51 protein-coding genes, 1 tRNA gene and 1 pseudogene are annotated in these 56,640 nt (G+C 71.2%); 30 read left to right on the top strand and 23 right to left on the bottom strand.

Translation table 11 applies throughout. The annotated features are described in order from the left end of the window. Window positions 1-259: 259 nt before the first annotated feature. Window positions 260-1,948, bottom strand: coding sequence for an EAL domain-containing protein (locus AB0M88_RS27485; protein WP_364107105.1), 1,689 nt, complete (start codon window positions 1,946-1,948; stop codon window positions 260-262). A gap of 388 nt (window positions 1,949-2,336) precedes the next feature. Here AB0M88_RS27485 and AB0M88_RS27490 point away from each other — a divergent pair, with 388 nt between their 5' ends. Beyond that, complete coding sequence (locus tag AB0M88_RS27490) at window positions 2,337-3,947, top strand: restriction endonuclease (RefSeq protein ID WP_364107107.1); 1,611 nt, start codon at window positions 2,337-2,339, stop codon at window positions 3,945-3,947. 10 nt (window positions 3,948-3,957) lie between these two features. Next, window positions 3,958-8,925, top strand: a complete 4,968-nt coding sequence (locus AB0M88_RS27495; protein WP_364107109.1) for an arginase family protein — start codon at window positions 3,958-3,960, stop codon at window positions 8,923-8,925. Between the two features lie 82 nt (window positions 8,926-9,007). On the opposite strand, the gene AB0M88_RS27500 is transcribed toward AB0M88_RS27495, so the two are convergent. Beyond that, window positions 9,008-9,172, bottom strand: coding sequence for a hypothetical protein (locus tag AB0M88_RS27500; RefSeq protein ID WP_364107111.1), 165 nt, complete (start codon window positions 9,170-9,172; stop codon window positions 9,008-9,010). Between the two features lie 32 nt (window positions 9,173-9,204). Here AB0M88_RS27500 and AB0M88_RS27505 point away from each other — a divergent pair, with 32 nt between their 5' ends. Then, the gene (locus AB0M88_RS27505; RefSeq protein ID WP_364107113.1) at window positions 9,205-9,720 is read left to right on the top strand and encodes a GNAT family N-acetyltransferase; all 516 of its coding nucleotides are present in this window, start codon (window positions 9,205-9,207) and stop codon (window positions 9,718-9,720) included. Here the strand turns inward: AB0M88_RS27505 and AB0M88_RS27510 are convergent. From AB0M88_RS27510 to AB0M88_RS27520, 3 genes are all read right to left on the bottom strand, one after another. Next, complete coding sequence (locus AB0M88_RS27510; RefSeq protein ID WP_364107115.1) at window positions 9,717-10,460, bottom strand: SDR family oxidoreductase; 744 nt, start codon at window positions 10,458-10,460, stop codon at window positions 9,717-9,719. The two genes, AB0M88_RS27505 and AB0M88_RS27510, sit on opposite strands and share 4 nt — an antisense overlap. A 345-nt stretch (window positions 10,461-10,805) precedes the next feature. Continuing rightward, window positions 10,806-11,477: a hypothetical protein gene (locus tag AB0M88_RS27515; protein WP_364107117.1), complete on the bottom strand. Its 672-nt coding sequence runs from the start codon at window positions 11,475-11,477 to the stop codon at window positions 10,806-10,808. A gap of 466 nt (window positions 11,478-11,943) precedes the next feature. Next, on the bottom strand, window positions 11,944-12,330 hold the full coding sequence (locus AB0M88_RS27520) for a hypothetical protein (protein ID WP_364107119.1): 387 nt from the start codon (window positions 12,328-12,330) through the stop codon (window positions 11,944-11,946). 176 nt (window positions 12,331-12,506) lie between these two features. Here AB0M88_RS27520 and AB0M88_RS27525 point away from each other — a divergent pair, with 176 nt between their 5' ends. The 3 genes from AB0M88_RS27525 to AB0M88_RS27535 all read left to right on the top strand — a co-directional run bounded on the left by AB0M88_RS27525 (window position 12,507) and on the right by AB0M88_RS27535 (window position 15,486). Then, on the top strand, window positions 12,507-13,832 hold the full coding sequence (locus AB0M88_RS27525) for an AAA family ATPase (protein WP_364107121.1): 1,326 nt from the start codon (window positions 12,507-12,509) through the stop codon (window positions 13,830-13,832). 37 nt (window positions 13,833-13,869) lie between these two features. Next, on the top strand, window positions 13,870-14,718 hold the full coding sequence (locus AB0M88_RS27530; RefSeq protein ID WP_364107123.1) for a bifunctional DNA primase/polymerase: 849 nt from the start codon (window positions 13,870-13,872) through the stop codon (window positions 14,716-14,718). Window positions 14,719-14,808: 90 nt separating this feature from the next. Continuing rightward, complete coding sequence (locus tag AB0M88_RS27535; RefSeq protein ID WP_364107125.1) at window positions 14,809-15,486, top strand: activator of HSP90 ATPase; 678 nt, start codon at window positions 14,809-14,811, stop codon at window positions 15,484-15,486. 28 nt (window positions 15,487-15,514) lie between these two features. On the opposite strand, the gene AB0M88_RS27540 is transcribed toward AB0M88_RS27535, so the two are convergent. Continuing rightward, window positions 15,515-15,847 (bottom strand): antibiotic biosynthesis monooxygenase, encoded by a 333-nt coding sequence (locus AB0M88_RS27540; protein ID WP_364107127.1) that lies wholly within the window; start codon window positions 15,845-15,847, stop codon window positions 15,515-15,517. Between the two features lie 87 nt (window positions 15,848-15,934). On the opposite strand from AB0M88_RS27540, the gene AB0M88_RS27545 reads away from it, so the two are divergent. Beyond that, a complete protein-coding gene (locus AB0M88_RS27545) occupies window positions 15,935-17,761 on the top strand; it encodes a SpoIIE family protein phosphatase (protein ID WP_364107129.1) in 1,827 nt (608 codons plus the stop codon). Here the strand turns inward: AB0M88_RS27545 and AB0M88_RS27550 are convergent. From AB0M88_RS27550 to AB0M88_RS27560, 3 genes are read right to left on the bottom strand one after another with little or no spacing between them, the layout of a single operon-like run. Then, complete coding sequence (locus AB0M88_RS27550; protein ID WP_364107131.1) at window positions 17,738-19,171, bottom strand: hypothetical protein; 1,434 nt, start codon at window positions 19,169-19,171, stop codon at window positions 17,738-17,740. The two genes, AB0M88_RS27545 and AB0M88_RS27550, sit on opposite strands and share 24 nt — an antisense overlap. Continuing rightward, on the bottom strand, window positions 19,168-20,199 hold the full coding sequence (locus tag AB0M88_RS27555; RefSeq protein WP_364107133.1) for a hypothetical protein: 1,032 nt from the start codon (window positions 20,197-20,199) through the stop codon (window positions 19,168-19,170). The genes AB0M88_RS27550 and AB0M88_RS27555 overlap by 4 nt, the downstream gene beginning before the upstream one ends. Beyond that, window positions 20,196-20,762, bottom strand: a complete 567-nt coding sequence (locus tag AB0M88_RS27560) for a hypothetical protein (RefSeq protein ID WP_364107135.1) — start codon at window positions 20,760-20,762, stop codon at window positions 20,196-20,198. Before AB0M88_RS27560 ends, AB0M88_RS27555 begins: the two co-directional genes overlap by 4 nt. A gap of 153 nt (window positions 20,763-20,915) precedes the next feature. Here AB0M88_RS27560 and AB0M88_RS27565 point away from each other — a divergent pair, with 153 nt between their 5' ends. Then, window positions 20,916-21,200, top strand: a complete 285-nt coding sequence (locus AB0M88_RS27565) for a DUF427 domain-containing protein (RefSeq protein ID WP_364107137.1) — start codon at window positions 20,916-20,918, stop codon at window positions 21,198-21,200. An 11-nt stretch (window positions 21,201-21,211) separates the two neighbouring features. Here the strand turns inward: AB0M88_RS27565 and AB0M88_RS27570 are convergent, their stop codons facing one another. After that, the gene (locus AB0M88_RS27570; RefSeq protein WP_364107139.1) at window positions 21,212-21,601 is read right to left on the bottom strand and encodes a hypothetical protein; all 390 of its coding nucleotides are present in this window, start codon (window positions 21,599-21,601) and stop codon (window positions 21,212-21,214) included. Continuing rightward, a complete protein-coding gene (locus AB0M88_RS27575) occupies window positions 21,591-22,073 on the bottom strand; it encodes a YbaB/EbfC family nucleoid-associated protein (protein WP_364107141.1) in 483 nt (160 codons plus the stop codon). Before AB0M88_RS27575 ends, AB0M88_RS27570 begins: the two co-directional genes overlap by 11 nt. Window positions 22,074-22,250: 177 nt before the next feature. Here AB0M88_RS27575 and fxsA point away from each other — a divergent pair, with 177 nt between their 5' ends. The 3 genes from fxsA to AB0M88_RS27590 are packed head-to-tail and all read left to right on the top strand — an operon-like array spanning window position 22,251 to window position 25,790. Continuing rightward, window positions 22,251-22,442, top strand: a complete 192-nt coding sequence (gene fxsA / locus AB0M88_RS27580) for an FxSxx-COOH cyclophane-containing RiPP peptide (RefSeq protein ID WP_364107143.1) — start codon at window positions 22,251-22,253, stop codon at window positions 22,440-22,442. Between the two features lie 4 nt (window positions 22,443-22,446). Next, entirely contained in the window at window positions 22,447-24,045 is a 1,599-nt protein-coding gene (locus AB0M88_RS27585) for an HEXXH motif-containing putative peptide modification protein (RefSeq protein ID WP_364107144.1), read from the top strand. A gap of 56 nt (window positions 24,046-24,101) precedes the next feature. Beyond that, entirely contained in the window at window positions 24,102-25,790 is a 1,689-nt protein-coding gene (locus AB0M88_RS27590; RefSeq protein ID WP_364107146.1) for an EAL domain-containing protein, read from the top strand. On the opposite strand, the gene fxsT is transcribed toward AB0M88_RS27590, so the two are convergent. After that, window positions 25,787-28,210, bottom strand: coding sequence for an FxSxx-COOH system tetratricopeptide repeat protein (fxsT, locus tag AB0M88_RS27595; RefSeq protein ID WP_364107148.1), 2,424 nt, complete (start codon window positions 28,208-28,210; stop codon window positions 25,787-25,789). The genes AB0M88_RS27590 and fxsT overlap by 4 nt on opposite strands. A gap of 80 nt (window positions 28,211-28,290) precedes the next feature. On the opposite strand from fxsT, the gene AB0M88_RS27600 reads away from it, so the two are divergent. After that, entirely contained in the window at window positions 28,291-28,608 is a 318-nt protein-coding gene (locus tag AB0M88_RS27600; RefSeq protein WP_364107150.1) for an STAS domain-containing protein, read from the top strand. Here AB0M88_RS27600 and AB0M88_RS27605 read toward each other — a convergent pair. Next, the gene (locus AB0M88_RS27605) at window positions 28,571-29,878 is read right to left on the bottom strand and encodes an MFS transporter (protein ID WP_364107152.1); all 1,308 of its coding nucleotides are present in this window, start codon (window positions 29,876-29,878) and stop codon (window positions 28,571-28,573) included. The two genes, AB0M88_RS27600 and AB0M88_RS27605, sit on opposite strands and share 38 nt — an antisense overlap. 72 nt (window positions 29,879-29,950) lie before the next feature. Between AB0M88_RS27605 and AB0M88_RS27610 the strand changes: the two genes are divergently transcribed. From AB0M88_RS27610 to AB0M88_RS27655, 10 genes are all read left to right on the top strand, one after another. Beyond that, window positions 29,951-30,916 (top strand): helix-turn-helix domain-containing protein, encoded by a 966-nt coding sequence (locus AB0M88_RS27610; protein ID WP_364107154.1) that lies wholly within the window; start codon window positions 29,951-29,953, stop codon window positions 30,914-30,916. Window positions 30,917-31,030: 114 nt separating this feature from the next. Further along, a complete protein-coding gene (locus AB0M88_RS27615; RefSeq protein ID WP_364107156.1) occupies window positions 31,031-32,695 on the top strand; it encodes an ATPase, T2SS/T4P/T4SS family in 1,665 nt (554 codons plus the stop codon). 122 nt (window positions 32,696-32,817) lie between these two features. Further along, entirely contained in the window at window positions 32,818-33,954 is a 1,137-nt protein-coding gene (locus AB0M88_RS27620; protein WP_364107236.1) for a type IV pilus twitching motility protein PilT, read from the top strand. 4 nt (window positions 33,955-33,958) lie between these two features. Continuing rightward, window positions 33,959-35,191: a type II secretion system F family protein gene (locus AB0M88_RS27625; protein ID WP_364107158.1), complete on the top strand. Its 1,233-nt coding sequence runs from the start codon at window positions 33,959-33,961 to the stop codon at window positions 35,189-35,191. A gap of 101 nt (window positions 35,192-35,292) precedes the next feature. Next, window positions 35,293-35,817, top strand: coding sequence for a prepilin-type N-terminal cleavage/methylation domain-containing protein (locus AB0M88_RS27630; protein WP_364107160.1), 525 nt, complete (start codon window positions 35,293-35,295; stop codon window positions 35,815-35,817). A gap of 68 nt (window positions 35,818-35,885) precedes the next feature. Continuing rightward, window positions 35,886-36,674, top strand: a complete 789-nt coding sequence (locus AB0M88_RS27635) for a prepilin peptidase (protein ID WP_364107162.1) — start codon at window positions 35,886-35,888, stop codon at window positions 36,672-36,674. A gap of 11 nt (window positions 36,675-36,685) precedes the next feature. Further along, the gene (gene pilM, locus AB0M88_RS27640) at window positions 36,686-37,711 is read left to right on the top strand and encodes a type IV pilus assembly protein PilM (protein WP_364107164.1); all 1,026 of its coding nucleotides are present in this window, start codon (window positions 36,686-36,688) and stop codon (window positions 37,709-37,711) included. Continuing rightward, window positions 37,711-38,412 (top strand): PilN domain-containing protein, encoded by a 702-nt coding sequence (locus AB0M88_RS27645; RefSeq protein ID WP_364107166.1) that lies wholly within the window; start codon window positions 37,711-37,713, stop codon window positions 38,410-38,412. The genes pilM and AB0M88_RS27645 overlap by 1 nt, the downstream gene beginning before the upstream one ends. Beyond that, window positions 38,412-39,017: a type 4a pilus biogenesis protein PilO gene (gene pilO, locus AB0M88_RS27650; protein ID WP_364107168.1), complete on the top strand. Its 606-nt coding sequence runs from the start codon at window positions 38,412-38,414 to the stop codon at window positions 39,015-39,017. The genes AB0M88_RS27645 and pilO overlap by 1 nt, the downstream gene beginning before the upstream one ends. A 75-nt stretch (window positions 39,018-39,092) precedes the next feature. Next, window positions 39,093-39,746, top strand: coding sequence for a GntR family transcriptional regulator (locus AB0M88_RS27655; protein WP_364107170.1), 654 nt, complete (start codon window positions 39,093-39,095; stop codon window positions 39,744-39,746). On the opposite strand, the gene AB0M88_RS27660 is transcribed toward AB0M88_RS27655, so the two are convergent. Next, on the bottom strand, window positions 39,740-40,585 hold the full coding sequence (locus AB0M88_RS27660) for an LLM class flavin-dependent oxidoreductase (RefSeq protein WP_364107172.1): 846 nt from the start codon (window positions 40,583-40,585) through the stop codon (window positions 39,740-39,742). The two genes, AB0M88_RS27655 and AB0M88_RS27660, sit on opposite strands and share 7 nt — an antisense overlap. Window positions 40,586-40,689: 104 nt before the next feature. Here AB0M88_RS27660 and AB0M88_RS27665 point away from each other — a divergent pair, with 104 nt between their 5' ends. The 3 genes from AB0M88_RS27665 (at window position 40,690) to AB0M88_RS27675 (ending at window position 44,238) form a co-directional block, all read left to right on the top strand. Continuing rightward, entirely contained in the window at window positions 40,690-40,821 is a 132-nt protein-coding gene (locus AB0M88_RS27665; RefSeq protein WP_364107174.1) for a hypothetical protein, read from the top strand. A gap of 253 nt (window positions 40,822-41,074) precedes the next feature. Continuing rightward, window positions 41,075-42,295: an FAD-dependent oxidoreductase gene (locus AB0M88_RS27670; RefSeq protein ID WP_364107176.1), complete on the top strand. Its 1,221-nt coding sequence runs from the start codon at window positions 41,075-41,077 to the stop codon at window positions 42,293-42,295. Then, on the top strand, window positions 42,292-44,238 hold the full coding sequence (locus AB0M88_RS27675) for a thioesterase domain-containing protein (protein ID WP_364107178.1): 1,947 nt from the start codon (window positions 42,292-42,294) through the stop codon (window positions 44,236-44,238). Before AB0M88_RS27670 ends, AB0M88_RS27675 begins: the two co-directional genes overlap by 4 nt. A 14-nt stretch (window positions 44,239-44,252) precedes the next feature. Here AB0M88_RS27675 and AB0M88_RS27680 read toward each other — a convergent pair whose 3' ends face one another. Continuing rightward, on the bottom strand, window positions 44,253-45,425 hold the full coding sequence (locus AB0M88_RS27680; protein WP_364107180.1) for an MFS transporter: 1,173 nt from the start codon (window positions 45,423-45,425) through the stop codon (window positions 44,253-44,255). A 71-nt stretch (window positions 45,426-45,496) separates the two neighbouring features. Between AB0M88_RS27680 and AB0M88_RS27685 the strand changes: the two genes are divergently transcribed. Together AB0M88_RS27685 and AB0M88_RS27690 are read left to right on the top strand one after the other, a co-directional pair. Next, complete coding sequence (locus AB0M88_RS27685; RefSeq protein WP_364107182.1) at window positions 45,497-46,441, top strand: D-2-hydroxyacid dehydrogenase family protein; 945 nt, start codon at window positions 45,497-45,499, stop codon at window positions 46,439-46,441. Beyond that, window positions 46,441-49,167 (top strand): BTAD domain-containing putative transcriptional regulator, encoded by a 2,727-nt coding sequence (locus tag AB0M88_RS27690; protein WP_364107184.1) that lies wholly within the window; start codon window positions 46,441-46,443, stop codon window positions 49,165-49,167. Before AB0M88_RS27685 ends, AB0M88_RS27690 begins: the two co-directional genes overlap by 1 nt. Here the strand turns inward: AB0M88_RS27690 and AB0M88_RS27695 are convergent. Together AB0M88_RS27695 and AB0M88_RS27700 are read right to left on the bottom strand one after the other, a co-directional pair. Beyond that, window positions 49,164-49,868, bottom strand: a complete 705-nt coding sequence (locus AB0M88_RS27695; RefSeq protein ID WP_364107186.1) for a class I SAM-dependent methyltransferase — start codon at window positions 49,866-49,868, stop codon at window positions 49,164-49,166. The genes AB0M88_RS27690 and AB0M88_RS27695 overlap by 4 nt on opposite strands. Before the next feature lie 20 nt (window positions 49,869-49,888). Next, window positions 49,889-50,692: an S-methyl-5'-thioadenosine phosphorylase gene (locus AB0M88_RS27700; protein ID WP_364107188.1), complete on the bottom strand. Its 804-nt coding sequence runs from the start codon at window positions 50,690-50,692 to the stop codon at window positions 49,889-49,891. A 125-nt stretch (window positions 50,693-50,817) separates the two neighbouring features. Here AB0M88_RS27700 and AB0M88_RS27705 point away from each other — a divergent pair, with 125 nt between their 5' ends. The 3 genes from AB0M88_RS27705 (at window position 50,818) to AB0M88_RS27715 (ending at window position 51,991) form a co-directional block, all read left to right on the top strand. Continuing rightward, complete coding sequence (locus tag AB0M88_RS27705) at window positions 50,818-51,375, top strand: YqgE/AlgH family protein (RefSeq protein ID WP_364107190.1); 558 nt, start codon at window positions 50,818-50,820, stop codon at window positions 51,373-51,375. A 71-nt stretch (window positions 51,376-51,446) separates the two neighbouring features. Next, window positions 51,447-51,519: transfer RNA gene (locus AB0M88_RS27710), tRNA-Ala, on the top strand. Window positions 51,520-51,652: 133 nt separating this feature from the next. Beyond that, entirely contained in the window at window positions 51,653-51,991 is a 339-nt protein-coding gene (locus AB0M88_RS27715; protein WP_364107192.1) for a hypothetical protein, read from the top strand. 123 nt (window positions 51,992-52,114) lie between these two features. Here AB0M88_RS27715 and AB0M88_RS27720 read toward each other — a convergent pair. The 6 genes and pseudogenes from AB0M88_RS27720 to AB0M88_RS27745 all read right to left on the bottom strand — a co-directional run. After that, window positions 52,115-53,134 (bottom strand): annotated as a pseudogene (locus tag AB0M88_RS27720) (recombinase family protein); the annotation flags it as partial. Then, the gene (locus AB0M88_RS27725) at window positions 53,127-53,342 is read right to left on the bottom strand and encodes a hypothetical protein (protein WP_364107194.1); all 216 of its coding nucleotides are present in this window, start codon (window positions 53,340-53,342) and stop codon (window positions 53,127-53,129) included. The gene AB0M88_RS27725 and the pseudogene AB0M88_RS27720, both read right to left, overlap by 8 nt. Window positions 53,343-53,445: 103 nt before the next feature. Next, window positions 53,446-55,110 carry an FtsK/SpoIIIE domain-containing protein gene (locus AB0M88_RS27730; RefSeq protein ID WP_364107196.1) on the bottom strand — a complete coding sequence of 555 codons (1,665 nt, stop codon included), beginning with the start codon at window positions 55,108-55,110 and terminating at the stop codon, window positions 53,446-53,448. Window positions 55,111-55,169: 59 nt separating this feature from the next. Beyond that, complete coding sequence (locus tag AB0M88_RS27735) at window positions 55,170-55,490, bottom strand: hypothetical protein (RefSeq protein WP_364107198.1); 321 nt, start codon at window positions 55,488-55,490, stop codon at window positions 55,170-55,172. After that, a complete protein-coding gene (locus AB0M88_RS27740) occupies window positions 55,487-56,116 on the bottom strand; it encodes a DUF2637 domain-containing protein (RefSeq protein WP_364107200.1) in 630 nt (209 codons plus the stop codon). Before AB0M88_RS27740 ends, AB0M88_RS27735 begins: the two co-directional genes overlap by 4 nt. 1 nt (window position 56,117) lies before the next feature. Further along, window positions 56,118-56,312, bottom strand: coding sequence for a hypothetical protein (locus tag AB0M88_RS27745; protein ID WP_364107202.1), 195 nt, complete (start codon window positions 56,310-56,312; stop codon window positions 56,118-56,120). Window positions 56,313-56,640: the final 328 nt, after the last annotated feature.

The following is a 56,640-nucleotide window of genomic DNA, read 5'->3' on the forward strand; positions in this document are numbered from 1 at the left end:
ATGCGCAGCCCGATCGAGTTCGAGAAGCTCCACACCCCGTCAGATCACGACCGTTGACCCCACACCTCGGGTGTCCGGCATACGGGGGAATCTCACTGAGGGCCCGAAGTCACACAAGTCGAAGGCCCAGACGTCACACGAGCTGAGGGCCCGAAGTCACACAAGTCAAAGGCCAGAGGTCACACGAGCTCAGGTCCCCGAAGTCATACCGGTCGAGGCCCGGAAGTCACGCGGGCTGCGGGCGCCGGAGGCAAGGGCGTCAGGGGGTGTGCAGGCGGCCTGGCTCCAAGGGGGACGGGCGGCCGATCAGGTAGCCCTGGACGTAGTCGACGCCTAGTTCGCGGAGCAGGCGGAGGGTGGGCTCGTCCTGGACGAACTCGGCGACGGTGTGGATGCCGTAGGCCTGGCAGACCTGGACCATCGCCCGCACCAGGACCTGGTCCTGGGGGTTGTCGACCAGGTCGACGATGTACTCGCCGTCGATCTTGACCAGGTCGATCGGGAACAGCCGCAGGTAGCGGAACGACGCGTAGCCCGAGCCGAAGTCGTCGAGGGCCAGTTCACACCCCAGGTCGCGGATGCGGTCGGCGAACCGGCGGGCCTCGCTCAGGTTGCCGATCAGCGCGGTCTCGGTGATCTCGAAGGTCAACCGTTCGGGGGTCGCCCCGTACTGCTTGATCAGCCGCTCGACCTCGCCGGTGAGCCGCGGGTCGCCGACCGAGCGGCCGGACAGGTTGATCTGCAGGTTGCTCTCGGGGTCGTCGGCGGCCAGCTGCATCGCCCGCTCGACCACCCACAGGTCGATGTCGAAGACCGCGTCGAGCCGTTCGGCGATGTCGAGCACCTGGATCGGCGACTGCGGCCCGTCGGCCTCGTCGAGCACCCGCAGCAGCAGCTCGTGCCGGGTCACCCGGTTGGACTGCAGTTCGAGGATCGGCTGGGCGTAGAGCGTGAACCGGTCGGTGTCGAGCGCGTCGGCGACCCGGCTGCGGTAGCGCCCCTGCCGGTCGCGCACCGCGATCGGGTGCGGCACCATCGTGAGCGGCCGGCCGGCCTCGCGGGACTGCCGCCATGCCTGCTCGGCGTCGATCAGCAGGTCGTGGCTGGTCGCCTCGGCGTCCGGCCGGAAGCGCACCAGCCCGCCCCAGGCCCGCGCCCGCAGCCAGGTGTCGGGCAGCACGAACGTCTGCGTGCGCAGCGCCTCGACCAGCAGTTCGGCCTGCCGGCGGGCCATCGCCCAGGAGTCGCCGGTCAGCAGCAGCGCGATCTCGTTGGGGCCGACCCGGCCGAGCAGGGCGTCCGGCTGGGCGAGACCTTCGAGGACCCGGGCGGCCCGGTGCAGCAGGTCGGCGTTGAGCTCCGGGCGTACGCCCTCGCCGTCTTCCGCGACGCGGTCCGGCTGCACCCGGATGACCAGCACCGCGCCGCCGCCGAGCCGCAGGGCCCGGTCGACCTCGTCCGCGAAGCGGGCGCGGGTGAGCAGGCCGGTGGCCGGGTCGGGGTCGACGATGGGCGATTGCACGGTCTCCCCTCGCCGGGCCAGCCGGGCGATCTCGCGGCGGGCCCGTTCGCGGGCCGAGACGTCGATCAGGGTGCCGCGGATGCCGCGCACCGTGCCGTCGGGGCTCTTCACCGGTTCGAGCCGGCAGTCGACGTCGAACCAGCTGCCGTCGGTGCGCAGCAGGCGCACGGTGACCCGCACCGGGTTGCGGCTGGTCCAGGTGCGGGTGATCGCCCCGAGCGCGCGGGCGTGGTCGTCGCGGTGCACGTAGCGGGCGAGCACCTGGCGGCTGACCTCGTGCTGGACGGGCGGCTGGCCGAGCATCGCGCGCAGCGGGGCCGACCAGACGATGTGGTCACCGGTCGCGGTGTAGGAGAACCAGGCCGGCCCGGCGGCCGGGGTGCGGTCCTCGATCGGGCTACGCGGCTCCGGGAGCACGGGCGGCACAGAGTGCCGCTCCTCCGGTGCCGCCATCAGGTTCGCCTTCTCTCCTCGACCCGCGTTAGTTCCTGAACTATTACGACCCGTCACAAGGCCGCGATAACAGTGCACGTCCGCGTCAATGTTTTGGCCGCGCGCGCCACAAACCCGGGAACAGCAGCTTCTCGCCCGATCAGAGTAGGGAATCAACCGATCGGATGACCACTGCGCTCCGTATATCTCACTCCCCACTACGGTCGTATCCATGACGGACAGTTACTGCCAGTGTTGAACGTGGAACCTAGTGCGACTCCTACCCCGATAGCCGGTAGGACATGCACGCTGCGCGGTCGCGAAAAGACCTTGGGTAGCGCTGGCTATGGTGGCGAAGAGACCCCGACGCGAGGACTTGGGCATGGGCATCATCCGAGACATGCAGCGTGTGCACGCCACCCAGGCGGCCGACGCGCAGCGGGCCAACACGGCCGCCGCACAGCAGCGCGACCTGATCCGGCGCAACGCCGACCTGGCCATCGCCGCGGCGCAGCAGGCCGCGTCCGACGCCGAACGCGAGCGTGAGCAGCGCCGGCTCTACAACGAGGCGCGCACGGCCGGCGCGGCGGCGGCCAACGCCGAGGTGCGGGCCCGGCTGGCCGACCTCGACGCGCTGCTGCTCTCCACGCTGGACGTCGACGACCACATCGACCTGCAGATCTTCAAGAAGCCGGTGACCGTGCCGCCGTTCGACCCGGGACCGCTGGCCACGGCGGCGCCCGAGCCGGTGTGGGACCGCTATCTGCCACCGCAGCCGCGCGGCGTCGGCAAGATCCTCGGCGATCGTCTCTACCAGCAACAGACCGCTGGGGCCCGGCGCAACTACGAACAGGCGCGGGCCCGGTGGTCCGAGGGCGAGGAGCGGCGCCGCCGGCAATTGGCGGCCCGGCGCCGGGCGTACGAGGAGAGCCGGCGCAAGTACGAAGCCAAGCTCGTCGCCTACAACGCCGAGGTGGACCGTTTCGCGGCGGCCGTGGCGAGCGCCGACCCGGCCTCGGTGGTCGAGTATTTCGCGATGGTGCTCGGCAACTCGGTCTATCCCGACGACTTCCCGCAGCACTTCCGCCTGGCCTACCTGCCCAAGCAGCGCCACCTGCTGATCGAATACCACCTGCCGCCGGTCGAGGTGGTCCCGGTGGTGAAGGAGTACCGCTACGACCGCGTACGCGACGACCTGGCGGCGATCCCCCGCGACCAGTCCGAGATCCGCCGCCGGTACGTCGAGATCATCGCCCAGGTGACGCTGCGTACGGTCCACGAGATCGTCGAGGCGGACCGCGGCGCCCTGGTCGGCCAGATCTCGTTCAACGGCATCGTCGACACGATCGACCGGCGTACGGGCCGGTTCGTCCGCCCGTGCCTGGTCTCGCTGAAGACCGACCGGGAGACGTTCGCCGCGATCAAGCTGCGCCGGGTCGACCCGGTGGCCTGCCTCACCCACCTCCAGGGCGTACTCTCGCCGACGCCCGACGAGTTGAGCGCGGTCCAGCCGATGGTCGACTTCGACCGGGACGCCGACCGCGACTTCACCGAGGAGTTCAACGTCCTGGCCGAGATCGACGAGCGGCCCAATCTGGTGACGATGGGCGCGGACGCCTGGGAGCTGACCCTGGCCGACCTGTTCGGCGTGATGGGCCTGCAGATGGGGCGCCCGGTCCGCACCGCGCAGGGCGCCCGCTGGCACGCGACCGACCCGCGGCCGGTCTTCGGCGGCCCGGTCGTGGTCTATGCGACCCGCGGCGTCCCGGCCGGCGCGGCGGCGGCCCACTCGCTGGCCGGCGCGGTGGTCGCGGCCGGCGCGACGAAGGGCATCCTGGTCGCGCTGGGCGGCATCGACGCGGAGGCCTACGAGGCGGTCGCCGGCCGGCCGCTCGAGCTGATCGACGGTCCGGCCCTGGTCACCCTGCTCGCCAAGTACAGCGGCGTGAAGGCTCGCATCGAGCATCCCGAGCACGTCGTACGGGTGTCCTAGAATTCGGAGAATGCCGGAGCAGCTGGAGTCACCCACGACGATCCGGGACCGGGCCGTCGCGGTGGCCGACTACCTGCTCGCGGTGCGCGCGCAGATGGAGCGCCCCGCACGCACGGTCCCGGCCGACGCGCACTGGCTCGCCACCCTGCCCGACCACCCGGACTGCCAGGTCGGCCCCGATCCCGCCGGCACCTCCTGGCTGCGCGTGGGCCGGCCCGACCTGCCGCCCCCGGTCGGGGTCCCGGCCGAGCTGCGCCGCCGCCTGCGCGAGGGCGTCACGGCCACCCAGGTGCCCGAGGCGTCGGACGACGCCGACCCGGCGCCCGACGACTTCGAGGTCTGGCGCGAGCAGGCGTGGCGGCCCTGGGCGCTCGCCACCGCCGAGGCCGAGAAGACACGCACCCTGCACCGGCAGCTGTTCGACCTGATGCACTCGGTCGATATGGCCTCGGCGACCACCGAGCTGGTCTGGGGCCACGGCCTCCTCGAGACCACGATCAACGGGCAGCGCGTGCGCTATCCCCTGGTCGCGACCCCGGTCCTGATCGAATACGAGCCGGACAGCTCGCTCGTCACGGTCTCCCCGGCCGGGCCGTCCCGGTTGCAGACCGACGCCCTGAACGGGCTCGACGAGCGCTACCTCGCCCAGCTCCTCGCGCTGGCCGGCCCGGCCGGCACGCTCGAGGTCGACCTCTTCAACGACCTCGACCGCCGGGAGCTGTTCGAGCGGGCGCTCGGCCGGCTCGGCTACGACCGGGTCGTCGCCGGGGCCGACGCCGAGATCTCGGCGCCGCACATCAAGGACACCGGGGTGCTGTTCGCCCGGCCCAAGCAGCGGCTGCTGCGCGGCTTCCTCGAGAGTCTGCGCGACCGCCTGCTGGCCGGCGACACGTCGAGCGTCGGCGCGCTGTCGGCGATCATCGCCCACGAGCCGAGCAAGCTGCGCATGCCCGATGACCGCCCCGAGGAGTGGACGCGGGTCGGCGAGCGGCTGCTCATGCCCCTGCCGACCAACGAGGCCCAGGAGTCGATCGCCCGGCGCCTGGCCCTGCACCGCAACGTGGCCGTCCAGGGCCCGCCCGGCACCGGCAAGACCCACACCATCCGCAACCTGATCTGCCACCTGATGGCGAACGGCAAGCGGGTGCTGGTCGTCGCCCAGAAGGAAGATCCGCTGCGGGTGCTGCGCGACGGCCTGCCGGAGGAGATCCAGCCGCTCTGCCTGGCCGTGCTCGGCCGCACCACCGATCAGCTGGTGCAGCTTCAACTGGCCGCCCGCGAGCTGTCCGACCGGGCCGCCACCCTCGACCGCGACGCCGAGGCCCGCCGGGTCGAGCGGCTGACCGGGCTGCTCGAGGAGTCCGAGCGGGAGCTGGCGGCCGCGCTCGGCGGCCTGCGGGCGATCGCCGAGAGCGAGGCCGTGACCTATCGGCTCGACGGGGCCGATCTCACCCCGGTCGAGGTCGGGGCCTGGCTGCGGGAACGCGCGGCCGCGCACGGCGGCATCCCCGATCCGATCGGCGGGCCGCCGCCGCTCGACGAGTCCGAGTTCGCCGAGTTGCTGCACCTCGCCGCCACGATCACGCCGGAGGACCGCCGGCGGGCCCGCGCCGAGATCCCCGACATCTCCGGTCTGCCGTCCGCGGCCACGACCGCCGAGCGCCGCGAGCGCCAGACCGGGCTGGCCGAGGAGGTCGAGCGGCTGCGGGAGGCCGGGCTCGACCCGGATGCGGTCCGGGCGGCCGGCCCCGACGGCCTCGCCCAGATGCGGGCCGACCTCGGCGACGCCCTCGGCTGGCTGCGCCGCCGGGAGGGCTCGTGGACCGACCGGCTCGGCCGCCTGCTCAACGACGAGCACTGGCGCACGGTCTGGACCGATCACGTCACGGCCACCGAGGAGCTGCTGTCCGAGCTGGCCGGCCTGACCCGCGCCCTGGCCGGCCACCAGGTCGAGGTCCCGCCGGCGCTCGTCGCCGAACCGAAACGCCTGATCCTCCAGCTGAGCGAGGTCCGGCAGCGCTTCGCGGCGGGCCGCGGTCTCAGCCGCCTCCTGCAGGCGGCCCTCTTCCGGCTGGCCGAGGAGATCCACGTCGACGGCGAGCCGTTGCGCACACCCGAGGACGTCGACGTGGTGACGGCGTGGGTGCGGCGCCGGCAGGTCCGCGGCCGGCTCGGTGCCCACTGGACGGAGTGGATCGCCCGCCTTCAGGTGCCGTCGCCCGACAGCCCCGATCCCGAGATCTGGGCGGGCGCGCTGCTCGCCGACGCGAGGCAGTCGCTCGACTGGGACGTACGGTATTGGCCCCAGCTCGCCGCGAGGCTGGCCTCGTGCGTACCGCAGTTTGATCTTGATCTTGATCCCGCGGCCCTGAGCCGCGCCGCCGACCTGCTCGCCGCGGCGCGCGCGGTCTTCGATCTCGATGAGCTCGCCGCCGCCGAGCGGGCGGCTCGGCAACGCCTCGCCGCGTGGCCGCGGCTCGCGCAGGCGTGGCTCTCTCTCGCCGGGTGGGACGAGGCGCTTTCCGATGTACGCGGGTTGACCGCGCTCCGACCGCGGGCGGACCGTTGCGAAGAGCTGCGCGCGAGGGTGGCCGCCGCCGCCCCGGCCTGGGCCGCGATGATCGACGCCGGCCGGGTGCCCGAGGTCTCCGGCCGCGCCTGTCTCGACGCGTGGGCGTGGCGGCGCGCGCAGACCTGGTTCGACGACGTCATCGGCCGGGTCGACCCGGCCGTGCTGTCCCAGCGGGTCGAGTCGGCCCGCGACAAGATCCGCCGCCGCACCGGCGAACTGGTCGTCGCCTCGGCCTGGCTCGAGGTCTCGCGCGCCCTCGACGACCGGCGCCGCGCCGCGCTGGCCGACTGGACCACCGCCCTCCGCAAGATCGGCAAGGGCACCGGCCGCAACGCCGCGGCCTGGCAGGCGCACGCCCAGCGGGCCATGGAGTCGGCGGTCGAAGCCGTGCCGGTCTGGGTCATGTCGGTCGACCGGGCGATCGAGCAGTTCGCCGGCGGCGCCCGCTTCGACGTCGTGATCGTCGACGAGGCGTCGCAGGCCGACCTGTTCGCCCTGCCCGTGCTCGCCCTGGCCGAACGCGCCGTCGTGGTCGGCGACGACCAGCAGATCGGCCCCCAGCTGGGCTTCGTCGGCACGGTCAGCGGCCTGATCCACAGTCACCTCGACGACGTGCCGTCGGCCGAGCACTTCGACCCCGAGTCGTCGCTCTACGACCACGCCGTGCGGCGATCACCGGAGCGCATCCTGCTCACCGAGCACTTCCGCTGCGTGCCGCCGATCATCGAGTTCTCGTCCCGCCACTACTACGACGGCAAGATCATGCCCCTGCGGGCCGACCGGCCGTCGGTCGCCCCGCTGCGCACGGTCTTCCTGGCCGACGGGGTGCGGCAGCCGCTGGCCGGCTTCGGCGACGTCAACCTGGCCGAGGCCTCCGCCCTGGTCGATCAAGTGGTGCGGATCGTGGCCGACCCCTCCTATCGCGGCAAGACGCTCGGCGTGATCAGCCTGCTCAGCACCAGCGGTCAGGCCGGCTACCTGCTGTCGCGGTTGCGCGAGGAGATCGGCGAGGACGAGATCCAGGCCCGGCGGCTGCGGGTCGGCGACGCCTACACCTTCCAGGGCGACGAGCGCGACGTCGTACTGGTGTCCATGGTGGTCTCCGACAACGACCCGAAGGTCGCCGCCTTCACCCGCCGCGAATACCACCGCCGGATCAACGTGGCGGCCTCGCGGGCCCGTGACCAGCTGTGGGTTTTCCACTCCGTGCGGGCCGCCTCGCTGCCGGTCGACGACGCGCGGTCGCTGTTGCTGACCTACTTGGCGAACGCGGGGATGGTCGCCGATCCGGACATCTCAGATTTGTCGGTCAAGTGCGAGTCGGACTTCGAGCGGGACGTGCTGCGCCGGCTGACCGCGCGGGGCTACCGGCCGATCCCCCAGTTCCGCCTCGGCGCCTACCGCATCGACTTCGTGCTCAACGCCCCCGACGGCCGACGCCTGGCCATCGAATGCGACGGCGACGCCTACCACGGCCCCGAGCAGTGGGAGAGCGACATGCGCCGGCAGGCCGTACTCGAGCGGGTCGGCAACTGCGTCTTCGTCCGCATCCGGGGCAGCATCTTCGCCCGCGAGCCGTCGGCGGCGATGCGACCGGTCTGGCAGCGCATCGAGGAGCTGGGCATCGTGGCGCCGCCCCGGCGTACCGTCCTCGAGATCGGCCAGTGGCAGGGCTCCGGCTCACCGACCGCCCGCCGCCTCGCCTCGGGCGCCTCCGACCTGGCCGCCATGATCCCCGGCGACCGTCACGTCCGCGTGCCGATCGCCGGCGACCTGGCGGCCAACCTGGAGGCCGCGCGCGCCATCGGCTTCGACGACCGCACGGTCACCGTCGGCGGCGACTGCGGCGTCGAGCTGGCACCCGTCGAGGCGGCCCTGGCCGCGCACGGCGACGGCCTGACGGTCGTCTGGTTCGACGCGCACGGCGACCTCAACACTCCCGGATCGTCCCCGTCCGGCGCCTTCCACGGCATGGTGCTGCGAACCCTGCTCGGCGACGAGGGCCCGCTCTCCCCGCAGGCCAAGCTGCGGCCGTCGCAGGTGGTGCTGGCCGGCGTCCGCGCGCTGGATCCGGCCGAGAAGCAGTTCGTCACCGACCACGACATCGCCCTCGTCCCGCCGGGCGAGCTGGCCGACCTGCCCACGGTCGTCGCGGCCGCCGGCACCCGAGCGGTCTACGTCCACATCGACCTGGACGTCCTCGACCCGACCACGTTCGCCTCGGTCGGCTGCCCCGAGCCGGGCGGCGTGACCCCGGCCGCCCTGGCCAAAGCCGTCCGGTCGGTCCTCGACCGGTTCCCGCTAGCCGGCCTCGGCATAACCGAATACGAACCGTCCGAGGACCGCGACCGCGACACCCTCCGGGCCCTGGTCGAAGCGCTCTTCACACCCACCGCCCCGCGGTGACCTCGGCCCGCTCCCCTCGAAGATCCGCTTTACTTCCCGCCCGCCCGCGGTGACCTCGGCCGGCTTCTCTCGAAGATCCGCTTTACTCGCGCCAGCCCGCGGTGATCTCCAGGCGCTCCCGCCAGAGCTCGACCGCCGCCCGCTCGGTCCGTGCCCGCACCGCGGCCTCCGGCCCGGCATAGCGCTTCACCACCGTCACCCCGTCGCCGCGAGTGTCGTGGCTGTATCCGTGCCGCATCCGCTCCATCACCCGGCATTGTTCCGTCTACGCTCGCCCGGGTGCATGTCCATCTGGTTGGCCCGCACGGCCTGACCGACCCCGAGCTCACCGACGCCGCCACCCTGCTGGCCGACCTCGTCAGCCAGGGCGCCGCCCTGGGCTGGGTCGATCCACCGGCCCCGGCCGAGGTCACCGCCCTGCTCCGGGACGTCTGGACCGCTCCACCCGGCGACACCGCCCTGGCCGTAGCCATCGACGACGGCCACGTGACCGGCCTCGCCTACTGGCGCCGCTACGACCGCCCGACCCACCGCCCCCACGCCGACGTGGAGAAGGTCGCGGTAAAGCCGTCCGCCCAGGGCCACGGCGTAGGCCGCCACCTCATGACCACCCTGATCGCCGCCGCCCGCACGGCCGGCGTCGAGGTCCTGACCCTCGACCTGCGAGCCGACAACACCCGGGCCGCCACCCTCTACGAGTCCCTGGGCTTCCGGCGCTACGGCCTCCTGCCCCGCTTCGTAGCGGTCGGCGGCCTTCGCTACGACAAGCTGTTCTACGCTCTCGACCTGCGCTAATTCCGCTTCTCCTCAGGGTCGCGCCCGGCGGCCGCGCGGCCTCCGTCGAGCGGGATGACGGCTCCGGTCAGGAAACGGGACGCCTCGGAGAGCAGGAACGCGACCACGTCGGCGACCTCCGCCGGCTTCCCGGTCCGGCCGAGCGGCTGCAACGACGCGATCTCCCGGTCGAAGTCGCGGCGTTCGGCGGCGGTCAGGTCCGCGACCCGGTCGGTCGCTATCGAGCCGAGGGCGAGGGCGTTGACGCGTACGGCCGAGGGCCCGTAGTCAACCGCGAGGGCGCGGGTCAGCCCTTCGATGGCGGCCTTGGCCGTCGCGTACGGGAGAGCGCCGCGCACCGGGCGCCGAGCCTGATGCGACGAGATGTTGACGATCGACCCGCCGGTGCCGGCGTCGAGGAAGTGCCGCACCGCCGCCGCGCTTCCGGCCAGGACCGGCGCGAGGTTGCGTTCGACCAGCTCCATGACCGGGCGGCCACCCGACCGATGAAGCCACGCGTCGCGGAACACCGCCGCGTTGTTGACCCAGCCCCGCAGGGTGCCGTGGGAGGCCGCGAGCCCGGCCGCCCGCGAGGCCACTTCGTCGTCGGCCGCGTCGCCGACCAGCGGGATCATCCGGTCGTGGGCCCAGTCGAGCGCGTCCGGATCGAGCTCGACGACCACCACGCCGGAGCCGTCCTCCAGCAGCCGCTCGACGATCGCCCGGCCGATCCCGCGCCCACCCCCGGTAACCACATGCATGTCCATAACCGCGTTGATGCCCCAAGACCCCAGCCGCCGCGCCGTTGACTTGGTGACCGCCCGCCGCACCGTGGCCCCTTCGACGCGGTGACCGCCCGCCGCACCGTGGCCCCTTCGACGCGGTGACCGCCCGCCGCGCCATGGCGCCTTCGACGCGGCGACCGCCCGCCGCGCCGTGGCGCCTTCGACTTGGTGATCGCCCCGCTTGTGTTATCGCAGCTGATTTTCTGACGCCCGCGGGGTGTGCGGGCGGCAGAAAATCATCTCCGATGGCACAAGCCCCAAAGGGGCGATCATTCGCGGAGCGAAGCGCAGCCAGCTAGCACAGCCGGCTAGCACAACCGGCTAGCACGGGAATTGCATGCGCCGCGGCCGCGGGATGACCGGGGGTGGCAGGGGCAGGTCGTCGAGGTGGCTCCAGTTGAGAGCGCCGTTGTCGGTTGACTTGATTTCGCCCAGGCAGGCGCGCAGGAGGCCCAGGTTGGGGGCACCCGCATAGCCGGCGATGACGACCTCGGGCTTGGGCTCGATCTTGGCGATGGCGGCGCAGATCTTGGCGACCTCACGCTCGTCGACGGCGTCGAGTGGAAGGGGGGATTCGGCTTGCGACCGGCGCCACGGGGGGCCGAACCGGCGCAGGAGTTCGCGGGCGAGCCGGCCGAACGAGCGGCCGACCTCGACGTCGCGCATCGAGACGCGTGCGGACTGGCCGTAGCACCACGGGACGACGACGTGTCCGTTGATGACGACCAGTTGGTAGACGGACTTCGGCACAGTAATGATTTCGGCACCGGGGAGGGTGCCCAGGAACAGCACCAGTTCCTCGTAGGGGAGCGACCATCGCGGATTCGCGAGCACTCGTTCCATCGTCTGCGTCATAGCGGGGTGCGCGTTGACCTCGCGGTCGATCGCGGTGCTCAACGCTTCGGGGACTCGGGTCCAGAGCTCGCCGGCAACCTTCTCACCGAACTGCTCGACGACCCATTCGCTAGGACCGACCAGAACGTCTGGGCGCATACATACCACCACCGTCCGTGTCGCTGGCGCTACTGCTGGCTAGAAGAGTTCCACTTCCGGTGATCGACTGGAAGGGTTGATTCCGGCCATCTCAGAAACGCCGGTGAATGAAATCTTGTGCGACGCCCGAAACGTTGCCACGACGACGGAGCAGCAGGTCAGGAGGCTGCGAAACATGCAACTTGCACGGCGAACCGCTCGTGCAAGTTGCATGCCGGCTTCGCTATTCGGCCTGAGTCGACAGTCAATCAGGGGGATATTTCAGAGTGATGTCCAAGACGCAAACACCCACTCATAGTGACGATCAACTATCCCCTCACCAGCACGAAAACGTATTCTCCCGAGCCCGCGCGGCGAGGCCGCGGAGATCATTTCGGCGCGCCCCCGGAGGCCGCCCGGTCTAGCCGGATTGCGCGCCAGCCGAAGTCGCTAGGTCGCAGCCGACCAGATACGTGTCGGATTTCCGTCAGAAGCTCGCCACAGCCGTCCGACTGGGGCGAATTGTCCGGCTTACCACCCGGGCGGCCGGTCGATCCACAGGGGACTTCGAAGCGAGCCGGGCCAGATCGCGAAGCAACTCCAACGCCGTCGCCCGGCCGCACATCGTCGGCGGGAAGCGCTCCTCGGCCACCGGGACGAGCCGGTCGCGGAGCAACGCGCGCATCTCCCCATCGGCCTCCGACCCGAACATACCCAGATCGAGCCGACCCGAATCGTCCGCCCGCACGTGATCGATGTCGGCCGCCAACCGCTGCTGTTCCACGTTCATCGCGAGAAAGCCGACCACCCAGCAGAACAACCACCCGGTCGCCTGCCATCGTTCGTCGCCGCCTAGCGAGATCACCCCTGGCATCGTCGCCACTCCCCGCCTGAGTCGAATACCTCCGAAAGTCAAGGCCGGCGCCTCCGGCACCGGATAAGAATCTGCCGGTCACCCTGGGCGATCCAGGCTTCTGACGTACGCCGTCACCACGCGCGAACTCACCCACGAACCGGGACATGTCCCCCTCGCCGCGCTACCGTGCCCCGGTGATCGCGAACGAGATCGTCAGCCCGTCCACCGAGGCCGCGCGGGTGGTCGACGCCGTGCTGCGCGACCTGCGCTCGGGCGAGCACCGCGGCGTGGTGGTCGACTCGCCGCCCGGCGCCGGCAAGTCGACGCTGGTGGTGCGGGCGGCCGGCGTCCTGGCCGCGGCGGGCGAGCCGATGATGATCGTGGCGCAGACCAACGAGCAGGTCGACGACCTGATCGAACGGCTCGGCGCGCGCTCCCCGCAGATCACGGTCGGCCGCTTGTCGGCGGTCGACTACGAGCCGTCCGAGCGGGTGCGCGCCCATCCGGCCTGCCGGGTCGCGCCCAAGGTCGCCGACCTTCGGACCCCCGCGGTCACGATCGGCACGGCCGCCAAGTGGGCGACGGTCACCGAGGGCACCTGGCCGTGGGCGATCGTCGACGAGGCGTACCAGATGCGGTCGGACGCCCTGCTCCGCGTCGCGTCCCGCTTCGAGCGCGCCCTGTTCGTGGGTGACCCGGGCCAGCTCGACCCGTTCTCGACGGTCGAGGTCGAGCGGTGGATCGGCCTGTCGTGGGACCCGATGCAGAGCGCCGTCGCGGTGCTTCTGCGGCACAACCCCGACCTGCCCGTGCACCGGCTCCCGGTCTCGTGGCGGCTGCCGCACTCGGCCGCCCCGGTCGTCGCCGAGGCGTTCTACCCGTTCACCGGGTTCCGGTCGGGCACCGGGCCGGGCGACCGGGTGCTGACCTTCGGCAAGCCGGCGTCCTCGGTGCACGACGAGGCGCTCGACCGGGCGCTCGACCGAGCGCTCGATCAGGCCGCGGCCACCGGCTGGGGCCTGCACGAGCTGCCGGCCCGGTTCACGATCCGCACCGACGCCGAGGCGGCCGCGGCCTGCGCCGGCCTGGCCGCGCGAGCCCTGGAACGCGAGGGCGGCACGATCTCGGAGGCGGGCGAGGGCCGGCTGACCGCCGACCGGATTGCCATCGGCGCCGCCCACCGCGACCAGGCGGCGGCCATCCGCTCGTTGCTGCCGCCGGGAGCCGCGGGCGTCACCGTCGACACGGCCAACCGGCTCCAGGGCCGGGAGTACGACCTGACGATCGTGCTCCACCCGCTCTCGGGGCGGCGCGACGCGACCGCGTTCCACCTCGAGTCGGGGCGGCTCTGCGTGCTCACGTCGCGGCACCGGCACGCGTGCGTGGTGGTGGCCCGCGACGGCATCGCCGACCTGCTCGACGCCCACCCCTCGACCGAGCCGGTGCACCTCAACGTGCCGGTCAAGTTCCCCGACGGCTGGGAGGCGAATCAGGCGATCCTCGCGCATCTGCATCGTTGAGCGCGCCGGCGCGGGGAAATATCGTACAGTTGTTCTAATGTCGCTCACGGCCGCGTTGGCTTATGCCCGGCACGGAATCCCCGTCCTGCCGGTCCATGAGCCCGCGCCCGGCGGCGGGTGCTCGTGCGACAAGGGGACGCGTTGCGACAGCCCGGGCAAGCACCCGCGCCTGCGCCACGGTCTCAACGACGCCAGCACCGACCCCCGGCGGATCGAGCTGTGGTGGCACCGCTGGCCCGGCGCCAATGTCGGGCTCCGCACCGGCATCGCGATGGATGTCGCCGACGTCGACTCCGAAGAGGGCTGGCACGGCCTCTGTCACCTGATGGGCGGCGAGATCCCGGCCGGCCCCCAGGTCCGCACCGGCAGCGGGGGCCGGCATTTCTGGTTCCGCCCGACCGGCTTCGGCAACCGCGTTCACCTGCTGCCCGGCCTCGACTGGCGCGGCATCGGCGGCTATGTGGTGGCGCCGCCCTCCCGGCATCCGCGCGGCGACTACCGCTGGCTGCGCGGGCCGGCCGAACCTCTGCCGGAGGGCTCGGGCACGCTTCGCGCGCTCATCGAAGGCCCAAAGATCATGCCGGTCGCCCGGCGACCGATCACCCACCCCGACCGGTACGCCTCGGCCGCCCTGACCGCCGAGGCCGACCGGGTGGCCCGCGCGAGCGTCGGGGCCCGTAACGACACCCTCAACCGGGCCGCCTTCGCGCTGGGCCGGCTGGTCGGGGCCGGCCTGCTCGATCCGGTCGACGTCGTGCGGGAACTGGACGCGGCGGCCCGTTATGCCGGCCTCGGTCGCACCGAGGTCCGCCGGACGATCCGCTCGGGCCTCAGCGCGGGCCGCCGCGCCCCGATCGACCCGGATCACGGTCGCCGGGCCGCCTGACGGGACCCCGGGCCCATACAGCCAGCTGCAATCGAGTTGTGACGATGCCGTCCCGTGGCGTGTTTGTCGGGTTGGCCCAATGATGGAGGCATGACCGATCAACGCCGACTGAAGCCGTACTCCGTCGAGTTCGCCCTGCCCGCGGGCCGCGACGAGGTGTGGGACACCGTCACCCAGCCGGCGGCGATCCGGCAGTGGTTCGGGTGGGACTACGACGGGCTCGACGCCGAGATTCAGCAGATCTTCGTCGACCAGGCGACGCTGCTCGCCCCGGAGCGGATGGGCTGGGCCGACGGGTCCTATCTGGAGGTCACCGGCGACGACGACCGGGCCGTGGTGCGGGCGGTCCGCGAGGGGCCGGTGCCCGACAACCCCGACGCGTACGACGCGATCGAGGAGGCCTGGCGGGCCTTTCTGGTGCAGTTGCGGTTCCTGATCGAGAGGCGGCCCGCGGGGGTCCGCCGCACGCTCTACCTGACCGGCGAGACCACCGGCCGGCAGGCGTTGTCGCTGGCCGAGACCGAGTGGCAGGCGGTCGGCCGCCGGGTGTCGTGGACCGTCGACGCCGACGGCTTCCTGGTCGTGGTGGCCGGGCGGGTGCCGCTGACCGGGCCGTCGGCGGCGCGGATGGAGGTCACGGTGTCGACCTACGGCCTCGACGACGACGCCTTCGAGGCGCGCCGCGAGGAGTGGACGAAGAAGTGGGCCCCGCTGGCGGCCGACGCCGACGTCACCGCGGGCGACGAGCCGTCACCCCAGCGCCCTTGAAGTCCAGCGCCCGTGAAGTCCAGCGGCCCTAAAGGTCCGAGGAGTCGAGACCGTAGTCGCGGTGCACGACCGCGACGCGCACGCGATAGTCGGTGTACCAGGCGGAACGGCCCCGGCGCTGGGCGATGAGGTGCGCGGCGACCTGCTTCCAGCCCCGGGCGGCGTCCTCGTCGGCCCAGTACGACACCGTGATGCCCAGGCCGGCGTCGCGCGCCGACTCGATGCCCAGGTAGCCGGGCTGGTCGAGGGCCCGCTCCTCCAACGCCCGCGCCATCGCCCCATAGCCGTTGTCACCCTCGGTGCGCGTCGACGTGAAGATGACCGCGACGTAGGGCGGCGACGGCGTGGCGGCGAACGGCATGCCCACACCTTATTGGGGCTGTTCGGCGCGGTGTGGGCCGGTGCGCGACCCGGTACGCTGACATGCCTTACCTGCCGAGGGGCGACGATGCTGCAGGAAGATCGGGTGGGGCGGGCCGCGAACAGCGTGCTCGTCGATCCCGCGCGCCTGCGATCGGTCGAGCGCCTCGGGGTGGGCTCGCGGGCCGATGCCGCGTTCGAGCGCATCGCCGGCCTGGTGGAGCAGCTGATCGACGTGCCGGTCGCGGTCGTCACCGTGATCGACGGTGACCGTCAGTTCCTGCCCGGGCAGGTCGGCCTGCCCGAGCCGCTGGCCACGACCCGCGAGACGCCGCTGAGCCACTCGTTCAGTCGCCACGTCGTCGAGAGCGGCCGCGTCCTGGTCGTCGGCGACGTTCGCGAGGATCCGCAGATGCGCGACAGTCCGGCCATCCGCGAGCTGGGGGCGGCCGCGTTCGCCGGGGTGCCGGTCACCGACCCCGACGGGCTGGTCGTCGGCACGCTGGCGGTGATGGACCGCGAGCCTCGCAAGTGGACGAAGAGCGAGATCACGCTGCTCACCGACCTGGCCGCGGTCTGCTCCTCCGAGGTCGGGCTGCGGATCGCCCGGGCCATCGCCGACGAGGCCCGCGCCGGCGCCGAGGAAGCCCGGGCCAGCGCCGAGGTGGCGCACGACCAGTTGCGGTTGATCGGCGAGCTGACCGAGGCGCTGACCGCGACCATGGACATCGAGGCCGGCATGGGACGCGTCGGCCGGATGGTCGCCGGGCGGCTCGCCGACTGGTGCTTCGTCACGCTGACCGACCCGACGACCACGAAGATCCGGCATGTGTCGGCCGCGCACCACGACCCGGCGTACGCGATCGACGCCCTGCGCCTCGCGCAGCTGGCCGAGTCCACGCCCAAGGTCGTCCGTCTCGTGCTGCGAGCCGTGCAGCGCACGGGCCGGCTGGTCCGCGAGGATCGCGCCGACCCGCGGCGCCCGGCCCTCGACCGTCCCGAGATCATGCAGATCGCCGGCCGGATGGGCTTCGGCTCCTACCTGATCGTGCCGATCACGGCGCCCGTCTCGCGGCGCGTCCTGGGCGCGGTGATGCTGGTCAACGGCGCGGCGCGGGGCGTCTTCGGGGCCGACGAGGAGCACACGGCGGCCGAGATCGGGCGCCGGGCCGGGCTCGCGGTCGACAACAGCCGGCTCTACGGCCGGCAGCGCCACGTGGCCGAGGTGCTCCAGCACAGCATGCTGACCGAGCTGCCCGAGATCCCCGGCATCGAGCTGCACGCGCGCTACCTGCCGGCGCAGGCCGGCGACGCGGTCGGCGGCGACTGGTACGACGCGTTCGTGCAGCCCGACGGCAGCGTCATGGTCGCGGTCGGCGACGTCGCGGGGCACGACATCGAGGCGGCGGCGACGATGGGCCAGGTACGCAATCTGGTGCGCGGCGATGCGTACGGGCGTGACGACCCGCCCGGGCGCCTGCTCGCCCAGCTCGACCGCGCGTTGCACGGGCTGCGGGTGCCGGCCGCGGCGACCGCGGTGCTGGCCCGGCTGCGGCGCGACGACGACGGCTACGAGCTCGAGTTCGCCAACGCCGGGCATCCGCCGCCGATACTGCTCCGGCCGGACGGCGAGGTCGAGGTCTGGTGGGAGTCGCCGGAGCCGCTGCTCGGGCTGATGCCCCGCGACGGCCGGCCCACCCACCGGCGGCGGGTGGCGCCCGGCTCGATGCTGCTGCTCTACACCGACGGGCTGGTCGAGAGCCCGTCCCGGATGATCGACGACGGCATCGACCGGATCCGGTCGGTGCTGCGGGCCAACCAGGGGCACACCGGCGAAGACCTCTGCAGCCGGGTGATCGAGTCGGCGCCCCGGCGGGCCGACGACATCGCTCTACTGCTGGTCCGGCTGACCTGACCAGGGCCCGTCCTGGGCGACGGGCGGGCCGCCGTGGGTCCACGGGGTCTGCTCGGGTTCGGGCAGCGCGCCACCCGGACGGTAGGCCTCGCTCAGCGTCGTGAGCAGCAGCTTCTCGCCCACCGCGGGCACGCTTCCGGGCTCGGCGACGAGCTTGCGGCCCATCCCGCCGGAGAGTTCCAGCAGGACCTCGGTGCCGGCCGGACCCGCGGTCACCGAGATGACCTTGGCCTTCTGGCTCGGGCGGGCCGGCGAGGTGAGGGTGGCGCCGGGCTCGACGCGTACGGTCTCGGCGGTGACCACCATGATGCGCGGGCGGAGCACCGGCCGTTTGCCGGTGTCGTCGATGCGGTCGGCTTTCGCCAGGGTGACCGTCGCGCCGAACGCCGTGCCGGCCAGCCGGTGTTCGGCCATGACCAGCGGGTCGTCGAAGGCGCGCTGCACCGCGTAGCGGGCGGCGGCGGTTTCCAGTCGCTGCAGCCGGGCGGCCGCCGCGACCGCCCCGTCGCGGCGCGGCTGCGGTGGGGTGCCCTCCTCGATCCCCTGCACATGTCCGGAATAGGCGTCCTTGTCGAGGTCCCACCGCGAGGCGACCCGCGAGCCGGCGTCCATGCCTCGCAGCAGCGCCAGGGCCTTCCACATCTGCTCCCAGGTCGGCAGCAGCAGTTCTTCCAGCACCTTCGGCAAATCGGGCGAAGAGGCAGCGATCAGCGGCGCCAGGACGTGGTTGTCGAAGTCCGGATCGGTGTCCGGGCCGGCGACGGGTCCATTCTCGACATTATGGGCTTCCCGGGCACCGTCGACGATCCACGCCAACTGGACCGCCAACTGGGCGTCCTCGGCCGCGCTCTGCCCGGTCGCCCAGTGCAGAGCCAGCGCCTGCACCGCGTTGAGCAGCAACGACGACCCGGGCACCTCGGAGGTCGAGGCGAAGAACGTCAGCCAGCGCCCGAGCAGCGGCACCGACGGATGCACCGGGTAGTCGCCGTCCACCCGCCGGAAACGCGTCGACCGCCCGAGCAGCTTGAGGAACTCGACCCCGCCGGTGTTGGGTACCCAGATCTGCGGGGCGTCGACATAGCGGTAGCGCACGTCGCGGCCACGATCGACCGCGACCGGCTCCTCGGTACCCCGGAACGAGTCCACATAGGGCAGCACTAGCGCCGCCAGGTCGGCCGCGAAGGCGAACCGCTCGTCCCGGTTGCGGGGCTGGCCGACCACGAGCAGATGCCGGTCGGTGGGCGACGTGCCGAGCATCGCGGCGAGCGGGGCGTTGGCCTCGCCGGCCATCGCGAGCGGGATCAGCACCAGCGGCCGGTCGTGGACGTGCAGGTGACGGACGGTGGCGATGGGCTGGGCGCGGCCCTCGGTGACCGCCTGCGCGCGGGCGAGGGCGACGAGCGTACTCAAGAAAGCGCCTCGTCCCGCAGCCGGCGGGCGGCCCGCAGCAACGCGGCCGCCTCGGCCTGCCCTTCGGCGGGCTCCCGGACGCCGTCGGCCAGCGCCAGCGCCTCCTCGATCGACTCGACGCCGCCGAGCGCGTCGCGGACCGGGCGGCCGAGGGCCCCCGTGGTGCCGGCGGCCTCGCTGCGGCAGTAGACCGACATCTCACAAGAGGAGAGGCATTCCGGGGCGTATCGAGCGGTGAGCGCCTCGATCGACTTGATCAGCTGCGGCGCCGGCTGGGCGAGGTCGAAGGACACCCAGGGCGGCAGCTCGGCGATCAACGACGAGACCGAGGCCAGGCGGGAGAGCTGCCGCCGCAGCGTCGACAACTGCTTGCGGACGTCGAGCACGACCGCCACCGGCGTCATCGAGAAATCGACCGGCGCGACCAGCACGACCTCGTGACTGACCCGCTCCTCGCCGAGCAGCCGGCGCAGCGCCAGCACATAGACCGCCGCCTGGATGGCCGCGGCCGAGACCTTGGCGCCGTCGGCCTGCCCGTCGACGATCGCGAACGACTTGATCTCGACGACCTGGAGCAGGCCGCCGGCCGGCTGGAAGGCGATCAGATCGGGCTCCAGGAAGACCGTCTGACCGGCGACCTCGATCGTGAGCATCGGGTGGTCGAGCAGCTTGGTCTTCTGGTCGGTCAGGAGTTCCCGCGTCCGGGCATTCCGGGCATTGAGCGTCTCATCGGAGTCGTCACCGATATCGACATAATCACCTGAGATGTCGCCCAGAACGGACCGCAGCAGAGCTCCGTCGTTCGCCTTCAGCATCGCCTCGAAGGCATTGCCCCGCGCCAGCGCGAACCGGCTCTGCCCGAACCGGCCCGGAAACCCGATCGCCTGGGCCAGCCGCGGCTTGTCGACCCCGGCCGCGTCGAGCACCGCCCGCCGCGTGCACCCCGGATTGCCGGTCAGCGCGGCGATCGTCCGCGCGTTGTGCCGCTTGCCCGGCACCGGCCCGCGCAGCGAGTCGACCCGGTTCACCGGTGTCCTCGCTGGTGCGGCACCCCGGGCACGCCGTAGAGCCGTTGCGCCTCGTCGAGCCCGGCGGCCCGGCGCAACACCGCCTCCCGCACCGGCTCCTCGGCCGCGAGCGCCGCCGTGAGTCGCTCATCGGTCAGCGCGGCCCGCACCGCGTCGGCCAGATCGAGGGCCTCCGGACCATGGGGGATGCCCTGCGCCAGCTCGCGCAGCAACCGGTCGGCGGCGCGTCCGGCGTGCGGCTGGGCGGCCACGAACTCGGCCACCCGCAGCACCATGACCAGCGCGTCCGCCCGTTGGCGAGCCGGCGTGACCAGCCGCTGCTCGACCGGCCAGGCGGCCAGCGTGAGCACACCCCAGGACGGGACGAGCTCGGCGGTCAGCGCCGGCGCGAACCCGGCCGCCCGGCGGCGCACCAGGCCGGCCAGCGCGGGCACGTCGAGGTCGCCGTCGAACAGCGCCGCGTGCACGTCGACCAGCAGCCGGGCGGGCGTGGGCGCGCCGAGCAGCAGCAGCGCGTGGCGTGCCTGCTCAGCCGTGCTCGGCAGGGTGCTCAGAGGGTTCACCGGGGACTCTCGTCGGGGGGTCACAACGCAGATCGACTCTAGATCCTGACACTTGAGCCCAGCAATCGGCGGATGAGTGGCCACGTTTCACCCGCGACCGCGATTAACGTCCGCACATCGGACGACCGGCCGGTCACGCGCTACGTTCGGGATATGCCGAAGGCCATTTGGAACGACGAGGTAATAGCCGAGAGCGACGACACCGTGGTGCTCGAGGGCAACGTCTACTTCCCACGAGCCTCCCTCCGGGAGGACGTGCTGGTCGAGTCCGCCACCCACACGGTCTGCCCGTGGAAGGGCAAGGCGTCGTATTACACGCTCCAGTTCGACGGGCACACCACGCCCGACGCCGTCTGGTATTACCCCTCGCCGAAGCCGGACGCCGCCGCGGTGCGCGACCGGGTCGCCTTCTGGAAGGACGTCAAGGTCGAAGCCTGACCGCGCCGCCCTCACGACATCGTCGGGCGGGCCTCTTCGATCGACTTGACCTCGAGATATTCGAGCATTTTGGCCTGTTCACCCGCGTCGAGCGCGCCGAACGCCTCGTAGGCTTCGGCGCGCGCGTGGTCCGTACCGCCGGCCAGCAGCGCGATGATCGCGGTCCAGGCCAGCGAGACCGGGTCGAAGACCCGGGCCTCGCGCAGCGAGGTGAGCCGGCTCAGCATGGCCACCTTGGTCGCCGCATCGTCGTCGGCCGGAATGCGGTCGGAGAGCTCGAAGAGCGCTCGCCCCCGATAGGGGTGCTCGGCCTCGATCATGCGGGCCAGCTCGGCGTTGGTCATCCGGTCGACCGGCGGCGCCTGACCCCGGCGCGGCAGTTTGGGCAGGTCACCGGGCACGACTGTCCCGCCCGCTCTCGAAGCCGTTGCCGGGCAGTTGCTGCGGCAGGGTCGGCGTGCTCTGGAAGGTCGGGAACGGCGGCGTCGGCATCACCGGCGTCACGGGCGGCTCCTCGCTCTCGTCCGGCTCCATCGGGAACCGCTGGCTGAAGCTGTCCAGCACGGCCTTACCGGTCTCGCTGTCGGACCCGACGGTCTCGTCGACCGCCATCGCGGCCTGGTCGACGATCGCGGCCTGAGCCCGGCGGATGGTCCGCATCAGCTCGGCGGCGAGCATCGTGCCGGGCAGCCGTTGCACCCGGTCGTCCAGCTCTATTCCGGTCACCAGCCCGGAGCCCGCCACCGTCACCCGCACCGCACCGTCGTCTCCGATGGCGGACGCTTTCAACGTGGCGACCCGGTCGGCGAGGGCGACGGTCGAGCTCATCGAGCCTGACGCCGCGTCCGGTGAGGCGGAAATTCCCTCCGGCACAGTTTTGTCCTCCGTTGCCGACTTTCGTGCTGTTGGCGGCTCTATGAGATCACGGTCGCGCAACAACCGGCACCTCGGCCCCTGCTCACAGCCCTTGGCCGACCACCGTAACCTTCAGGCATACATTGATTGTTGCTGACGGACATTCTTTCGACGGACAAGGGCGAGGCAGGTGTCGTGGACCGGACCACGGGGGGCGTACCCATCGAGTGGGAGTCCGGCATAATCGATATCTCCGAAATGTCGCTCGAGGAGCTGGGCACCCTCCCCGCCGACGACAAGTCCCCGCTGGCCAGCAGCCTGCGCCGGGTGGCCGAGGAGCTCACCGACGCCACCGAGCAGATCGCCGGCTTCAACTCGGCGCTGTGAGCCGTTGCGCCACTTCCGGCTCGCCGACCGCGACCTAGGCACCCTCGCGGCCGGGCGCCCCTCCCCCGACACCCTCGGCGAGCTGCGCAAAGCGCAGCTCAGCCGCCATTTGCTCCTGCTGGGCGAGATCCTCAAGGTCGAGACACCCCTCTGGTACGCGGCGGCCCCGTCCCGCCCGGCCCTGGCCGATCCCGCCACCGGCCTCTACGCCGCCACGGCGGTCGCGGCGATGCGTTCCGGCGGGCGGCCGCCCGAACGTCCCACCCTCGTCAGCACCGCCCCCATCGTGACCGTCACCTGCGAAGACCTCACGCTGAGCGTCCGCCTCGAGGACGCCGACCCACTCCGTGACCGTCTCGGACTGCCCCCGACCGGCCGCCTCACCCCGGCCGAGATCGCCCACTGGCAGCACATGCTGTCAAAATCCTGGCAATTACTGGTCCGCCGCCACCGCCCGTCGGCCGAGATCCTCGCCGAGGTCCTGCGCGTCATCGTCCCGGTCGAGCCCGACCCGGCCGCCGACGGCGTCAGCGCCACGTCGGCCCACGCCTACGGCGCCCTCGCGATGTCTGCCCCAACTGACCCGGTCTCCCTGGCCGTAGGACTCCTCCACGAAACCGCCCACAGCCTCCTCAACGCGACGACGCTCCTGTTCGACCTGGTCCGCCCGACCCGCGCACTCGGCTACTCACCGTGGCGCGACGACCCGCGCCCGACCTCGGGAATCCTGCACGGCGCCTATGCGTACCTGGCCGTGACCCGCTTCTGGCGTACCGACGCGATGCTGGGCGGCGGGCGGCGGGCCCAGTTCGAGTTCGCCCGCTGGCGCACCGCCGTAGCAGACGCCGCCGACTCCCTGCTCGCCACACATGGGCCGGGCGGTTCCCGGGGCGACGATCCGGTGCTGACCCCGGCTGGGCGGCGGTTCGTCGGCGCGCTGCGGGACGAGGTCGGGCAGTGGCTCGAGGAACCGGTCGACCGTGAGGTCGCCCGGCTCGCGAGCGGAGCCAATCTCGATCACCGGGTGCGGTGGCGGCTGCGCAATCTGCGGGTGTCCGAAGAGAGCACACGGGCGCTGGTCGACGCCTGGCGAAGCGGGCGGCCGGCGCCGGAGCCGCCCGTGGCCGAGGTTGTCGCCGGGGCGCGCCGGCTCGAAGTGAGCGGACGGCTCCGGCTGGCGCACCAGTGGCTGCGGGACACCGAGCACGGCGACGCGGGGGCGAGCCGCAAACAGGACCCTGACCCGGGCGACGACACGGGTTCTGCCGGGGAACGGAACGCCGGCAGCGGTGGCGGGGCGCTGCCCGCCGGAGTTGGGCCGGGGCGGGACGGGGCCCAGGGTGACCACCGGGGCCGGGCCGGCGGCGGCGTGTGGCCCGGGGATGTCGCCTGGCTGGGCGGTGAATACGGGACCGGGCGGGATGCGTACGTCCGGGCGCTGGAAAACGCCGGCGTGACGGCCCCGCTCGGCGAAATCGACGCCGCGCTGGCGGGTTTGGCCCTGGTGTCGGGGCACCGGGTGCTGCGGGAGCGGCCGGAGGTCGTCCGGGCGGTGTGGCTGGCCCGGCCGGCGCTCGAGGCCCTGCTGGCGTGGCTGAGCTGAGCACGGTTCGCTCATGTGAGCCTGCGCGCAACCGATGGAATGCGCGGAGGTGAAGCATGGGGCGGACGGGCAAGGCCATGGACACGCTGCGTCGCGTGGTCGACGACGCCATGATCTTTGCGTCGCTGCTGGTGCTCGCGTGGCCGGTGTTCTTCGATGACCTCAACCGGCGCGACGCCGGGGTGTTCGACTGGGCGTGGCCGACCGCGGTCGTGCTGGTGATCGGCGTGGTGGTCGTGAAGGTGAGCAAGCGGTGGCCGCTCGCCCAATATGCGCCGGCGGCCGCGGCCGTCGTCCTCGCCGCCATCCTGCACGCCTGGATGGGCGGGGCGAGCCGGGAGCTGACCTGGCTGATCATCGCGGTGGCGGCGATCGTCCTGGTGCGGCAGTTCCTCGGTGCCCGCACCAACGAGGGCCTGATCCGTGATCTCACCCGCCAGCGCGCCATCATGGCCCGCCAGGCGTTCCGCGACCCGCTGACCCAGCTGGGCAACCGGGCCATGTTCATCGACCACGCCGAGGACGCGCTGGCCGACGCCGACGAGACGATGACCGCGGTCATCATCATCGACCTGGACGGGTTCAAGGAGGTCAACGACACGTACGGCCACGCGGCCGGCGACGAGCTGCTGAGGACCACCGCGGCCCGGCTGAACGCGAACGTGCGGACCAACGACACGGTGTCCCGGCTCGGTGGCGACGAGTTCGTGGTGCTGCTCCCCCGGCTGGTCGACGACACCATCGCCGACACGGTGGCCGACCGCATACTGCGGGACCTGCTTCAGCCGCTGGTGGTCGGCGACATCATGCTCAGCATCCGGGCCAGCGCCGGCATCGCGATCACCCGCGGCAGCGGCCACGACGTCGACGAGGTGCTGCGGGAGGCCGATCAGGCGCTCTACCAGGCCAAGGCCGAGGGTAAGGGTGTGGCCCGGCGGTTCGACCCGGAGCTGTTCGCGCGCACCGAGCAGCGGCGGCTCGACGAGGCCGAGCTGCGGCAGGCGTTCGCCGAGAAGCAGTTCGAGGTGCACTACCAGCCGATCGTCGACCTGGACGGCGAGCACACGGTCGGCGTCGAGGCGCTGATCCGGTGGCGCCATCCCGAGCGCGGTCTGCTGCCGCCGGCCGCCTTCCTCGACCTGGCCGAGGAGCTGGGCATGCTGCCCGAGGTCGGGCACTGGGTGCTGCGGGAGGCGTGCCGGCAGGCGGTGGCCTGGCAGGAGCACACCCCGGGCTTCGAGCTCAACGTCAACCTGTCGGCGTCGCAGCTCGGCAACCCGGCCCTCTGCGACGAGGTGCTCGAGGTGCTGACCAGCACCGGCATCCCGCCGCACCTGCTGGTGCTGGAGTTGACCGAGACGGTGGCGCTGACCGACCTGAGCGAGTCGGCCCGCATCCTGGGCTCGCTCAAGGGCCTCGGCGTGCGGATCGCGCTCGACGACTTCGGCACCGGGTTCTCGTCGCTGAGCCACCTCGGGGTGCTGCCGGTCGACGTGGTGAAGATCGACAAGTCGTTCGTGCAGGCGATGCAGGAGAGCGGCGGCGCCTCGGTGGCCGAGGCGGTGCTGCAGATCGCCCGCACGTTCAACCTGGCCCCGGTGGCCGAGGGCGTCGAGGACGCGGTGCAGGCGTCGCGGCTGCGCGAGCTGGACTGCGCGCAGGCGCAGGGCTACCACTTCGCCAAGCCGATGCCGGCCGGCGAGGTGACCGACCTGCTCAACCGCCAGGCGGCGCTCAAGGCCTAAAGCGGCGACAGGTCGATGTCGACCTCGAGCCGATTCTTGAACGACACGTCGGACAGCACCGGATGGCCCTCGCCGAAGACCTTGGCGAGGGCCTCCGCCGTCTGGCGCAGGGCCTCGGCGTCGCCACCGCCCAGCACCGCGTTCCACTGGACGGCCAGGGTGTCGGGGTGCTCGGCGCCGCGGATCAGCCGCGACCGCTGCCAGGTGTCGGAGGCGACCTGCTGGCCCTGCTGCCGCTCGCCCAGCCCGAACAGGTCGGAGGCGAAGCCGTTGGCGCAGGCCAGCGTGAACGGGTGGTCGGCGCCGACGCTGCGCTGCAGGCCGCTCAGCGCCTCCTGGTCGATGCGGCGGGCCTCGGCGTGCCGGCCCAGACCGCGGACGACCCCGGCCAGCGCGGCCGACGAGGCGAGCGTGAACGGGTGCTCGTCGCCGAGCGTCGAGTGGTAGCGCAGCACGACCCGTTCGAGCAATTCGTGCGCCTGGTCGAGGTCGCCGTCCTGGCGGGCGCAGTTGGCCAGCGACAGCCCGGCGGCCAGCGTCTCGGCGTGCCGGTCACCGAACCGGCGGCGGCACCGGTCGAGCGCCCACTCGGCCTGTTCGGTGGCGGTGGGCAGGCCGCGCCGGCGGTCGGCCATCGAGGCGATCCGGGCCGCCCAGAGCGCGAACGGGTGGTCGTCGTCGAGCGAGTCGAGCCGGCCGCCGGCCAGCAGCGCGGCGGCACCGCCGTAGTCGCCGAGGCCGAACAGGTCGTAGGCGACGGCGGCCCGGGACGACAGTGTCTCCGGGTGGACGTCGCCGAAGACCGTCTGCCGGTGCCGCAGGATCTGCTCGTCGAGCGTGCGGGCGCCCCGGAAGTCGCCGAGCAGCCGCAGGTCGGTGGTCAGGTTGTTGGCGCAGCGAAGCGCCGTCGGGAAGCTCTCGCCGAACAGCCGGCGGTAACGCACCAGGTTGTCGCCGTCGAGCTGGCGGGCCTGCCCGAAGTGGCCGCGGATGCGCAGGTCGGCGCCGACGCTGTTGGCGGTGGCCAGGGTCGTCTCGTCGTCGGCGCCGAGCACCTCACGCTGGATGCGCAGCGTCTGCTCGTTGAGGCTGCGGGCCTCCGACGCCCGCCCGACCGCGCGCAGCGCGTTGGCCAGGTGGAACGAGGCGAGAAGGGTCTGCTCGTCGGTCTCGCCGAGTGACTCCCGCCAGCGCGCGGCGGCCGCGGCGGCCAGGTCGCGGCTGGAGTCGTAGTCGCCGCGGGCGAAGTGGAAGCGGATGCAGTTGATGACCAGCTGGCGGACGTCTTCGCCGCTCGCGCCGAGGATGTCGGAGTGGATCAGGTGCGGGGTCAGCTCGGCGTAGCGCGGCCAGCCGGACGGGTTGTCGGGGTCGCCCGGGTCGGCGGCGGCCAGCATGCCGCGGACGGTCGACAGCAGCGCGGCGTGCCGCTCCGAGCTGAATCCCTGGCTGAGCATGCCGCGCACCAGCGGGTGCACCTGCAGGGAGGCACCGGGCGGATCGAGGTCGGCCAGGCCGTATCGCCCGATCAGGCGGATCGCGGCCTTGAGCCGGCGTTCGATGCGCACCACCCGGGCCAGCTCGTCGTCGAGCGGCTGGGTGCGGGCACCCCAGAGCAGGTGCCAGGAGATCGGGGCGCCGCCCAGGAAGGCACAGAGCTCCAACAGGGCGAAAGCGGCCGGGGAGGCCTCCGCCAGGGCGTCGGCGGCCAGACCGTACGCCACCCGGGTCGGCGTGGGAAACGCCAGTTCCGCCTCTCGGCGCGCGTAGCGCTCGAGGTATTCCTCGACCGGCCAGCCGGTGGCGGCCCGGACCGCGGCCGCCTGGTCGAGGGCCATCGGCACGTCGCCGAGCCGCTCGGCCAGCCGGCCGGCGTCGGCCGGGGTCAGGTCCGGTGCGCGGTGGCGGAGCAGGTCGATGCTGTCGGCCCGGTCGAAGACCTCGACCGGCACCGGCTGGGCGATGTCCTCGGTCCAGCGCGGGTTGCGACTGGTGATCAGCACGTGGCCGGCGCCGCTGGGCAGGTAGGGCTGGATGTCCTCGGGGCGGTTGGCGTTCTCGAAGACGACGAGCCAGTTGCGGTAGGGCTCGCCGCGGCTGAGCGCGTCGCGGACCGCGGCCAGCGTGCGGTTGATGTCACCCGTTTCGGGGAGGCCGAGTCGCTTGGCCAGACCGGTCAGCGCGGCCCGGGTGCCCGCGGTCTGCTCGGCCGGGATCCACCACACGAGCTCGTACGCGTCGGCGTAGCGGTAAACATATTCGACCGCCAGCTGGGTGCGTCCGGTGCCACCGAGAGGATGATCGGCACCGGGAAGGAGTACGGCCGGGCCGTTCGCCAGTCGGGACTGCAGCCGGGCCAGCAGGTCCTCGCGGCCGACGAATCTAGAATTGCGCGGCGGCAGACCGCCCAGGATCGGCACACCACGCTCCTCACGTGTTTGGTGATGCCGATTACCGTACGTGGAACCATCGCCACTGGGAACCAGGAAGGGGTTCGTCGTTGGCCGACGAGATCGTGACAACCCTCGATCAGGACGCCCGCACCACGACCGTCGCCCTGCACGGGGAGATCGATGTGCTGACGGTCGACCAGGTGCGGGTCGCGCTGGCCGGCGTTCTCGCGGCGCGCCCGCCCGAGCTGGTGGTCGAGCTGAGTGATCTGAGCTTCATCGACTCGACCGGGCTCGGCGCGCTGATCGCCGGATTTCAGCGCGCCCGGGACGCCGGCGTGTCGTTCCGGCTCGCCCATCCGACCCCGGCGGTGCGCCAGATCCTGGTGCTCAGCGGGCTGCTTGAGGTTGTGCAGCTGACGGAGTAGACATCAGGCCGATGCCGGGCGCGATCGGCTTGAGGCGCTTGCCGGCCAGGAGCATCAGGCTCAGCAGGCTGGCGAAGACGGCCAGGGCGCCGGCGCCGTACCAGGCGGCGTTGTAGCTGCCGAGTTGGTCGCGGAGCAGTCCGGCGGCGCTGGCCGCCGCGGCCGCGCCGATCTGGTGCGAGGCGAAGACCCAGCCGAAGACGACCGCGCCGCGCTGACCGAAGTATTCGCGGCACAGGGTCACGGTCGGCGGCACGGTGGCGACCCAGTCGAGGCCGTAGAACAGGATGAACAGCACCATGCTCGGGTGCACGGTGGCCGCGAACAGCGACGGCAGCACCAGCAGCGACATCCCCCGCAGGAAGTAGTAGCCGCCGAGCAGGATGCGGCTGTCGACCCGGTCGGTCAGCCAGCCCGAGGCGATGGTGCCGACGATGTCGAACAGGCCGACCAGGGCGAGCAGGCTCGCCGCGGTCGTCTCCGGTACGCCGTGGTCGTGCGCGGCTGGGATGAAGTGGGTGCCGACCAGCCCGTTGGTCGTGGCGCCGCAGACCGCGAAGCCCCCGGCGAGCAGCCAGAACGCCCGGGTGCGGGCGGCTTCCCGGAGCGCGCTCAGCGCGGTGCGGGCGGCTCCGGCCGGGGCGATCGGCGCCGGCGGGGTGAATGCGCCGCCGTACGGGGCGATGTCAAGCTCGGCCGGGTGGTCGCGCAGCCGCCACCAGACCAGGGGCACCACGGCGAGCGCGGCCGCGGCGACGGTCAGCGCCGCCACCCGCCAGCCGTGCTGGGTGGTCAGCGAGGCGAGCACCGGCAGGAAGACCAGGTTGCCGGCCGCGCCGCCGGCGGTCAGTACGCCGGTGACCAGGCCGCGGTGCTTGACAAACCAGCGGCCGGTGATCGTGGCGACGAAGCCGAGGGCCATCGAGCCGGTGCCCAGCCCGACCAGCACCCCCCAGAGCAGCACCAGTTGCCAGCTCTGGCGCATCAGGACGGTGAGGCCGGAGCCGGCCGCGACCAGCACCAGCGCGGCCATGATCACGCGGCGGATGCCGAAGCGGTCCATCAGCGCGGCGGCGAACGGGGCGGTCAGGCCGTACAGCAGCAGGTTGACCGAGACCGCGGCCGAGACCGTCGCGGTCGACCAGCCGAACTCGTCGTGCAGCGGGCCGATCATGACGGACGGGGTGGCTCGGAAGCCGGCCGCCCCGACCAGCGCGATGAACGCGACGGCGGCGACGAACCAGGCCGGATGCGGGCGAGTCTTGATCACGAGATCGATTCTGGCGGAGATCCGGCCGCCCGGACGAGTGGCCGGGAGGCCATCATGCGCAAGAATTGGGCCATGACTCACGCGGTGGCGATCCTCCTCCTCGACGGCATCGTGCCTTTCGATCTCGGTTCGAGCACCCAGATTCTCGGAACCGCGCGGGATGCCTCGGGGAAGCGGCTCTACTCGCTGAAGGTCTGCGGGGCCGGCCCGGTGCGCTCCGAGCACGGCTTCACCGTCGTCCCCGACCCCGGCCTGGAAGAGCTGGCGACCGCCGACACCGTGGTCGTTCCCGGCGTGCACAGCGGCGGTCCGGTCTCCGACGGCTCACTTCCCCCGGCGATTCGGGACGCCCTGGTCGCGGCGGCCGCCCGGGGCGCCCGGATCGTCTCGATCTGCACCGGCGCCTCGGTTCTGGCCGCCGCCGGCCTGCTCGACGGACGCCCGGCCGCCACCCACTGGAACTGGGCTTCGACGATCAGCCGGCTCTATCCGGAGGTCGAGTGGAACTTCGACGTGCTGTTCGTGGACGACGGCGACGTGCTGACCAGCGCCGGGGTGGGCGCCGGCATCGACCTCTGCCTGCACATCGTGCGCAACGACTTCGGCACCGAGGTGGCCAACCGGGCCGCCCGGCGCTGCGTGGTGCCGCCCTGGCGCGACGGCGGCCAGGCCCAGTTCATCGAGCGGCCGGTGCCGGCCGCCGCCACCGGCTCGCCGACCGAGCCGACCCGGGCCTGGACGCTCGACCGGCTGGCCGAACCGGTCACCCTCGAGGACATGGCCGGGCACGCGCGGATGAGCGTACGCACGTTCACCCGCCACTTCCGCTCGGAGACCGGGCTGAGCCCCCGGCAGTGGCTGCTCCGCCAGCGGGTCGCCCACGCTCAACTGCTGCTCGAATCGACCGATCTGGGAGTCGAGACCGTCGCCCGGCGGTCGGGACTGGGGAGCGCCACCGCGTTGCGCCAGCATTTGCAGGCGACGATCGGGGTGGCGCCGTCGGCGTACCGGCGAACCTTCCGGCAGCCCACCCCCTGAGCCCGCCCAATCGGCACCATAGTGTGACGAATCACGGCAGACTGATCCTCAGTTGGCGTCACCCGTAACCGATGGGCAGATGCCAACCGTGTAATTGCCGCCGCTGAGGATGTCATGGACCAGACCTTCCGCCCGCTGCTCGAGGCCCTGAAGCAGATCGGCGTCGACCCGGTCGCGATCGACGCCGCGGCCGACGAGGCGCAGAAGAGCGGTCGCTCGGTGCGGGCGGTCCTGATCAACGACAACGTGGTCACCGAGGAGCAGCTGACCTCGGCCGCCGCCCGGGCGTTCGGCATCAACACGGTCGACCTGGTCAGCTTCACCCCCGACCCGGCCGCCCTCAAGCGCATCCCGCTCCCGGTCGTGCTGCGGCACCGGGTGCTCGGCCTGTCCATGGCCAACGGCGAGATCATCGTCGGCGTCACCGACCCGGGCGACGTGGTCGCGCTCGACGACGTACGCGCGGCGACCGGCATGACCGTACGCCCGGTGGTCGTCGCCCGGAGCGAGGTTCGCCGGATCATCGAGCGCCTCCAGCGCGAGTCGAGCGACCTCGGCGAGATCGAGACCGAGCTCGACGACTCGAACACGATGACCGCCCAGGCGACCAGCGCCGACGACGCGCCGATCGTCCGCTACGTCAACAGCCTGATCGAGCAGGCGGTCCAGAACCGCGCCTCCGACCTGCACCTCGAGCCGACCGAGGACGACATGCGCGTCCGCTACCGGATCGACGGCGTGCTGCACGAGGTCGACATCATCCCGCGCGGCGTCATGAACGCGCTGATCTCCCGCATCAAGATCATGTCGGGCGTCGACATCACCGAGCGGCGGGTGCCGCAGAACGGCCGCATCACGGCGATGATCCGCGACCGCACGGTCGACCTGCGTACCGCGACCCTGCCCACGGTGTGGGGCGAGAAGATCGTGCTCCGGGTGCTCGACACCGGCGGCATCGACCTCGACATGAACAAGCTCGGCTTCACGAGTCAGAACCTGGACCGGTTCGCCGAGTCGTTCACCAAACCGCACGGCATGGTGCTGGTCACCGGCCCGACCGGTTCCGGGAAGTCGACCACGCTCTATGCCACGCTGGGCCGGATCAGCAAGCCCGAGGTCAACGTGATCACGGTCGAGGACCCGGTCGAATACCGCCTGCACGGGGTCAACCAGGTGCAGGTGAACGCCAAGGCCGGCCTGACCTTCGCCGCCGTGCTGCCGGCCATCCTGCGGTCCGACCCCGACGTCGTGCTGATCGGTGAGATCCGGGACAGCGACACCGCGCAGATCGCGGTCGAGGCGTCGCTCACCGGTCACCTCGTGCTCTCGACCCTGCACACCAACGACGCACCCGGCGCGATCACCCGTCTCACCGAGATGGGCATCGAGCCATTCCTGGTCGGCTCCTCGCTCGACTCGGTGCTCGCCCAGCGACTCGCTCGCCGCCTCTGCGACTGGTGCAAGGAGGCGTACGTGCCGTCGGAGGAGGAACTGGTCGGCGCGCGCTGGCCGGAGGAGGACCTGGCCGTACCGGAGTGGGTCTATCGCCCGGTCGGCTGCCGCAACTGCGCCAACACCGGCTACCGGGGCCGGATCGCGATCCACGAGGTCATGATGGTCTCCCCCGAGATCGAGTCGCTGACGATCCGGCGGGCCTCCTCGAACGAGATCCGCGAGGTCGCGATCCACCAGGGCATGTACGACCTGCGCGCGGACGGCCTGGCCAAGGCGTCCGGCGGCCTGACGTCCATCCGTGAGGTCTCCCGCGTCGCCATCTGAGCGGCGCACCCTACCCGGCAAATTTCCCGCTCGCTCGAATCCGGCCGAACCGGTCCTAAAGCCGCCCGTTCAGGTGCCGAATTTAGATGGCGTCAAGACCTGCGAAGAGATTGCCGGTGCAGATGTACACGCTCGACCATCAGGTGCCGCACCAGTCGGTGCCGAACGAAGCGACCGGGCCCGGGCCCGGCGATCTGGCCGTCCTCAACCAGATGCTGGTCACCCTCGTCGAGTCACGCGGGTCCGACCTCCACCTGACCGTCGGCACGCCCCCGATGATCCGGGTGAACGGCTCGCTGCGGCCGCTCCCCGGCTACGGCAACCTGAACTCGGGCGACACCGCCCTGCTGGCCCGCGCCGCGGTCTCGCCCGAGCAGTGGGCGTCCTTCGAGAAGGAGCAGGAGCTCGACTTCGCGCACAGCATCGCCGGCGTCTCCCGGTTCCGCGGCAACCTCTACATCCAGCGCAACTCGTGCGGCGCGGTCTTCCGGGCCATCCCCCACGAGATCAAGCCGCTGGACGAGCTGGGCATGCCGGACTCGGTGGCCCGCTTCGCCCACCTGCCGCGTGGCCTGGTGCTGGTGACCGGCCCGACCGGTTCCGGCAAGACCACCACACTCGCCTCGATCCTCGACCTGGCCAACCGCAGCCGGGCCGACCACATCATCACGATCGAGGACCCGATCGAGTTCCTGCACCCGCACAAGCGCAGCGTGGTCAACCAGCGTGAGGTCGGTTCGGACACCGAGGACTTCGCCAGCGCGCTCAAGCACGCGCTGCGACAGGACCCGGACATCATCCTGGTCGGCGAGCTCCGTGACCTGGAGACCACAGCGACCGCGCTGACCGCCGCCGAGACCGGCCACCTGGTGCTGGCGACCCTGCACACGCAGAGCGCCACCCAGACCATCGACCGGGTCATCGACATCTTCCCGCCGCACCAGCAGCTGCAGATCCGGGCCCAGCTGGCGGCCTCACTGCAGGGCGTCATCACCCAGGCGCTGGCGCCCACGGCGGACAACAAGGGCCGGGCGGTGATCTGCGAGATCCTCACCGCGACCCCGGCCATCCGCAGCCTGATCCGCGAGGGGAAGTCGCACCAGATCCCCTCCTTCATGCAGGCCGGCGCCGGTGACGGCATGTTGGCCTTCGACCAGCACCTGGCCGAGAAGGTTCGCGAGGGCATCGTGACGCTCCAGGTCGCCCTCGAGCTGTGTCACTCGCAGGAGGAACTCAAGCGTCTCGTGGGACGGATGTGACCTGATGCCGAGCACGAAGACCTACCACTACAACAGCATCGACTCGACCGGGCGCCGCACCAAGGGGACGGTCGAGGCGCCGAACGAGGCCACCGCGACCCACATGCTGCGGCAGCGGGGCGAGACTCCGCTCGACGTGTCCGAGGCCGGCCAGGGCCTGAACCGGGACCTCAAGATTCCAGGTCTGGGCGGCCGGCTCAAGCTCAAGGACCTCGCGGTCTTCTCCCGGCAGTTCGCGACGATGACCGCCTCCGGCATGTCGCTGCTGCGCTCGCTGTCGATCCTCGAGGAGCAGACCAGCTCCCCCAGGCTGAAGGCCGCTATCGGCGAGATCGGCGCCGACGTTTCCTCGGGCGTCTCGCTCTCGGCGGCAATGGGCAAGCACGACCGGGTCTTCCCGCGCCTGATGATCGCCATGATCCGGGCCGGTGAGGCCGGCGGCATGATCGACCGCGCTCTCGAGCAGATCGCCGACAGTACCGAGAAGGACTCCGCGCTCCGCGGCAAGATCAAGAGCGCGATGACGTACCCGGCGATCGTGCTGTCGTTCACGTTCGTGCTGATCGCCGCCGTGCTGATCTTCATCGTGCCGATCTTCGAGAACATGTTCAAGAACCTCGGCGGCCAGCTGCCGGCGATCACCCAGTTCCTGGTCACGGCCAGCCACAACATGTGGTGGATCGGCCCGCTGGTGATCGTCGTCGGGGTCGGCACCACGGTCTTCTACAAGACGAAGTCGCGCACGAGCGCCGATTTCCGGCTCAAGGTCGACAAGATCAAGCTGCGGCTGCCGGTCTTCGGGCCGCTCTTCCGCAAGCTCGCGATGAGCCGCTTCTCGCGCAACCTGGGCCTGCTGCTGAACGTGGGCGTACCGGTGATGCAGGCGTTGACCGTGGTCGGCGAGACCACCGGCAACGAGGTCATCAATGTGGCCATGAAAGACGTGCAGAGCGCGGTACGCGACGGAAACCCCATGTCATCGGCGATGCGCCATCACCCCATCTTTCCCGCCATGGTCACGCAGATGATCGAAGTAGGGGAAGAAAGCGGCCAAATCAGTCAGATGCTCGACAAGGTTGCCGATTTCTATGACAGGGAAGTCGACGCCGCCGCCGAGTCCCTGACCGCTTCGATCGAACCGATCATGGTGCTCGTCATGGGTGCCGTGGTCGGCGGAATGGTGATCTGCCTGTATCTGCCGATGTTCACCATCTACCAGAACATCCAGAGCAACTGACGCTCAGGAGTAGTAACGACCGGCCTCCCGTTCGGTCGTCGGGCGCCCGAGCCCTTGAAAAACAAACCCGCCCCACCTGACGCCTACTGGAGGCACCACCAATGCACGACATCATCAGCCGGCTCCGCGCCAAGAAGGGCGACGAGGGCTTCACCCTCATCGAGCTCCTTGTCGTCGTGGTCATCATCGGTGTCCTGGTCGCCATCGCCGTGCCGGTGTACCTGAACTACCGCAAGGGCGCGGCCGACAAGTCGGCCCAGTCGGACGTGCGTGGCGCGGTCAGCACGATCGAGCAGTTCTACACCGACAACGGCAACACCTACCCGAACGGCACCAGCTGCACCAAGGTGGCGGTGAGCTTCCAGCTGACCGCGGCGGCCACCGGCTGTTCGCTCACGCAGCCGGCAGCCGGCAACGCCGCGCCGGCCGGCTGGGTCGTCGTGTCGGACAAGACCACGATGTCGTACGTCCCGACCCCTCCGACCCCCGCCACCGCGCCGATCACCTCGTACAAGGTCTGCGCCACCAACGGCGGCGGCAGCGGCAAGATCTACGTCTACGACAGCTCCAAGGGCGGTTCGGTCACGGCGGCCACCACCGCGGTCGACATCGCCACCTGCGCCTGACCTGACCATCGGGCGATGACCGGGTGGCGCCGACGCCACCCGGTCTCTCACCACCGAGGAGGACGCACATGCCGCAGCCCGCGCTGCTCACCGTGGTCGCCCTGCTCGGGCTGGCGGTGGGCTCGTTCCTGAACGTCGTGATCTACCGGGTTCCCCGCGACGAGTCGCTGGTCAAGCCCGGGTCGCACTGCCCGCACTGCGGCCACGCGGTGCGCAACCGGCACAACGTCCCGGTGCTCGGCTGGCTGCTGCTGCGCGGAAAGTGCGCCGACTGCCAGTCGCCGATCAGCGCCCGCTACCCGCTCGTCGAGGCGGGCACGGCCGCGCTGTTCGTCGCGGTCGCGGCCCGCTTCGGCCTTTCCTGGGAACTGCCGGCCTACCTCTACCTGGCCGCGATCGCGGTCGCCCTGGCCGCGATCGACCTCGACGTCATGCGGCTGCCCGACAAGATCGTCCTCCCCTCGTACGGGGTAGCGGTCGTCCTGCTCGCCCCGGCCGTGCTGGCCGAGCACAGCTGGGCCGCCGCCACCCGGGGCCTGATCGCGGCCGTCCTGCTCTACGGCCTGTACTTCGTCCTCGCCGTCCTGCCCCGCGGCATGGGCGGCGGCGACGTGAAGCTCGCCCCGCTGCTCGGGCTCTATCTGGGCTGGCTGGGCTGGAGCTCGGTGGCGGTCGGCGCCTTCGCCGGCTTCCTGCTCGGCGGCCTGGTCGGCGCGCTGCTCATGGTGCTCAAGCTGGCCGACCGCAAGAGCCGGATCCCGTTCGGCCCGTACATGCTCGCCGGCGCCTTCCTGGCGGTCTTCGCGGCCGCCCCGATCGCACACTGGTACACCTCCCTCCTGCTCCCCACCAGCTGAAAGGACCCTCGATGGCTGGCGTCATCCCGATCGGGCTCGACATCGGCTCGTCCTCGATCCGGGCCGTCGAGGTCCGGCGCACCAAGGACGACTTCTCCCTGTCGAACTTCGGCCAGGTCCCGCTGCCCGCCGACAGCGTGGCCGGCGGCGTCATCCAGGACCCGGGCGCGGTCACCGCGGCGCTCAAGCAGCTCTGGGCGGCCTGCAAGTTCGGCACCAAGCACGTCAGCCTCGGTGTCACCAGCCCGCAGCTGGTGGTGCGCGAGATGTCGGTCGCCAACCTGCCGGCCAAGGAGATGCGTCAGGCGCTGCCGTTCCAGGTCAAAGACGCGCTGCCGCTGGCCGTCGAGCGCTCGCTGCTCGACTTCTATCCGCTCGAGGAGCCGGGCGGCAACCCGACCGTACGCGGCCTGCTGATCGCCATGCCGAAGGACGCGGTGCTCGCCGCGGTCGACGCGTGCGAGAAGGCCGGCCTGCACGTCGACGCGGTCGATCTCGCCTCGTTCGCCCTGCTGCGCGCCGCCTCCCGGCTGGACGCCCAGGTCGAGGCTATCGTCGACGTCGGCGCCGAGGTGACCAGCGTGGTCGTGCACGTCGACGGCGAGCCGCTGATCGTGCGGACGGTGCCACGCGGCGGCAGCGAGATCACCGAGAGCATGGCCACCCGGCTCGGTGTGCCGGCGAACGAGGCCGAGGTGATCAAGTGCCGGTTCGGCCTGCACGGCGACGGCAACCCGGCGACTTCGGACGCCGCCCTCGACGCGATCCGCCCGCTGGTCAGCGAGCTGCGCAGCTCGTTCACCTATCTCGCCTCGGGCGAGCGGCAGAAGCAGGTCACCCGGATCTCCCTGTGCGGCGGCAGCGCGCTGATGCCCGGCCTCGCCGAGCACCTGCAGTCCCAGCTGAACCTCCGGGTGATGTACGCGGACAGCGCCAGCCGGCTGCGCGACACCCGCAAGGGTCGCGAGCGTGGCTTCGACAGTTTCGTGCCGTCGGCCGCCGTGTCGATCGGCCTGACGTTGGGAGCGGCCGCCTGATGAGCACCAGCCTGATGCCCCTCGACCCGGCGATGTCGCCGCAGCAGGTGTCCCGCCTGCTGCCGATCCGGGCCAAACTGCTGCCGGCCGAGATCACCAGCCGGCGCAACGCCCACCGCATGCGGGCCTTCGTGATCGCCGGCGTGGTGCTGGCGCTCGCCGGGCTCGGCGGCTGGAGCGCCCAGGCCTATCACGACCACAGCCTGGCCGAGGACGACCTGACCGCGGTCAACGCCCAGATCGCCAAGGTCAACAGCACCATGAACGACCCGCAGCACGCCCAGGTCACCAGGACCATCAACGACAACAAGGCGATCTCGGACGAGCTCAAGACGCTGATGGCGAACGACCTGCGCTGGTCGACGCTGCTCGACAACCTGCGCTCGACCGGCACCGCGTCGAACGTCACGCTCAGCCAGATCTCGGTGTCGCTGTCCGAGGCGGGCACCGCCACGACGACCAGCGCCGGCGCGGTCGCCACCCTCAACCTCCAGGGTGCGGCCAAGGACAAGAGCACGATCGCCGGGTTCATCAAGAAGCTCGGCGCGATGTCCGGCCTCGGCAACCCCTACCTGACCACGGCCTCGCAGTCCTCGGAGACCGGCGCGGACCGGCACTACACGTTCACGATCAGCGCCGACGTGACGCCGTCGGCCCTGTGCGGCCGATTCACCACGCCGTGCAAGACCGGAGGCAAGTGATGACGCAACGCATCGACCGGCTCTGGCTGATCGGCGGCATCGTGGTCGTCGTGCTTCTCGCGGTGGCCAGCTGGTTCCTCGTGATCAGCCCCAAGCACACCGACACCGCCGCTGTACGCGACCAGGTCGGCGACGGCAACATCCAGCTCACCAAGCTCCGGCACCAGCTGGCCGCGCTCGACACCGAGAAGAAGCAGCTGCCCGCGATGAAGGCGAAGCTGGCCGCCTACCAGAAGGCCCTGCCGTCCGAGGACGCCCTGCCGGCCAACAACCCGCAGGCCGCGTTCCTCAACCAGCTGCAGGACTTCGGCACCGCGTCCAAGGTCGACATCAACAGCCTCACCGTCGGCCAGCCGGCCGCGTCGGAGGCGCTGCCGTCGGTCAACGAGGTGGCGATCACCCTGAGCGTCGAGGGCGACGTCAACGACATGAGCGCGTTCCTGCTGCGCATGCAGAACGCCCAGGGCCGGGCCGTGCTGATCACCTCGGTGGGGCTGACCGCCAAGACCGACGAGAACGGCGCCGGCAACGACGTCACCGCCAGTCTCGTGCTGACCGCCTTCGAGACCCCGGGCAGCGGAGGCACCAAGCTGACCACCAAGTAGCCGTCACTGGAGGTGTCGCGGTGATCCACGCCGGGTAGGCGGAGACGGCCCGGTCACCGTGAGTACAGTGCCCGTATGTCTTATGCGGTTCCACCCACCCGGACCGCGGCGGTCGTCCGTCAGCTGCGGAACGAGATCGTCACCGGTGAGCTGCCACCGGGCACCCTGATCAAGGACGCCGAGCTGGCCGCGCGCCTCGGCGTGAGCATCACTCCGGTACGCGAGGCCATCGCCCAGCTCTCGGTCGAGGGCCTGATCGACATCGCGCCCAACCGCACCCGGCACGTCACCCGGGTGACCCAGAAGAACGCGCTCGAACTGATCGACGTGATGAGCGTGCTCGCCTGCGCCGGCTTCGAGTGGGGCGTCGACAACCTCACCGCCACCCATCTCGACCTGCTGCGCCAGCGGCAGGTCGAGTTCGTGACCGGGCTGCGCGAGGGCAACGTGCTCGCCGCCGGGGCGGCCGGGGCCGACTTCAGCACGACCGTGATCCTGGCCAGCGGCAACCGCGAACTGCAGTCGATGGTCGACCTGGTGGTCGCCCGCACGATGCGCATCCTGGCGATGACCGCCGAGAGCGACCTCTGGAGCATCTGGATCGACGGCCACGCCGAGATCCTCAAGCTGCTCGAGGCGGGCGACAGCCGGGGCGCCCTGGCCCGCTACCGCAAGATCTACGTCGACTACCGCGCCGCGGTCGAGCAGGAGCTGTTCGAGGATCAGTGACGCCGTAGCAACGTTTCGACGGCCTCGATCGCCGGGCGGCGTACGGCGAAGCGGGTGATCCCCCACCGCGACTCGACCGCCCGGATCTTCGCCGCGATCTCCTCGATGGTCCCGGCCAGCATGAACGGCGCCGCGATCAGGTCCTCGGCCGGCGTCGACGTGTCCTCGGCCCACTTGTCGTAGACGGCGCCCGCGTCGTCGGTGACCTCGACCAGCTGCACGAGGGCCTCCATCGGGGTGCCGCCGGCCAGTTCGACCTGCGCGTCGACCTGGGCGGTGTGCCAGCGCACCTCGTGCGAGTGGCCGTCGTCGAGGGTGCGGCCGAGACCCGAGAGGCCGATCAGGTCGGCGTGCTCGGCCGCCCAGCCGAGCAGCCGGGTGTTGCCGCCGCCGATCAGCAGCGGCACCGGCTGCTGCACCGGGCGCGGCTGGTCCATGCCCTCGCCGGCCAGCATCCGCCGGGTCTGTTCGGCCACCGCGATGCAGTGGTCGACGCGGGCGCGTACGCCCGGGCGCACCTTGCCGACCGCGGCCCACTCGGCCGGGGTGTGGCCGGCGCCGAGCCCGAGGATCGCCCGGCCGCCCGAGACCACGTCGAGAGTCGCCACGTCGGCGGCGAGCAGGATCGGTTCGCGGACACCCGCGTTCACGACGTACGACCCGAGCCGGAGCCGGGAGGTGGCCACGGCCGCGGCGGCCAGCGCGACGAACGGGGCCGCGGTCGAGCCGGGGTGGTCGGCGACGTAGAGCGCCTCGAAGCCGATCTCTTCGGCCCGCCGGGCCAGGTCGAGCCACGCGGTGGCGTCGTCGGGGGCGGCCTGCAGGGAGAAAGTCGTCATTCCTCATCCTCACCGGCCGGCCCGGCCACCGCAGCCCCGTGCGTGATCTTCACGCGACCGATGGCCCGGGAGCCCCGGATCCGCGCGGCGTAACGTGTCCCGGCGTGACAACGATTGAGGGTGCGCTCGTCTTCGCCGGAATCCCGCTCGCCGTGGTGGGTGTCGTCTTCGGCGCGGTTTTCAGCACCACCCCGAAACCCCCGCGGGACGAGTCGAAAAAGGCCAGGAAGTCCTGATCTCATGGGCCTCCAATCAACCCGTCGCATACCCGATTAAATTTCGCGGTCATCTAATCAAGAAACCGGCGACCGACCTTCCTGTCTTCGGTTGTTCGGCTGAGAAGCCATCCCCGGATCGGCGTCCACCTGCTGACTTCCCGACACCGCAGACGCCTTCAAGGGACTATCTGGGAATTTTCTGAAAAGCTAATATCCCCGGACGATCGCCGAATCCTCGGCGACCTTTGTCACATTGCATGGGACGGTCGCAGTGACAGTGGCCATCGTCGGGGCGGGGCCGTACGGCCTTTCGATCGCGGCACATCTTCGCGCGCTGGGAATTCCATATCGGATCTTCGGCACGCCGGTCGACACCTGGTCGCAACACATGCCGGCCAGCATGTTCCTGAAGTCGGACGGTTTCGCCTCCAGTCTCAGCGACCCCGACGGCAAGGGCACGCTGGAGAACTACTGCACCGACCGCGGCATCCCCTACCACCCGACCCGGCGGCCGGTCCCGGTCGAGCTGTTCGTCGACTACGCGCGCGCCTTCCAGGAGAGATTCGTCTCCGACCTCGAGGAACGCCAGGTCGTCTCGCTCGACAAGGCCGGCGAGGTCTACACCCTCGGGCTCGACGACGGCGAGACGCTCCACGCCGACCAGGTGGTTCTCGCCGTCGGCATCACCCACTTCGGTCTCGTACCCCCGCAACTCGAGGGCCTGCCGCCGGAGCTCATGTCGCACAGTTCGGATCACCACGACATGGAACGCTGGGCGGGGCGCACCGTCGCCGTGATCGGCGGCGGCTCGTCGGCCATCGACCTCGCGGTGTTCCTGAAAGAGGCCGGCACGAAGGTCACGCTGGTGGTGCGCGCCGACCGTCTGCGCTTCGCCTCGCCCCCGACCGACCGCACCCGCACCCGCTGGGAGCAGATCAAAGCCCCCTCCTCGGGCCTCGGCCCGGGCTGGAAGTCCTGGGTGTGCGAAAACCTCCCCCAGTTCTTCCGCTTCCTGCCCGGCGACGCGCGGACCGCGATCGTGCGGCGGCACCTCGGCCCGGCGGCGGGCTGGCCGATGAAGGGCCGACTGGAGGACGGCGTCGACATCCGGCTCGGCACCAGCATCGAGCGCGCGTCCGAAGAGGACGGCCGGGTGCGCCTGACACTGCGCCAGTCCGACGGCACGACCACCACGATGCTGGCCGACCACGTGGCGGCGGCCACCGGCTACCTGCCCGACGTCGAACGGCTGCGGTTCCTGAGCCGGCCACTGCGCTCGGCCGTACGCACCCACAACAACGCGCCGGTGGTCGACGGCGGCTTCCAGACCTCGGTCGACGGGCTCTACATCGTCGGCCCGGGCGCGGCCGACAGCTTCGGCCCGCTGATGCGGTTCATGGTCGGAGCCGAGTTCGTCGCGCCGACCGTCGCGAAACGCCTGGCCCGTCGCGCCCGCCGCACCCAGCCCGCACGCCGGGTGACGACCGCATGAGCACACCGGTCACCGTCGGCGTCCGGCTCGAACAGCTCCGGCCCGGCTCGTCGGTCGAAAACCTCTTCCTCGTGCCGGGCCTCGACGGGGACCCGGCCGAGCTGGCCGGCCTGGCCGCCGCCCTCACCGGACCCCAGTCGGTCTACGCGGTCGCGCCGGCGCCCGGCGGACCGGCCGACCTGCCCGACATGTGCGGGCGGCTGGTCGCGGCGGTCCGGCAGGTCCAGCCCCGCGGACCGTACCGGCTGGGCGGCTACTCCTTCGGCGGCCTGGCCGCGCTGGAGATGGCCCAGCAACTGCGGGCGGCCGGCGAGACCGTCGACGCGCTGTTCCTGATCGACGCGATCTTCGACGAGCGGTACTGGCCGCGCCGCACCTGGCAGCGGGCACTGATCCGCCGCACATGGTGGCAGCTGGTACGCATCGCGCGCCTTCCCCCGCGACCGGCGGTGGCCGAACTGCGGCACCGCGGCGGCCGCCTGCTCCAACGGCTGCGGCGGCGCGACACCGGGTCGCCGGACGCGCTGCACGCGATCGAATCGGCCGAGCCGACCCCGGCCGAAACCGCCCTGCGAGCCATCGGCGGCTACCGGCCCCGGTTCTACGACGGCGACCTCACCCTGATCGCCTCCGCCGCCGACCGGCACTTCGGCGCCGACACCGGCCGGCTGTGGGACGGCCACGCCCGCCACATCGACCTGCTGCGCATCGACGGCGACCACCTGACCGCCATGCACCACCCGGGGCCGGCCGCGGTGATCGCCCAGATGATCGACCACCGCCTGGCCGCCCACCGCCCCGACTGGCCCGGCCTGCGCCCGGCCCCCGGCTTCGCCCGTCCGATGATCGTCACGACCATGCGCTGGTTCTCCGCCGCCCGGCTGGCCAACGCGCTGGCCGAGGCCGGCTTCGAGGTCTCCGCCTGCCACCCGGCCGACCACCCGCTCGACGTGCTGACGACGCTGAACGCCGGCCACCGGCTGCGCCGCCTCGGCCGCCTCGCCAGCCTCGAAACGGCGATCCACGCCTCCCGGCCCGACGTGCTGCTGCCCGACGACGACCGGGCCTGGGCCCTGCTCCGGCGCCTGCACGGTCACACCACCGACCCCGCGATCAAGGCACTGATCGAGCACTCCCTCGGGCAGGCCCCGGACTGGGAGCGCATCTCCTCGCGTACGGCGGTGGCGCAGGAAGCCCGCAAAGCGGGCGCCGCGGTCCCGGACACCGAGGTGATCCCCGACCTGGCGGCCCTTTCCGGATGGCCGCTCCCGCTGGCCCTCAAGACCGACGGCAGCTGGGGCGGCCGAGGCGTCGCCCTGGTGCGGTCACCGGCCCAGCTCGCACCGGCCTGGGCGTCGATGTCCCGCCCGTCCAGCTACCCCCGGGCGATCAAACGCCTGGTGGTCAACCGCGACGTCGACGGCATGGTCGCCCGGCTGCGCGGCCGGCGGCCGGTGGTCAACGCCCAGCAGTACGTCGAGGGCCGCGAAGCCATCGTCACGGTCGCGTGCCTGGCCGGCGAGGTCCGCGACCTGGTCTGCCTCGAAGTGCTCCAGTCCACGAACGAACGCGGGCCGGCCGCGACGGTCCGGCTGATCGACGACCCGGGCATGGAGGCGGCGGCCCGGGCGGTGGTGGCGAGGTTCGGGCTGAGCGGCTTCTGCGGCATGGACTTCATCCTGACGCCGGACGGTACGGCGCAGCTGCTCGAGCTCAACCCCCGCGTGACGCCGACGTGCTACCTGCTGGTCGAGGGGGGCCACGCGGCGGGGCGGGCGCTGACCCTGTTCCCGACCGAGCACGCGACGGCCGAGGTGGTGGACGTGCCGGTGCGCTCGCTCGCCCTGACCCGGCTCGGCTCCCAGATCACGGCCCGGCAGTCGAGGCCACTGACCCGCATGGGCCGCCGTCTGACCCAGCGCCTCAACCCGTCCCGCTTCTGAAGCGCTGCGCCTGCTCAGCGAATCGTGTCCCGGCGGGGGACGAAGCGGAACAGGACCGCCGCCGCGGCGAAGCCGACGACTCCGGAGACGATGATGCCGGAGGCCAGGCCGGCCAGGGCGGTCACGGCCGAGAGGATCACCGGGCCCAGTGCCGCTCCGCCGTCGGCCAGTTCGCGCCACACGCCGAGGAACGTCGGGCGGCCGATCGCCGGTGCCACGTCGGCACCCAGCGTGTTGACGATGCCGGAGCCGATGCCGTTGCCGATGCCCATCACGGTGGCCGCCACGCCCAGCGTCACCGCGCCGTGGGTCAGCGGCATCGCCAGGAACGACAAGCCCATCACCAGCGTGCACGGGACGGCCACCGCCCGGCGGCCCCAGCGGTCCATCACCAGCCCGGCCGGATAGAAGACCAGCGCCTCGAGCGCGCCCGAGACGCCGAACAGGATCGACGACGTGCTGGGGTCGAGGTGCAGGTGCTGGGCCCACAGGGGCATCACCACCTGCCGGGTCTGGCGGATCGCCGACAGCAGCAGCACCCCGACGCCCAGCGTGGCCAGGACCCGCCAGTGGCCACGGGTGATCGACCAGGTCGAGGTGTCCTCGGCCGAGGTGTGCGAGGGCAGGTCGGGCACCGTGTACGCGATCGCGCCGGCGCCAAGGATGGCGACCAGGGACGCGGCGTAGGCGCTGTCCAGGCCGTACAGCTTGATGAGGCCGGCCCCGGCGAACGGGCCGATGAACGCGCCGATGCGGGCCATGCCGCCGAGGGTGGACATCGCCCGCGCCCGCATCGCGAGCGGGACCACCTCGGTCAGGTAGGACTGGCGGGCCAGCTGGAAGACCGCGCCGGCCATGCCCTGGGCGAGCACGCCGATCGAGAAGAGCCACAGGCCCACGTCGCCCAGGCAGAGCGCGAGACCGGCCGCGTTGATGGCGGCCGCCCAGATCATCGAGCGGCGCTCGCCGAACCGGGTCGTCATCACGCCGGCCGGGATGTTGGAGATGATCGAACCGATGCCCATCAGCGAGACGACGAGCCCGGCGACGGCGATCGAGGCGCCGCGTTCGATCGCGCTGATCGCGATCACCGGCGCGATCACTCCGGAGGAGAACCCGTAGAGCAGGGACGGCCCGTACGCCGAGACCCCGACCGACCGCAGCCGGAAGGGAGTCTCGGTGGTCATGGATCTGATCCTGCTCGCCGCCGGGAGGGACGGCACCGATGCCCCGGGCAAGCGAGGTATAAAACACAGGCATGAGGATCGTGGTGCTCGACGACTATCAGCGTGTGGCCCGCCGATACGGGAAGTTCGACGACGACGTGCACGTCCTGCACGAGCACCTGGCCGACCCGGTCGAGGAGTTGAAGGACGCCGACGTGGTGGTGGCGATGCGCGAGCGCACCCCGTTCCCGGCCGAGATCTTCGACCGGCTGCCCCGTCTGCGCCTGCTGGTGACGACCGGCATGGCGAACGCCGCGATCGGCCTGGAGGCGGCCGCCGCGCACGGCGTCACGGTCTGCGGCACCGAGATGCACGGGTCGAGGAACACCGCCGAGCTGACCTGGGCCCTCATCCTGGCCTGCCGGCGACATGTGGTGACCGAGGACCGGGCGCTGCGTGACGGCCGCTGGCAGACCACGGTCGGCACCGACCTCGCCGGCAGCACCCTGGGCCTGCTCGGACTGGGCCGGCTCGGGGCCCAGGTCGCCAAGATCGGTCGGGCTTTTGACATGCGGGTGGTCGCCTGGAGCCAGAATCTGACACCGGAGAGGGCCGGGGAGGCCGGTGCGACCTGGGTTTCGAAGGAGGAATTGTTCACGGTCAGTGACGTCGTGAGTGTTCACTTGAAGCTGAGTCCGCGTACGGAAAGTCTGGTCGGTGCCGCCGACCTGGCGGCCATGAAACCCATCTCGATTTTGATCAACACCTCCCGGGGACCGATTGTCGATCAAGATGCGCTGGTCAGCGCGCTGGCGTCCGGTTCGATCGCCGGAGCGGGCCTGGACGTCTACGACGTCGAGCCGCTGCCGGCCGGACATCCGCTGCGCGGCGCGCCCAACACCGTGCTGCTGCCCCACCTCGGTTATGTCACCGAGCGTGCTTATTCCTCGATGTTCGAGCAGGTCGTCGAGGACATCGCCGCCTGGCGTGACGGTTCGCCGGTCCGCGTGCTGGCAGGACCTACGCTTGCCCCCTGATGTCTTCCTTGACGTTCACCCTCCTCGGGCCGGTCCGGGCCTGGCGCGGTGAGACCGAGATCGATCTGGGAACGCCCAAGCAGCGGGCGTTCCTGGCCCTCCTGCTGCTCCAACCCGGCCACCCTCTGTCACCGGATGAGATCGTCGCCGTGCTGTGGGGCGACGATCCGCCCGACTCGGCGCACAACCAGGTGCAGCGGCACGTCGGCCTGCTCCGCCGGCTTTTCGAGTCGGATCTCAAGGCGCGAGGCGCCTCCCGGTTTCTCGTACGCGGTTCCGGCGGTTACCGCCTCGACGTCGACCCGGAGGCCGTGGACCTCGGCCGGTTCCGTGCCCTGCGCCAGCAGGCGACCGCCGCGTCGCTGCTCGAAGCGCTAGCTCTCTGGCGGGGGCCGGTCGCCGCCGGCATCCCCGACGAGATCCGCTCGCACCCCGCGTTCGTCGCGGTCGACGGCGAATATCTTTCGGCGGTCAAGTCGGCCGCCGATCTCGCGCTGGAGGCCGATCCCGAGGTCGCCGACCAGGTGCTGGGCGTCGTGCGGGACGCGGCCGCCCGCCACCCGCTCGACGAGGCGCTGCAGGCCCGGCTCATGCTGATCCTCGCCGCGACCGGCAAGCAGGCCGAGGCGCTCGAGGCCTACCGGACGACCCGGCAGGTGCTCGCCGACGACCTGGGCCTCGACCCGGGCGCCGAGTTGCAGGCGGCGCATCAGCGGGTGCTCAAGGCGGGCACGGAAAAGCCGCCGATCACCCTGCAGGCCCCGGCGCAGCTCCCGGCCGATCTCGCCGCCTTCGCCGGGCGGCGACACGAACTCGACCTGTTCCCGAGGATCGACGGGAAGCCGCGGGCCGCCACCGTGGTCACGATCAGCGGCATGGCCGGCGTCGGCAAGACCACGCTGGCCGTCCACTGGGCGCACCGGATCGCCGACCACTTCCCCGACGGCCAGCTCTACCTCGACCTGCACGGCTTCCACCCCGGGCGCGCGATCACCAGCCCGGCCGACGCGCTGCACTCGGTGCTGGAGTCGCTCGGCGTGCCCGCGGCCGCCGTCCCGGCCAGCCTGGAAGCCCAGTCCGCGCTCTTCCGCAGCCTCCTCGCCCGCCGCCGGATGCTGATCGTGCTCGACAACGCCCGCGACACCGCCCAGGTGCGCCCGCTGCTGCCCGGCTCGCCCGGCTGCCTGACCGTGGTCACCAGCCGCAACCAGCTCTACGACCTGGTCGCCGAGCACGGCGCCACCCCGATCACCCTGGAGCGGCTGCCCTACGCCGACGCCACCGAACTGCTCTCCCGCCGCCTCGGCGCCGACCGGGTCGCCCTGGAACAGGACGCCTCGGCCGAGATCGTCGAGCTGACCGGCCGCCTCCCGCTCACGCTGGCCATGGTGAGTGCCCGCGCCGCGATGAACCCCCGCTTCTCGCTGGCCGCGATCGCGGGCGAACTGCAGCGCTCACACGGCAGCCTCGACGCGTTCGTCGGCGAGTCCTCCCACTCCGACATCCGCTCGATCTTCGACTGGTCCTACCAGGTCCTCACCCCGGCCGCCGCCCGCCTGTTCCGCCTGCTCGCGATCCACCCCGGCCCCGACTGCTCGCTGTCCGCCGCGGCCAGCATCGCCGGCGAGACGGCCGCCGAGGTGCGGCAGTCGTTCGGGGAACTGCAGCGGGCCAACCTGGTCGCCGAAACCGAGCCGGGCCGGTTCGCCGTCCACGACCTCCTGCGGGCGTACGCCCGCGAGCTGGTGCGCAGCGACGACATGGACGCGGCCTGCCGGCGCCTGACCGACTATTTCGTGCACAGCGCGGCCGCGGCCGGCCGCCTCCTCTTCCCGGGACGCGAGGAAACCCCGCTCGACCCGCCGGCCGCCGGTTCGGCGCCGGCTTCTTTCCGGTACGCGGGGGACGCCGTCGCCTGGTTCGACGCCGAACGCCCGGCCCTGATCGCCGCGGTCAAAACCCGCAAGCCGGGCGTCTGGCAGCTGTCCCTGCTCCTCGAGATGTACCTCGACCGCATCGGCGCCTGGCTGATCCAGGTCGAGGTGCAGACCGCCGCCCGCGAGGCAGCCGACACCCCGGCGGCCGTGGCCGGCACCGAACGGGCGCTGGGCTTCGCCGAGGGCCGCCTGGGACGCTGGGCGACCGCCGACCGGCACCTCGCCCGCGCCCTCGAAATCTTCACCGAGATCGGCGACAGCCTCGGCCAGGGCCGCACCCACCGGCTGATGGCGTTCCTGCTCAACCGGCGGCTCCGGCACGACGAGGCGCTCTCGCACTACGCGGAAGCGGCCGACCTCTACGAGGAGACCGGGTTCGCCCGCGGGCTCGGCTACCTGCACAACGAGATCGGCTGGACCTACATCCTGATCGGCGACCACGCGAAGGCGCTGGAGGAGTGCCGGCTCGCCATCGAAAGCCACCGCGCCCGCGGCGACCGCAACGGCCAGGCGGCGGCCTGGGACAGCATGGGCTACGCCCAGCACCACCTCGGGGCGTACGACGAGGCGCTGGAGTCGTACAGCCAGGCCATGCGGCTCTACCGCTCGCTCTACGACCGCTCACTGGAAGCCGAAACACTCGTACACATCGGCGACACCCACCAGGCGGCGGGCCGCCCGGCCGAAGCCGCCCTGGCCTGGCGGCAGGCCCTCGAAATCTTCGACGACCTCGGCCACCCCGACGCCGGCCAGGTCCTCGACCGCATGCGCCTGGTCGACGCCCGCTAGCCGACCAGGCGCCAGGTCGAGACGTGTCTGGTGCTCTCGTGGGTGAACGGCTCGCGCGACCACGACTCCCAGCGGTCCTCCGGCTCCATGCCCGCCATCTGGGCCATCAGGTCGAGCTCGGACGGCCAGACATAACGGAACGGAATCGAGTTGAACGCCTCGCGGGACAGATAGTTGGAGCTCATCTGCTGGGTCGCGACATCGTAGCGATCGAAGGCCCACTCCCGCGGCCCATCGCGGAACGGCACCAGGTTTTGGCCCGGCGGCAGGCGCCGCAGGTCGGGCTGCATCGTCTCGATCAGGAACCGGCCGCCCGGCCGCAGGTGCGCGGCCGCGTTGCGGAAGCAGGCGACCTGGGCCTGCTGGCTGGTCAGATTCATGATCGTGTTGAAGACGAGGTAGACCAGGTCGAAGTCGCCGTCGACCCGCGTGCTCGAAAAATCGCCGATCGTCACGTCGATCCGGTCGCCGCCCGGCTTGGCCCGCAGCCGGGCCACCATCGCCCGCGACATGTCGATGCCGGCCACCCGCACCCCGTGCTCGGCCAGCGGCAACGCGACCCGGCCGGTGCCGATCGCGAACTCCAGCGCGCTGCCGCCCAGGCCGGCCAGAAGCTCGACCGTCTCGGCCACCGCGTCGACGTCGACCTCGGCGTCATAGGTCGCGGCGATCCGCTCGTCGAAGTAGCCGTCCTCGTCCATCGCCGCACGCTACCGACTTCCTACGGAAGATCGAAAGGCAATTTCAGCCCATCGAGTGCGGTTCCGCACGGACATTTCCGCTCGGCCGGGAGCCGGGTCACGGCCTCCAGGAGTACGCCCCGGAGCCGCTCGACGTTCCGCCCGAACACCTCGAACACCTCCTGATGGGTGACACCGCCCTCCCCCTCGACCCCCGCGTCGAGGTCGGTCACCAGCGCGATCGCGGTGTAGCAGAGGCCCAGCTCGCGGGCCAGCACCGCCTCCGGATGCCCGGTCATGTTGACGATCGTCCCGCCGATCGAGGCATACCACCGCGACTCGGCCCGGGTCGAGAAACGCGGCCCCTCGATGACGACCATCGTGCCGCCGTCGACCGCGCTGCCGACCTTGTTGCCGGCCGCCGCCAGGACCGCCGCGCGGCCGTCCGGGCAGTACGGATCGGCGAACGACACATGCACCGCACCCTCGTCGTAGTACGTCTGAACCCGCCCGCTCGTACGGTCGATCAGCTGGTCAGGCACCACGAACGTGCCCGGCCCGTGATCCGGCCGCAGCCCGCCCACCGCACAAGGCGCCACGATCTGCCGCACCCCCAGCGACCGCAACGCCCACAGGTTGGCCCGGTACGGGATCTTGTGCGGCGGGTAGCGGTGATCGCGCCCGTGCCGGGGCAGAAACGCCACCCTCCGGCCGCCGACCTCGGCGATCGTCACCGGATCGGACGGCGGACCGTAGGGCGTGGACAACTCATGCTCGGTCGCGCCCTCCAGAAGCGCGTACAGCCCCGAGCCACCGATGACACCGATCTCCGCGGTCGCGTTCATGCGCAGACCTTATCGGCGGCCGGAATCACGGGCTAATGTGCGAGGCATGGCGTTGCTGGATGACCTTTCGCGCTCGGCTCGAGCCGCCCGTGTATAGCGAGGGTCAGCGGATCGGAGGCCGGTCGATGGAGTCCATGACCGGTCAGCTGCTGGTTGCGACTCCGACCCTGAAAGACCCCAACTTCGACCGCACGGTCGTGCTCCTCGTCGCCCACGAGACCGGCGGCGCCCTCGGCGTGGTCCTCAACCGCGCCACCGAGGTCCCGGTCAGCGACGTCCTCGGCCAGTGGGGCGAACTCGCCGGCGACCCCGCCGTCCTCTTCGAAGGCGGCCCGGTCCAGCCCGAATCGGCGATCTGCCTGGCCCGCACCCGCCCCGAGATCAAACGGCGGGTCACCGGCTTCCACCAGGTCGCCGGCAGCCTCGGCACCGTCGACCTATCCGCCGACCCCGACCGCCTCCGCGACAGCGTCGCCGGCATCCGCGTCTTCGCCGGCTACTCCGGCTGGTCAGCCGGCCAGCTCGAAGAGGAAGTCGCCGCCGGCTCCTGGTTCGTCTTCGACGCCCTCCCCGGCGACCCGTTCATCGAACGCCCCGACGACCTCTGGGCCATGGTCCTCCGCCGCCAAGGTGACATCCTGGCCGCCGTAGCCCACTTCCCACCCGACCCCTCGCTGAACTGAGGGGGGTGTCCGGACCCGACCGGCCGGAGTGTGTAGTATTTCCTTCGTGCCCGGCGAGCCGGGCAGTGCAAGGGGCTGTGGCGCAGCTGGTAGCGCACCACACTGGCAGTGTGGGGGTCAGGGGTTCGAGTCCCCTCAGCTCCACGAGCAGGTTCTTACTTGAACCCACGTCGGCATCACCCTCTCGGGTGGTGCCGTTCTCGTTTCTGGCGTAGGTGACCAGCGGGGATACCAGGTCGGCTAATTCGTCGTAGGCGACGAAGGGTCCGTCGCCGTCGTGGTCGAGGTAGTGCTTCGCGAAGAAGGCTTGGTTGAGCTGTTGGCGTCCGCGCTGGCTGGCGTGGCGGTAAAGCTCCTTCGGGTCCGTGAGCAGCTCACAGAGCGTCGCCAGAGTCTCCCGCGCGGCTTCGAGACTCGGCGTCTCGTCCTGGTCGAGCTGGCGGGCGAGCCGGCCTCGCTCGTCGCGGACGTTGCGGAGGCGGGCGGCGATCTTGTCCTGCGGCCAGTCGGGGTCTCCGATCAGGTCGAGGAAGCGATCTTCTTTCGTGTTGAGTTCACTGAGCCGGCTTGCGACGCTCGCGCGGATCTGGGCTTGAGCGGCGCCGTTTCTGGCTAGCTGATCTTCGACGAGCGCGGTGATCTGCTGCCTGAGTCGGCCGGGTAGCGCCACGGTGGCGTAGTTGTCGAGGACGGCGGATTCGACCTTGGCAATGGGCAGGTAGGGCAGGTCGCAGTCGTGGAGCTGCCGCCCTCGGCAGAAGTAGTAGAAGTGCAGCTCGCCGGTCTTGCTCTTGCCGCGCATGACCATGAGTCGGCGCTGGCAGCGGGCGCACCACACTGCGCCTTTGAGGTAGTGGTTGTGGACGCGCTCGCGGCCTCCCCCGGTACGCCTCGACTCTGTTACCTGTTGGACGCGGTCGAAGACCTCGGGCGTGACCAACGGCTGGTGCCTGCCGGGATACTCCTGCCCTCGGTATTCGACCAGGCCGAGGTAGTAGCGGTCGCTCAAGAGCTTGCCGAGCGCGTGGATCGAGATTTCCGTGCCGCCCGGATAACGATGGGTTGGCTTGGTGCGGAGGCCGGCGTCCGTGAGCGCTTGGATGAGCGTCCGAACGGTGTAGGCGCCGGAGGCATACAGCTCGAAGGCGGAGCGGATCAGCGGGCCGCGTACCGGATCGACCGCGACCGTGCGCACTTCGCGTCCCTCGAAGTTCTCGCGGACGTTGAGGTAGCCGATCGGCGCCCGGCTGACCGACCCGCCTCGTAGGATCTTCTGTCCCATTTTGTAGGCGATGTCCGCTCCGGAGGCGCGCGACTGGTACTCGTTGACGCCGTCCAAGACGGTCGCGACCAGGTCGCCGATCGCGGTGTCCTCGGTGTAGTCCATGATCGAAATCAAGGTAACGCCGGCCGCACGTAGGTCCCGCTTGGTGATCGCGGCGTCGATGCTATTGCGGTGGAGCCGGGAGCGGGCGTAGACGATCACGTAGTCGATGTCGGGCTCGGCCTTAAGTCGGGCCATCATTTCTCGGAAGACTGGCCGCCCGTCGACCGTGGTCGCCGAGCGGCCGGGCTCGACGAACTCGGCCACGATGTCGGCGTCCAACTCCTTCGCGCGACGCTGGATGGCCGCGCGCTGTGCAGGCAGAGAGATGCCCTCGGGGTCGTAGTCGGTGTTGACCTGACCGGCTGACGAGACGCGCAGGTAGATGATCGCGCTCTTCCGGCGGGTGGTGGGCCGGTCGTGCCGCTCAGTCATTCGGTCGCTCCTTCAGGCGCTCGCGCTCCCGATCGCGGGCGAGGTCGTCCGCGATGATCGCGAGGACGCGGGCAAGGACATCTACATCGATGTTCAGCTCGCGCCGAGATGGGACTTCTAGGGACGTCTTGAGCTTGCCAGTCTCCGTCTCGGGCGTCTCTTCCGTTCGTATGCTGCGATTTCTCCTCTCGCCGGCGGGACTTGCCATGGACCTCCTTTCTTCCGATGCTCGATGTCCGCGCGGTTGTCCGTCCGCGCGCTGATCTGCGCAGACGCGCGCGAGCGGACGGACGTCCCCGCGGACGATGGGGTCAGGCGCGCCAGCGTCCGCGAGCGACTTGCCGAGCGCGTCCGGTAGCGGCGAGCGCTTGGAGCCGGTCATAGATCCAAGTGCGACGCATGCCGGTCGCCTCGATCAGCTCCGGGACAGTTAGCCCGGCGTCCGGCGCCTCGCCGAGGATGGTCAGAAGTGTCTGTTCCGGATCGTTGACGGTCTTCATAGGCGGCTCGATGGCGCGTGAGTGGTGCCCGATCGCGCTGCGAGACAACGGATCGAGGTCGGGCCGGTGGCCGGCGTAGCGGCCGGCCGTCTCCCGCACCTGGTCGTCGGTAATGAGGTAGGCGCGCGCCCGGCGTGGTTGGTTGTGTCCGTCGGCGAGGACGTAGAACTTGCCGGGCGCGTCCAGGGTGTGCGCGTGCCAACCGACGGCGAGCATGCCCCTATCCAGGATGAGGTCGACATCGCGGCGTTCCCGCACCCGTAGGCAGACGCGGACGCTCATCTGCGAGCGGAGCGCGCCGCCTCCCATGGCCTTCTGCGTCGGCCGTTGCGTGGCCGCGAGGATGTCGACGGCGACCGCACGACCCCGGCGCGCGACAGACTCGGCATGCCCGACAGCGTCGGGTGCGGTATCGGCGAGCTCGGCGTACTCGTCGATGACGATGACCAGAGCAGGCGCGTCCGGCGTGGGTCCCCAGACTCGGCTGTTGTCGTGGCTCGCCGCGTGCGCTCGGGCGTCCAGGACGGCAACGGCGTCGGCGAGCATCTTGGTTGCCTCGTCGGGGGAGGTGGCCAGGCGCCCGAGGCACGATGCCCATGGGCGGAGTTCCATGCCGCCCTTGAGGTCGATTCCCCAGAGCACGACGTCGGGGCAGGCGACGAGGTTGCCGAGGACGACGTTCAGAACGCCGCTCTTGCCGGAATCGGTCGTGCCGCCGATCAGGGCGTGTCGGCGTAGCAACGGGACTCGGACGGTCGTGGTGTCCTCGAAGACGCCGAGGTCGATCGGGTCGGCCAGCGAGCGGGCGGTCGGCCCTGGCCAAGGGATTGCACCGGCGTGCGGGTCGACGGCGAGGACGCGCATCGTGCACCGGCCGGCGTGCGCCGGATCTTGTTCGACGCGGACGGCGCCGGGTCGCGTTCCCAGTGCTGACTCGATGGCCGGTACGCGTGCCACGACGTCGGCGACGCTCTGGCCGGGGCGCAGCTTCATTCGGCCCCGCCAACCCCAGGTGTCGACGACAGCCGACATAATGCGCGACCCGTCAAGTCCGATTGTCTCCGCGAGTTCGGGCCAGGCATGGATGACCCGATCGACGCGGACACGTGCTCGACGCCGACGATGTGCCCACCAGGGAACGCCGAGCACCACCACGGCGAGCAGGAGGACGGTCGGCAGGGGCCTCATGCCAGGGCCAACCGCGGTCGCCGTTGCGAGCCAACCTCCGGCAACGATCGCCACCGTCGCCGCATAGACGCGTTCCTGGCCGCGCCTGATTCGGAGGCCGGCAGTCAGAGCCGTGATCGCCGAGATGAGTGCGACGGCTGGCCACAGGTCCGGATGGGTGCGATGGAAAATGAGTCCGGCCGTTGCGAGGGCGAGTCCGGCGCCGACGGGTGCGAGTCCGGACCGGTACCGGAACAACGCCCGACCGATTGCGGCCAAGCCGACGATCAGGAACGGTTCGTCGGGCACGAGCAGAAGTGGTTGTGGATTTCGCCGGCTCCATCGACGATGCCGACGGCCATAAGCCCTCATGCCGCGAGTTCGCCGTCGTCGAGCCGCACTCCGGTCCGGTGCTGCTCGATCTCGTCGCGGAGGTACGCGAGCGGGTCGGACTCGCCATCCTGATCGGCGCCGAGCGTGGCGCGAACTGCGGCCAGCAGGTTGGCGAAGTCCAAGCGCGTGCGGCTGAGTAGCCGGGCGAGACGGTCGACCTCGGCGAGTAGGACGGGAACGTCTCCGACGGCGATCCAAAGCGTGGTCGGTGTTCGTTGGTGCCGGGCAGCTAGTAGGTGGTTGAGAACAGCCTCCCGATCGATGATCGGGCGCGGCGTGCGCGGTTCGTTGGTCATGGGCGGGTTGGCGCCTCCTTTCGGTCGGTTTCTGTGGTGAGTCGGCGCCGGAGTTCGGATGCTTTCGGCCCCGCGATGCGGAGCGCCGAGCGCAAGCCGTCTCGGCTGATCGGACGCCCGTTGTGCGCGGCGCGGTGCCGGGCATCGGCGTCGCGAGCCGCGTCCAGGAGATCGCTCTCGGTCCGGCGGGTCCGGACTTGCGGACTGACCACCGGCGCGGGTGGCGGGTCTTGGATGGACGTGAGCGCGTGTAGATGGGCGGTGAGTCCGAGGACGGCTGCCGGCACGGCGCCGACCAGGACGATGATCGGCCAGGAGATCGTGATCAGCCCCGCAGCGTTCAGGTGATAGCCGGCGTTGCCAACGATGCTCGTGGCTATGGCGCCGATCGCGTTGGCACGGGCGAAGCTCCGGGCGCCCTTGCTGCCGACGGTCCCGGCGAGCCAGACGCGGGCCGACGTCATGGCGTACGCGTCAATAGTGATAGGCAACAGCCAGGCGAGTTGTTCGGGCCACCCGGCGACTTCAGCGAGACCCCGGAGGCCGGCAAAGCTCGCCACCGCAGCCGAAATCGCCGCGACGGCCATGCCGACAATGACCCACCAGTCCCGTCCCGCGCGGGCCACGTCAGAGATCCAGCCCGGCGACAAAGCGAGCCAGGGCGCGGAGTCCGTTGCCGATGTCCGGGCCAACAGACGACGAGGCGAGGTAGTAGCCGAACGCCGCGCAGATCGCTGCCTGCCAGAGCGGCAGGCGGGCGTACCGCCACAGCAGGAAGACGAATACGCCAAGCAGGATGACCGCAGAAACGGCGATCGTCATGCGTCACCGTCCTTGCGGTTGCGGCGCGTACGGATGCCCCTGTCCGCACCGCCGTGGCCGCCGCGCGGCCGGTGCCGACGGCTCCAGAGGTTCCGGGCCGTGCACTTCCGGCAGAGCTTGCGGTGCCCCGCGCCCAGTTGTGCGCCGCACGGGCACGTCGGGGGCTGCTCGGCGAAGTGTTGGATTTCCATTGCTGATCTCCTCTCAGGCTGGCGATACGAAGTCCGCATCGACGCCATTGAGAGTGCGATCATTGGACGGGACGTGATCAGGTCATGGCTGGACGTGTCGGAGATGTCTCGCCTAGGGTGGTCAATCTGCCGGACGT

The sequence above is a fragment of the Actinoplanes sp. NPDC051411 genome (assembly GCF_040682075.1).
Lineage (GTDB): Bacteria > Actinomycetota > Actinomycetes > Mycobacteriales > Micromonosporaceae > Actinoplanes.

Coding starts and splice junctions, on each gene's coding strand:
- pilO (WP_364107168.1), top strand. CDS start 38,412: ATGACGCAACGCATCGACCGGCTCTGGCTGATCGGCGGCATCGTGGTC.
- AB0M88_RS27500 (WP_364107111.1), bottom strand. CDS start 9,172: ATGGAGCGGATGCGGCACGGATACAGCCACGACACTCGCGGCGACGGG.
- AB0M88_RS27535 (WP_364107125.1), top strand. CDS start 14,809: ATGACCGATCAACGCCGACTGAAGCCGTACTCCGTCGAGTTCGCCCTG.
- AB0M88_RS27700 (WP_364107188.1), bottom strand. CDS start 50,692: ATGAACGCGACCGCGGAGATCGGTGTCATCGGTGGCTCGGGGCTGTAC.
- AB0M88_RS27690 (WP_364107184.1), top strand. CDS start 46,441: ATGTCTTCCTTGACGTTCACCCTCCTCGGGCCGGTCCGGGCCTGGCGC.
- AB0M88_RS27685 (WP_364107182.1), top strand. CDS start 45,497: ATGAGGATCGTGGTGCTCGACGACTATCAGCGTGTGGCCCGCCGATAC.
- pilM (WP_364107164.1), top strand. CDS start 36,686: ATGGCTGGCGTCATCCCGATCGGGCTCGACATCGGCTCGTCCTCGATC.
- AB0M88_RS27630 (WP_364107160.1), top strand. CDS start 35,293: ATGCACGACATCATCAGCCGGCTCCGCGCCAAGAAGGGCGACGAGGGC.
- AB0M88_RS27735 (WP_364107198.1), bottom strand. CDS start 55,490: ATGACCAACGAACCGCGCACGCCGCGCCCGATCATCGATCGGGAGGCT.
- AB0M88_RS27745 (WP_364107202.1), bottom strand. CDS start 56,312: ATGACGATCGCCGTTTCTGCGGTCATCCTGCTTGGCGTATTCGTCTTC.
- AB0M88_RS27540 (WP_364107127.1), bottom strand. CDS start 15,847: ATGCCGTTCGCCGCCACGCCGTCGCCGCCCTACGTCGCGGTCATCTTC.
- AB0M88_RS27725 (WP_364107194.1), bottom strand. CDS start 53,342: ATGGCAAGTCCCGCCGGCGAGAGGAGAAATCGCAGCATACGAACGGAA.
- AB0M88_RS27520 (WP_364107119.1), bottom strand. CDS start 12,330: ATGCCAGGGGTGATCTCGCTAGGCGGCGACGAACGATGGCAGGCGACC.
- AB0M88_RS27675 (WP_364107178.1), top strand. CDS start 42,292: ATGAGCACACCGGTCACCGTCGGCGTCCGGCTCGAACAGCTCCGGCCC.
- AB0M88_RS27510 (WP_364107115.1), bottom strand. CDS start 10,460: ATGCATGTGGTTACCGGGGGTGGGCGCGGGATCGGCCGGGCGATCGTC.
- AB0M88_RS27515 (WP_364107117.1), bottom strand. CDS start 11,477: ATGCGCCCAGACGTTCTGGTCGGTCCTAGCGAATGGGTCGTCGAGCAG.
- AB0M88_RS27655 (WP_364107170.1), top strand. CDS start 39,093: ATGTCTTATGCGGTTCCACCCACCCGGACCGCGGCGGTCGTCCGTCAG.
- AB0M88_RS27620 (WP_364107236.1), top strand. CDS start 32,818: ATGTACACGCTCGACCATCAGGTGCCGCACCAGTCGGTGCCGAACGAA.
- AB0M88_RS27545 (WP_364107129.1), top strand. CDS start 15,935: ATGCTGCAGGAAGATCGGGTGGGGCGGGCCGCGAACAGCGTGCTCGTC.
- AB0M88_RS27645 (WP_364107166.1), top strand. CDS start 37,711: ATGAGCACCAGCCTGATGCCCCTCGACCCGGCGATGTCGCCGCAGCAG.
- AB0M88_RS27705 (WP_364107190.1), top strand. CDS start 50,818: ATGGAGTCCATGACCGGTCAGCTGCTGGTTGCGACTCCGACCCTGAAA.
- AB0M88_RS27490 (WP_364107107.1), top strand. CDS start 2,337: ATGGGCATCATCCGAGACATGCAGCGTGTGCACGCCACCCAGGCGGCC.
- AB0M88_RS27625 (WP_364107158.1), top strand. CDS start 33,959: ATGCCGAGCACGAAGACCTACCACTACAACAGCATCGACTCGACCGGG.
- AB0M88_RS27615 (WP_364107156.1), top strand. CDS start 31,031: ATGGACCAGACCTTCCGCCCGCTGCTCGAGGCCCTGAAGCAGATCGGC.
- AB0M88_RS27680 (WP_364107180.1), bottom strand. CDS start 45,425: ATGACCACCGAGACTCCCTTCCGGCTGCGGTCGGTCGGGGTCTCGGCG.
- AB0M88_RS27610 (WP_364107154.1), top strand. CDS start 29,951: ATGACTCACGCGGTGGCGATCCTCCTCCTCGACGGCATCGTGCCTTTC.
- AB0M88_RS27660 (WP_364107172.1), bottom strand. CDS start 40,585: ATGACGACTTTCTCCCTGCAGGCCGCCCCCGACGACGCCACCGCGTGG.
- AB0M88_RS27495 (WP_364107109.1), top strand. CDS start 3,958: ATGCCGGAGCAGCTGGAGTCACCCACGACGATCCGGGACCGGGCCGTC.
- AB0M88_RS27530 (WP_364107123.1), top strand. CDS start 13,870: ATGTCGCTCACGGCCGCGTTGGCTTATGCCCGGCACGGAATCCCCGTC.
- AB0M88_RS27635 (WP_364107162.1), top strand. CDS start 35,886: ATGCCGCAGCCCGCGCTGCTCACCGTGGTCGCCCTGCTCGGGCTGGCG.
- AB0M88_RS27590 (WP_364107146.1), top strand. CDS start 24,102: ATGGGGCGGACGGGCAAGGCCATGGACACGCTGCGTCGCGTGGTCGAC.
- AB0M88_RS27565 (WP_364107137.1), top strand. CDS start 20,916: ATGCCGAAGGCCATTTGGAACGACGAGGTAATAGCCGAGAGCGACGAC.
- AB0M88_RS27695 (WP_364107186.1), bottom strand. CDS start 49,868: ATGGACGAGGACGGCTACTTCGACGAGCGGATCGCCGCGACCTATGAC.